Source organism: Brachybacterium phenoliresistens, assembly GCF_000576425.1.
Taxonomy (GTDB): Bacteria; Actinomycetota; Actinomycetes; order Actinomycetales; family Dermabacteraceae; genus Brachybacterium; species Brachybacterium phenoliresistens.
In genome coordinates this window covers 1-53780 of record NZ_KK070008.1, presented here as the reverse complement: position 1 = coordinate 53780, position 53780 = coordinate 1, and the positions used below count along the sequence as shown (strand labels likewise).

The 53780-nt window shown below is 73.2% G+C and carries 59 protein-coding genes and 5 tRNA genes (1 of these 64 running past the window's edge); 28 read left to right on the top strand and 36 right to left on the bottom strand.

Annotated features, from left to right (window positions below; translation table 11 throughout):
* The 4 genes from BF93_RS17495 to BF93_RS17480 all read left to right on the top strand — a co-directional run.
* Window positions 1-244, top strand: the 3' end of a protein-coding gene (locus tag BF93_RS17495) for a DNA-formamidopyrimidine glycosylase family protein (RefSeq protein ID WP_232226488.1). It extends 605 nt beyond the left edge of the window; the window shows 244 of its 849 coding nt (coding positions 606-849); its start codon lies off the left edge, out of view; the stop codon is at window positions 242-244.
* 114 nt (window positions 245-358) lie between these two features.
* On the top strand, window positions 359-718 hold the full coding sequence (locus BF93_RS17490) for a YciI family protein (protein ID WP_038374421.1): 360 nt from the start codon (window positions 359-361) through the stop codon (window positions 716-718).
* A 28-nt stretch (window positions 719-746) separates the two neighbouring features.
* Entirely contained in the window at window positions 747-1979 is a 1233-nt protein-coding gene (locus BF93_RS17485) for an RNA polymerase sigma factor (protein WP_232226487.1), read from the top strand.
* A 93-nt stretch (window positions 1980-2072) separates the two neighbouring features.
* Window positions 2073-2145: transfer RNA gene (locus BF93_RS17480), tRNA-Arg, on the top strand.
* Window positions 2146-2198: 53 nt separating this feature from the next.
* Here the strand turns inward: BF93_RS17480 and BF93_RS17475 are convergent.
* Window positions 2199-2972, bottom strand: a complete 774-nt coding sequence (locus tag BF93_RS17475) for a hypothetical protein (protein WP_038374418.1) — start codon at window positions 2970-2972, stop codon at window positions 2199-2201.
* A gap of 455 nt (window positions 2973-3427) precedes the next feature.
* On the bottom strand, window positions 3428-3769 hold the full coding sequence (locus BF93_RS17470) for a GNAT family N-acetyltransferase (protein ID WP_038374417.1): 342 nt from the start codon (window positions 3767-3769) through the stop codon (window positions 3428-3430).
* 212 nt (window positions 3770-3981) lie between these two features.
* On the opposite strand from BF93_RS17470, the gene BF93_RS17465 reads away from it, so the two are divergent.
* On the top strand, window positions 3982-5100 hold the full coding sequence (locus BF93_RS17465) for a type I restriction endonuclease (protein ID WP_038374416.1): 1119 nt from the start codon (window positions 3982-3984) through the stop codon (window positions 5098-5100).
* Window positions 5101-5118: 18 nt separating this feature from the next.
* Here the strand turns inward: BF93_RS17465 and BF93_RS17460 are convergent, their stop codons facing one another.
* Together BF93_RS17460 and BF93_RS17455 are read right to left on the bottom strand one after the other, a co-directional pair.
* Window positions 5119-5613, bottom strand: coding sequence for a mycothiol transferase (locus tag BF93_RS17460; protein WP_038374414.1), 495 nt, complete (start codon window positions 5611-5613; stop codon window positions 5119-5121).
* Window positions 5610-6185 (bottom strand): TetR/AcrR family transcriptional regulator, encoded by a 576-nt coding sequence (locus BF93_RS17455; RefSeq protein WP_038374413.1) that lies wholly within the window; start codon window positions 6183-6185, stop codon window positions 5610-5612. Before BF93_RS17455 ends, BF93_RS17460 begins: the two co-directional genes overlap by 4 nt.
* Window positions 6186-6311: 126 nt before the next feature.
* On the opposite strand from BF93_RS17455, the gene BF93_RS17450 reads away from it, so the two are divergent.
* Window positions 6312-6974 carry an NAD(P)-dependent oxidoreductase gene (locus BF93_RS17450; RefSeq protein WP_038374411.1) on the top strand — a complete coding sequence of 221 codons (663 nt, stop codon included), beginning with the start codon at window positions 6312-6314 and terminating at the stop codon, window positions 6972-6974.
* A 32-nt stretch (window positions 6975-7006) separates the two neighbouring features.
* On the opposite strand, the gene BF93_RS17445 is transcribed toward BF93_RS17450, so the two are convergent.
* The 5 genes from BF93_RS17445 to BF93_RS17430 all read right to left on the bottom strand — a co-directional run bounded on the left by BF93_RS17445 (window position 7007) and on the right by BF93_RS17430 (window position 10173).
* Window positions 7007-7819, bottom strand: a complete 813-nt coding sequence (locus tag BF93_RS17445) for a class I SAM-dependent methyltransferase (protein WP_051487157.1) — start codon at window positions 7817-7819, stop codon at window positions 7007-7009.
* Window positions 7812-8165 (bottom strand): DUF899 family protein, encoded by a 354-nt coding sequence (locus tag BF93_RS20170; protein WP_269520891.1) that lies wholly within the window; start codon window positions 8163-8165, stop codon window positions 7812-7814. Before BF93_RS20170 ends, BF93_RS17445 begins: the two co-directional genes overlap by 8 nt.
* Entirely contained in the window at window positions 8063-8647 is a 585-nt protein-coding gene (locus BF93_RS17440) for a DUF899 family protein (protein WP_269520889.1), read from the bottom strand. Before BF93_RS17440 ends, BF93_RS20170 begins: the two co-directional genes overlap by 103 nt.
* A gap of 78 nt (window positions 8648-8725) precedes the next feature.
* Window positions 8726-9739: an NADP-dependent oxidoreductase gene (locus BF93_RS17435; RefSeq protein WP_038374410.1), complete on the bottom strand. Its 1014-nt coding sequence runs from the start codon at window positions 9737-9739 to the stop codon at window positions 8726-8728.
* 47 nt (window positions 9740-9786) lie between these two features.
* A complete protein-coding gene (locus tag BF93_RS17430) occupies window positions 9787-10173 on the bottom strand; it encodes a DUF1304 domain-containing protein (protein WP_038374409.1) in 387 nt (128 codons plus the stop codon).
* Window positions 10174-10270: 97 nt separating this feature from the next.
* On the opposite strand from BF93_RS17430, the gene BF93_RS17425 reads away from it, so the two are divergent.
* Window positions 10271-10861, top strand: a complete 591-nt coding sequence (locus BF93_RS17425; RefSeq protein WP_038374408.1) for a TetR/AcrR family transcriptional regulator — start codon at window positions 10271-10273, stop codon at window positions 10859-10861.
* Between the two features lie 20 nt (window positions 10862-10881).
* On the opposite strand, the gene BF93_RS17420 is transcribed toward BF93_RS17425, so the two are convergent.
* Window positions 10882-11916: an acrylyl-CoA reductase family protein gene (locus tag BF93_RS17420; protein ID WP_038374406.1), complete on the bottom strand. Its 1035-nt coding sequence runs from the start codon at window positions 11914-11916 to the stop codon at window positions 10882-10884.
* Between the two features lie 104 nt (window positions 11917-12020).
* Here BF93_RS17420 and orn point away from each other — a divergent pair, with 104 nt between their 5' ends.
* Complete coding sequence (gene orn, locus BF93_RS19445; RefSeq protein WP_198025485.1) at window positions 12021-13922, top strand: oligoribonuclease; 1902 nt, start codon at window positions 12021-12023, stop codon at window positions 13920-13922.
* A 30-nt stretch (window positions 13923-13952) separates the two neighbouring features.
* Here the strand turns inward: orn and BF93_RS17410 are convergent, their stop codons facing one another.
* Entirely contained in the window at window positions 13953-14384 is a 432-nt protein-coding gene (locus tag BF93_RS17410) for a DUF6630 family protein (protein WP_038374405.1), read from the bottom strand.
* Window positions 14385-14415: 31 nt separating this feature from the next.
* Entirely contained in the window at window positions 14416-14763 is a 348-nt protein-coding gene (locus BF93_RS17405) for a thiamine-binding protein (RefSeq protein WP_038374404.1), read from the bottom strand.
* Between the two features lie 128 nt (window positions 14764-14891).
* On the opposite strand from BF93_RS17405, the gene BF93_RS17400 reads away from it, so the two are divergent.
* A tRNA-His gene (locus BF93_RS17400) sits at window positions 14892-14967 on the top strand.
* A 136-nt stretch (window positions 14968-15103) separates the two neighbouring features.
* Here BF93_RS17400 and BF93_RS17395 read toward each other — a convergent pair.
* Window positions 15104-15778, bottom strand: coding sequence for a TetR/AcrR family transcriptional regulator (locus tag BF93_RS17395; RefSeq protein ID WP_038374403.1), 675 nt, complete (start codon window positions 15776-15778; stop codon window positions 15104-15106).
* Between the two features lie 149 nt (window positions 15779-15927).
* Here BF93_RS17395 and BF93_RS17390 point away from each other — a divergent pair, with 149 nt between their 5' ends.
* The gene (locus BF93_RS17390; RefSeq protein WP_051487156.1) at window positions 15928-16434 is read left to right on the top strand and encodes a DUF6326 family protein; all 507 of its coding nucleotides are present in this window, start codon (window positions 15928-15930) and stop codon (window positions 16432-16434) included.
* A 58-nt stretch (window positions 16435-16492) separates the two neighbouring features.
* Complete coding sequence (locus tag BF93_RS17385) at window positions 16493-17107, top strand: hypothetical protein (protein ID WP_038374402.1); 615 nt, start codon at window positions 16493-16495, stop codon at window positions 17105-17107.
* Between the two features lie 19 nt (window positions 17108-17126).
* Here BF93_RS17385 and BF93_RS17380 read toward each other — a convergent pair whose 3' ends face one another.
* Window positions 17127-17672: an SRPBCC family protein gene (locus tag BF93_RS17380; protein WP_084148670.1), complete on the bottom strand. Its 546-nt coding sequence runs from the start codon at window positions 17670-17672 to the stop codon at window positions 17127-17129.
* A 16-nt stretch (window positions 17673-17688) separates the two neighbouring features.
* On the opposite strand from BF93_RS17380, the gene BF93_RS17375 reads away from it, so the two are divergent.
* Window positions 17689-18042: an ArsR/SmtB family transcription factor gene (locus tag BF93_RS17375; protein WP_038374400.1), complete on the top strand. Its 354-nt coding sequence runs from the start codon at window positions 17689-17691 to the stop codon at window positions 18040-18042.
* Between the two features lie 25 nt (window positions 18043-18067).
* Here BF93_RS17375 and BF93_RS17370 read toward each other — a convergent pair whose 3' ends face one another.
* From BF93_RS17370 to BF93_RS17355, 4 genes are all read right to left on the bottom strand, one after another.
* Window positions 18068-18940, bottom strand: a complete 873-nt coding sequence (locus BF93_RS17370; RefSeq protein WP_038374398.1) for a DUF1206 domain-containing protein — start codon at window positions 18938-18940, stop codon at window positions 18068-18070.
* Between the two features lie 71 nt (window positions 18941-19011).
* Window positions 19012-19761, bottom strand: coding sequence for an ABC transporter permease (locus BF93_RS17365; protein ID WP_038374397.1), 750 nt, complete (start codon window positions 19759-19761; stop codon window positions 19012-19014).
* A complete protein-coding gene (locus BF93_RS17360) occupies window positions 19758-20471 on the bottom strand; it encodes an ABC transporter ATP-binding protein (RefSeq protein WP_038374395.1) in 714 nt (237 codons plus the stop codon). Before BF93_RS17360 ends, BF93_RS17365 begins: the two co-directional genes overlap by 4 nt.
* Window positions 20465-21019, bottom strand: a complete 555-nt coding sequence (locus tag BF93_RS17355) for a TetR/AcrR family transcriptional regulator (protein WP_051487155.1) — start codon at window positions 21017-21019, stop codon at window positions 20465-20467. The genes BF93_RS17360 and BF93_RS17355 overlap by 7 nt, the downstream gene beginning before the upstream one ends.
* 205 nt (window positions 21020-21224) lie before the next feature.
* Between BF93_RS17355 and BF93_RS17350 the strand changes: the two genes are divergently transcribed.
* The gene (locus BF93_RS17350) at window positions 21225-23738 is read left to right on the top strand and encodes a GcvT family protein (protein ID WP_038374393.1); all 2514 of its coding nucleotides are present in this window, start codon (window positions 21225-21227) and stop codon (window positions 23736-23738) included.
* A gap of 10 nt (window positions 23739-23748) precedes the next feature.
* Here the strand turns inward: BF93_RS17350 and BF93_RS17345 are convergent, their stop codons facing one another.
* Window positions 23749-24495 (bottom strand): IclR family transcriptional regulator, encoded by a 747-nt coding sequence (locus BF93_RS17345; RefSeq protein ID WP_038374391.1) that lies wholly within the window; start codon window positions 24493-24495, stop codon window positions 23749-23751.
* 146 nt (window positions 24496-24641) lie between these two features.
* Between BF93_RS17345 and BF93_RS17340 the strand changes: the two genes are divergently transcribed.
* Window positions 24642-25838 carry a glycine cleavage T C-terminal barrel domain-containing protein gene (locus BF93_RS17340; protein ID WP_038374390.1) on the top strand — a complete coding sequence of 399 codons (1197 nt, stop codon included), beginning with the start codon at window positions 24642-24644 and terminating at the stop codon, window positions 25836-25838.
* A 43-nt stretch (window positions 25839-25881) separates the two neighbouring features.
* Entirely contained in the window at window positions 25882-26721 is an 840-nt protein-coding gene (locus BF93_RS17335; RefSeq protein WP_051487154.1) for a methylenetetrahydrofolate reductase, read from the top strand.
* Between the two features lie 31 nt (window positions 26722-26752).
* On the opposite strand, the gene BF93_RS17330 is transcribed toward BF93_RS17335, so the two are convergent.
* From BF93_RS17330 to BF93_RS17315, 4 genes are all read right to left on the bottom strand, one after another.
* Window positions 26753-28342, bottom strand: coding sequence for a solute:sodium symporter family transporter (locus BF93_RS17330; protein ID WP_038374447.1), 1590 nt, complete (start codon window positions 28340-28342; stop codon window positions 26753-26755).
* 118 nt (window positions 28343-28460) lie between these two features.
* The gene (locus tag BF93_RS17325; RefSeq protein WP_038374389.1) at window positions 28461-29138 is read right to left on the bottom strand and encodes a 3'-5' exonuclease; all 678 of its coding nucleotides are present in this window, start codon (window positions 29136-29138) and stop codon (window positions 28461-28463) included.
* On the bottom strand, window positions 29135-31063 hold the full coding sequence (locus BF93_RS17320) for a DUF294 nucleotidyltransferase-like domain-containing protein (RefSeq protein WP_198025481.1): 1929 nt from the start codon (window positions 31061-31063) through the stop codon (window positions 29135-29137). Before BF93_RS17320 ends, BF93_RS17325 begins: the two co-directional genes overlap by 4 nt.
* Window positions 31063-31959, bottom strand: coding sequence for an NAD-dependent epimerase/dehydratase family protein (locus BF93_RS17315; RefSeq protein ID WP_038374387.1), 897 nt, complete (start codon window positions 31957-31959; stop codon window positions 31063-31065). Before BF93_RS17315 ends, BF93_RS17320 begins: the two co-directional genes overlap by 1 nt.
* A gap of 127 nt (window positions 31960-32086) precedes the next feature.
* On the opposite strand from BF93_RS17315, the gene BF93_RS17310 reads away from it, so the two are divergent.
* Window positions 32087-32160 (top strand) — tRNA-Lys (locus tag BF93_RS17310).
* A gap of 45 nt (window positions 32161-32205) precedes the next feature.
* On the opposite strand, the gene BF93_RS17305 is transcribed toward BF93_RS17310, so the two are convergent.
* A complete protein-coding gene (locus BF93_RS17305) occupies window positions 32206-32931 on the bottom strand; it encodes a nucleoside/nucleotide kinase family protein (protein ID WP_051487152.1) in 726 nt (241 codons plus the stop codon).
* Window positions 32928-33146, bottom strand: a complete 219-nt coding sequence (locus BF93_RS17300; RefSeq protein WP_038374385.1) for a hypothetical protein — start codon at window positions 33144-33146, stop codon at window positions 32928-32930. The genes BF93_RS17305 and BF93_RS17300 overlap by 4 nt, the downstream gene beginning before the upstream one ends.
* A gap of 209 nt (window positions 33147-33355) precedes the next feature.
* Here BF93_RS17300 and BF93_RS17295 point away from each other — a divergent pair.
* Both BF93_RS17295 and BF93_RS17290 read left to right on the top strand, forming a co-directional pair.
* Window positions 33356-33429: transfer RNA gene (locus BF93_RS17295), tRNA-Lys, on the top strand.
* Between the two features lie 148 nt (window positions 33430-33577).
* Window positions 33578-35068 (top strand): lipase maturation factor family protein, encoded by a 1491-nt coding sequence (locus tag BF93_RS17290; RefSeq protein ID WP_038374384.1) that lies wholly within the window; start codon window positions 33578-33580, stop codon window positions 35066-35068.
* 9 nt (window positions 35069-35077) lie between these two features.
* Here BF93_RS17290 and BF93_RS17285 read toward each other — a convergent pair whose 3' ends face one another.
* Window positions 35078-35632, bottom strand: a complete 555-nt coding sequence (locus BF93_RS17285) for a P-loop nucleotide/nucleoside kinase family protein (RefSeq protein WP_038374382.1) — start codon at window positions 35630-35632, stop codon at window positions 35078-35080.
* A 48-nt stretch (window positions 35633-35680) separates the two neighbouring features.
* Here BF93_RS17285 and BF93_RS17280 point away from each other — a divergent pair, with 48 nt between their 5' ends.
* The gene (locus BF93_RS17280) at window positions 35681-36448 is read left to right on the top strand and encodes a dienelactone hydrolase family protein (RefSeq protein WP_232226486.1); all 768 of its coding nucleotides are present in this window, start codon (window positions 35681-35683) and stop codon (window positions 36446-36448) included.
* Between the two features lie 9 nt (window positions 36449-36457).
* Here BF93_RS17280 and BF93_RS17275 read toward each other — a convergent pair whose 3' ends face one another.
* Window positions 36458-37144: an ABC transporter ATP-binding protein gene (locus tag BF93_RS17275; RefSeq protein ID WP_051487151.1), complete on the bottom strand. Its 687-nt coding sequence runs from the start codon at window positions 37142-37144 to the stop codon at window positions 36458-36460.
* Window positions 37141-39528, bottom strand: a complete 2388-nt coding sequence (locus BF93_RS17270) for a hypothetical protein (protein WP_156954195.1) — start codon at window positions 39526-39528, stop codon at window positions 37141-37143. Before BF93_RS17270 ends, BF93_RS17275 begins: the two co-directional genes overlap by 4 nt.
* A gap of 190 nt (window positions 39529-39718) precedes the next feature.
* Here BF93_RS17270 and BF93_RS17265 point away from each other — a divergent pair, with 190 nt between their 5' ends.
* Genes BF93_RS17265 through BF93_RS17255 form a run of 3 tightly spaced genes read left to right on the top strand, consistent with a single transcriptional unit; the run spans window position 39719 to window position 42749 of the window.
* Window positions 39719-41437 carry a carbon starvation CstA family protein gene (locus BF93_RS17265; RefSeq protein WP_038374379.1) on the top strand — a complete coding sequence of 573 codons (1719 nt, stop codon included), beginning with the start codon at window positions 39719-39721 and terminating at the stop codon, window positions 41435-41437.
* Window positions 41437-41784 carry a cory-CC-star protein gene (locus BF93_RS17260; RefSeq protein ID WP_332248925.1) on the top strand — a complete coding sequence of 116 codons (348 nt, stop codon included), beginning with the start codon at window positions 41437-41439 and terminating at the stop codon, window positions 41782-41784. The genes BF93_RS17265 and BF93_RS17260 overlap by 1 nt, the downstream gene beginning before the upstream one ends.
* Entirely contained in the window at window positions 41775-42749 is a 975-nt protein-coding gene (locus BF93_RS17255) for an ArsA family ATPase (protein ID WP_038374378.1), read from the top strand. Before BF93_RS17260 ends, BF93_RS17255 begins: the two co-directional genes overlap by 10 nt.
* Window positions 42750-42786: 37 nt before the next feature.
* Here the strand turns inward: BF93_RS17255 and BF93_RS20255 are convergent, their stop codons facing one another.
* Window positions 42787-43344, bottom strand: a complete 558-nt coding sequence (locus tag BF93_RS20255) for a TetR/AcrR family transcriptional regulator (protein ID WP_038374377.1) — start codon at window positions 43342-43344, stop codon at window positions 42787-42789.
* A 121-nt stretch (window positions 43345-43465) separates the two neighbouring features.
* On the opposite strand from BF93_RS20255, the gene BF93_RS17245 reads away from it, so the two are divergent.
* A complete protein-coding gene (locus BF93_RS17245) occupies window positions 43466-44989 on the top strand; it encodes an MFS transporter (RefSeq protein ID WP_038374375.1) in 1524 nt (507 codons plus the stop codon).
* 30 nt (window positions 44990-45019) lie between these two features.
* Here the strand turns inward: BF93_RS17245 and BF93_RS17240 are convergent, their stop codons facing one another.
* The 4 genes from BF93_RS17240 to BF93_RS17225 form a co-directional block, all read right to left on the bottom strand.
* Complete coding sequence (locus BF93_RS17240; RefSeq protein WP_038374374.1) at window positions 45020-45697, bottom strand: DsbA family oxidoreductase; 678 nt, start codon at window positions 45695-45697, stop codon at window positions 45020-45022.
* A gap of 2 nt (window positions 45698-45699) precedes the next feature.
* The gene (locus BF93_RS17235; protein ID WP_038374372.1) at window positions 45700-46458 is read right to left on the bottom strand and encodes an SDR family oxidoreductase; all 759 of its coding nucleotides are present in this window, start codon (window positions 46456-46458) and stop codon (window positions 45700-45702) included.
* Between the two features lie 125 nt (window positions 46459-46583).
* Window positions 46584-47171, bottom strand: a complete 588-nt coding sequence (locus tag BF93_RS17230; RefSeq protein ID WP_038374371.1) for a sugar O-acetyltransferase — start codon at window positions 47169-47171, stop codon at window positions 46584-46586.
* A gap of 43 nt (window positions 47172-47214) precedes the next feature.
* Window positions 47215-47655 carry a GNAT family N-acetyltransferase gene (locus tag BF93_RS17225; RefSeq protein ID WP_038374370.1) on the bottom strand — a complete coding sequence of 147 codons (441 nt, stop codon included), beginning with the start codon at window positions 47653-47655 and terminating at the stop codon, window positions 47215-47217.
* A gap of 46 nt (window positions 47656-47701) precedes the next feature.
* Between BF93_RS17225 and BF93_RS17220 the strand changes: the two genes are divergently transcribed.
* Complete coding sequence (locus tag BF93_RS17220; RefSeq protein WP_156954194.1) at window positions 47702-48100, top strand: YchJ family protein; 399 nt, start codon at window positions 47702-47704, stop codon at window positions 48098-48100.
* A 55-nt stretch (window positions 48101-48155) separates the two neighbouring features.
* On the opposite strand, the gene BF93_RS17215 is transcribed toward BF93_RS17220, so the two are convergent.
* Entirely contained in the window at window positions 48156-48443 is a 288-nt protein-coding gene (locus BF93_RS17215; RefSeq protein WP_038374437.1) for a hypothetical protein, read from the bottom strand.
* Window positions 48444-48616: 173 nt separating this feature from the next.
* Here BF93_RS17215 and BF93_RS17210 point away from each other — a divergent pair.
* A tRNA-Leu gene (locus tag BF93_RS17210) sits at window positions 48617-48698 on the top strand.
* On the opposite strand, the gene BF93_RS20310 is transcribed toward BF93_RS17210, so the two are convergent.
* On the bottom strand, window positions 48650-49930 hold the full coding sequence (locus tag BF93_RS20310; protein ID WP_415749466.1) for a glucose-6-phosphate dehydrogenase: 1281 nt from the start codon (window positions 49928-49930) through the stop codon (window positions 48650-48652). The genes BF93_RS17210 and BF93_RS20310 overlap by 49 nt on opposite strands.
* Before the next feature lie 80 nt (window positions 49931-50010).
* Complete coding sequence (locus BF93_RS17195) at window positions 50011-51792, bottom strand: glycoside hydrolase family 15 protein (RefSeq protein WP_038374365.1); 1782 nt, start codon at window positions 51790-51792, stop codon at window positions 50011-50013.
* Window positions 51793-51956: 164 nt separating this feature from the next.
* Between BF93_RS17195 and BF93_RS17190 the strand changes: the two genes are divergently transcribed.
* From BF93_RS17190 to BF93_RS20150, 3 genes are all read left to right on the top strand, one after another.
* On the top strand, window positions 51957-52625 hold the full coding sequence (locus BF93_RS17190) for a histidine phosphatase family protein (RefSeq protein ID WP_038374363.1): 669 nt from the start codon (window positions 51957-51959) through the stop codon (window positions 52623-52625).
* Window positions 52622-53161, top strand: coding sequence for a DUF4916 domain-containing protein (locus BF93_RS17185; protein ID WP_038374362.1), 540 nt, complete (start codon window positions 52622-52624; stop codon window positions 53159-53161). Before BF93_RS17190 ends, BF93_RS17185 begins: the two co-directional genes overlap by 4 nt.
* Before the next feature lie 331 nt (window positions 53162-53492).
* A partial coding sequence (locus BF93_RS20150) for a hypothetical protein (protein ID WP_038374360.1) occupies window positions 53493-53780 on the top strand: 288 nt, incomplete at its 3' end.

The following is a 53780-nucleotide window of genomic DNA, read 5'->3' as shown; positions in this document are numbered from 1 at the left end:
CCCGGGGGCGCTCGTGGACCTGGCCCATCGGCTGCTGAGCGTCAACGCGGACCGCACGGTGCGCGTGACCACCGGCGGGATGATGGGGCGCGACGGCGACCTGTGGGTGTACGGCCGCGCCGGCAGGCCGTGCCGTCGCTGCCACGGCCGCATCGCGCGGCAGATGATGGCGCAGCCCGACGTCGAGGGCGCGCAGCCGCGACCGGTGTTCCTCTGCCCGCGGTGCCAGGCAGGCGCCCGGTAGCCTCGATCCCGGCGCAGATTCCCGCACCGGACTGTCGATCCGGCGGCGCGCTCGTACGTCGAGGAGACGAGCGGGCCCGCAGCGGGGCCCGGCGACGCTCACGAGGAGGACGAGATGGGTACGTACATGCTTCTGATCCACGGCGACCAGGAGGCGTGGGACAGCATGTCCCCGCAGGAGCAGGACCGCATCGGCGCAGGTCACCGGCGGTTCCGAGAGGCGGCGGGAGAGGCGGTCCTCGAAGGCCGCGAGCTCGCCTCCACCACCACCGCGACCACGCTGCGCTCCCGCGGCGGGGCCCGGCCCGAGGTCACCGACGGCCCGTTCCTGGAGACCAAGGAGGTGGTGGGCGGCTACTACGTGATCACGGCCGAGGATCTCGACGCCGCGATCCGCCTCGCCTCCCTGCTGCCGGAGACCGCCGCCGAGTACGCCTCCGGCGTCGAGATCAGGCCGGTGGTCGAGCCTGGCTGATCCCGCACCCCTGCCGGACGCGGCGGCCGTGCGGGCGGCCGTCGCGTCCGCGCACCGCGAGGAATGGGCGGCCGTCGTCGCGGCGACCGTCCGGGTCACCCGCGACCTCGACCTCGCCGAGGACTGCGCCCAGGACGCCTTCGCCGCGGCGGTGCAGCACTGGCCCCGCGAGGGCGTGCCGCATCGGCCCGGCGCCTGGCTGACCACGGTCGCCCGGCGCCGGGCTCTGGACGCCCTGCGCCGGGGCGCCGTCGGCGCACGCACGCTGCCGCTGCTCGCCGTCGAGGAGAAGCGCGCCCCCGACCCGGCCGATGTGGTCGCCGGTGGTCTCGACGACGACCGCCTGCGGCTGATCCTCACCTGCTGCCATCCCGCCCTGGACCGTTCCGCGCAGGTGGCGCTGACCCTGCGCCTGGTGTGCGGGCTGTCCACCGCGGAGGTCGCGCGGGCGTTCCTCGTCCAGGAATCGGCGATGGCAGCCCGCCTGACCCGCGCCAAGAAGAAGATCGCGCAGGCCCGCATCCCCTTCCGCGCCCCCGCGCCCGAGGAGCTCGACGAGCGTCTGGACGGCGCCCTCGCCGTGGTGCATCTGGTGGTGACGACCGGGCACACGGCGTTCTCCGGCGAGGCCCTGCACCGCGAGGATCTGCTCGAGACCGGGACCCGTCTGGCCCGCCTGCTGCACGACCTGGTGCCGCGCGATCCCCGCGTATCGGGGCTGCTCGCCCTCGTGCTGCTCACCGACGCCCGCCGCACGGCGCGCCTGTCCCCCGCCGGCGAGGCGGTGCTGCTCGCGCAGCAGGACCGCGGCCGATGGGACCAGGGCATGATCGCCGAGGGGGCCGCGCTGGTCGAGCGAAGCCTGCGCGCGGGCATCACGCGCTACGGCATCCAGGCCGCCATCGCCGCCACGCATGCCGCCGCGCCCTCGTGGGAGGAGACCGACTGGCCGGAGATCCTCGCGCTGTACGACGAGCTGCTGGCCCGATGGCCCTCCCCCGTCGTCGCGCTCAACCGCGCCGTCGCCCTGAGCTACCGCGACGGCCCCGCGGCGGGGCTCGCCGCCCTCGAGGCGCTGCGCAGCGATCCGATCGCCGAGATCTACCCCTACCTCGCCGCCGCGGAAGCCGACATGCTCCGCCGCCTCGGCCGCCGCGACGAGGCCGCCCAGGCCTGCGCGTCGGCGATCGCCCTCACCCGCAACGAGGTCGAGAAGGCACAGCTCCAGGCGCAGCTGCGGGAGCTGACCGGGCAGGGCTGAGCGTGGCGCGGCGCTCACCGCGGACGGGATCGCGCCGGCAGCGGGGCCAGGCTCGGTACACTCGACCGGGCACCGCGCCGGCCGCGGTGACCAGCCTCCATAGCTCAATGGATAGAGCAACGGCCTTCTAATCCGTAGGTTGCAGGTTCGAGTCCTGCTGGGGGCGCCGTTCCGGGTCTTTCACGGCGACAGCTCTCGGGGACCAGATGCGCGACGGATTCAACCCGGGGACTGTGCCGTCGCCGTTGCCGTCACGTCCTGCCGGGCGACGGCGCTGCGCGAGAGCATCCTCCGTTCCAGCGACACGGACACCTGCCCCGACACCACTGCGAGGAGCGCGGCCACGACCAGGTAGGTGAGCACGCTCAGGATGTTGTCCATCGCCATGGGACCAGCGGCCGGCGGAACCCACCCCGTGACCTGGTGGGCACCGGCCAGGGTGTCGACCCACGACAGGAGAGACATCAGCCCTGTCATCGCGCCCATGAGCAGCGAGAGCACCATGCCCCACACTGATCGGCGGATCGCCAGCCACACGGCCATGACGAAGAACATGACGGGCACCAGCGGGAGGCTCGCCGCCCAGGCATAGCCGGTGCCCACGGTGTGGATGCCCGGCCCCAGCAGATACATGGACGCCAGCGTCCCCGGAAGCAGGATGAGAAGGCAGAAGGCGGCGCCTCCCACCAGGAGCGGCCATCGACGCCGGCCCTCCGGCAGCACCAGCAGCGCCAGGCACACCACCGCCAGGAGGACGGGGGTCACGAACCAGCGGGCGATCCCCATGGTGATGCCCACGAACAGGAACGCGACCCCGAATGCGGAGAACATCCCCGCAACCGTGAAGACACCGCCCAGCACCGCCAGCTGCGACATCACCGCACCGAAGGTGACGAAGGTCGGCGCGTCGACGACCTTCCAATATCCGTGGTTGTCGCGACTCGTGACGTCGTAGGTGTATCCCGTCCTCGGGGATGTCCACAGCGTGCTCACGTGTCTCCCCCTCGAAGAGTGAACAGTTCGTCCTGTGCGGAAAAAATCAGCGCAGCACCTCGCTCTGGGGAGGCGCGCGAGGGGAACGGTATCACCGAGGCGGATTCCGACGTCGATCCGCCCTTCCGGGCCTTCGAGCAGGTCGGAGTGATCGAGGAATCGGTATTCCTCCTCGCGACGCCGCTTTCGAGGCGGGCGTCTCGCATCCACCCGCCGGGCGCCGCGCCGGCGAGATGAGGGCGACCAGCACCGAGATCTCGGTCCGCCGGGCCCGGCGAGAGATACGGCGCCTGGGCAGGACGCACCGCGAGCAGACCGGCGATCGCCTCCCTGAGCGCGCTCTCGACCTTCGTGCAGGCGCGGGCACGCGTCATCGCCGCAGAGCGGGACCGGGGCACCTCTTGCGAGAGGTGATCGGCGGAGCCGATGACCTTCCGGTCGGACGGCCCACGCGATCAGCTGACGGCGCGGAGATGCTCGGGGCCCACGGGGTCCACGGCGTCGTCGACGTCGTGGTGGGAGTCGAGCCATCGCTTCACATACGGGCACAGCGCCACGATGCGGCGACCTCGGGCGACGGACTCGGTGAGCGCAGCCCGGGTGAGGATGCCGGCGAGGCCCTGCCCGGCGAAGGCGTCGTCGACCTCGGTATGGAAGAAGATGCGCTGTCGCACCGAGCCGATGTCCAGGTCTCGGTACGCGGAGAGGCCTGCGAGCGTCTCCCCGACGTGGATCTCGAAGCGCTGCTCGGCGGGGTTGTCGCGGACGGTGGGGGCGTCCTGGGGCTGATCGGTCATCGCGGGGCTCCTCGTGCTGCGGGGCGACTGGTGCACGCCAGCATGACGCGCAGGCCCGAGATGGGGGAAGGCCCTCGCGCCTCTCCCCGCTCGACTGTTCGAGATCAGAACGTGACGCGGAACCGTCTCCACGCGTCCCTGCCCACGGAGATACTTCCCGAGGGACCGCGCAGCGCAGCGCCGACACGTCCCGATCATCAGGGGAGGAAAGAATGACTTTCGAAGAATCCATCATCGACGTCGCCGCGAAGGTGCGCGGGCAGCGCGATTCCATACAGACGGAGGAGGCGACCAAGAACGCGTTCATCATGCCGTTCATCTCCCGCGTCCTCGGCTATGACGTGTTCAACCCGCTGGAGGTCGTGCCTGAGTTCACCGCGGATCACGGCACGAAGCGTGGGGAGAAGGTTGATTATGCGATCATGAAGGACGCCGAGGTGCAGATCCTCATCGAATGCAAGCGCATCGGCGACGAACTGCACATCAAGCATGCTTCCCAGCTTTTCCGATACTTCTCCGTGACGAACGCGCGCATCGGAGTCCTCACCAACGGCCAGGTGTACAACTTCTACACGGACCTCGATGCACCGAACATCATGGATCAGCGGCCGTTCCTCGTTCTCGATCTCCTGGACATCGACGAGAGCATTCTCCCGGAGCTGCAGAAGCTCACCAAGGAGACGTTCAATGTCGACTCGGTCATCAGCTCGGCCGAAGAGCTGAAGTACGTCGGCGCCCTGAAGCGTGAGATCGCGAACGAGTTCCGCGAGCCCTCGAACGACCTCGTGAAGCTCCTCATGGGGCGCGTCTCGGAGAGGCGCGCCACCGCGGAGAACCTACGGCAGTTCTCTGCGCTCGCAGAGAAGGCGATCAAGCAGTACCTCAAGGAGCAGGTGAACCTCCGCCTGAAGTCCGCGCTCGGAGATTCCGAACCCGACGCACCCGTCACCTCCGCTCCCGAGGCGCCCGCCGATGACAGCGGAGAACTCGTGCCACCTGCAGGAGAGGACCGGCGGGGATCTGACGTCACGACGACGGAAGAAGAGCTCGCCGGCTATCAGATCGTGAAGGCGATCGCCTGCAGCGAGGTCAAGCCTCAGCGCATCACGCACCGCGACTCCAAGTCGTACTTCGCCATCCTGCTGGACGACAACAACAGGCGCACCGTCGCCCGGCTGTGGTTCAACGGGAAGACGAAGAAGCACATCGGCCTCTTCGACGAGAACAAGGTCGAGCAGCGATTCCTGCTCGAGGACGTCGATGACATCTACGCTCATGCGGAGCTGATCCGGGCGATGGTCCGTCGCTACACCGCACCAGCCGTTCCCTGACGACCCGGACGGCTCGCCTCAGACCACGATGTACTGCCCGCCGTCGGCCAGCTCGCGCACGGCGTCGAGCTGGCCGGCATGGGCGCTGGTCTCGATGATGACGTGCAGGATGATGGTGCGCACGTCCGCGAAGGCTCCGGTCGCGGCCCATTCGGGCTCGGGGCGCAGCGGGGCCGCTTCCAGGTCGTGGCTGTGCAGGATCGCGTCGGAGGCGGCGATGGCGGAGCGGTACGCGGCGAGGACCTCCGCGTCGGGCGTTCCCACGGGAACGTGCCAGTCGGCGTCCTCCCCCTCGGGCCAGTAGTCCAGCGATCCGCCGGCGATGACGACCTCGAACCAGTAGCGCTCGTCCGAGAGCGTCAGGTGCCGCACGAGGCCCAGCGGCGTCCACCCGGAGGGGAGCCTCGCGGTGCGCCGGTCGACCTCCGACAGCGCCTCGACCTGCGCGATCACGTGCCGCCGCGCCGTGTCCAGGGCGTGCAGGAGGGCGGCGAGCTCTGCTCCCGCGCTCATGCGGGGACCCCTGCCAGAGCATCGACCAGCCGCCGCGCGAGATCGGCCCCGGCCTCGCGGTCCTCCCCGGCATAGGCGGCGAGGAACGCCTCGTGCAGGGCGCCCCCGACCAGCAGGCGGGCGAGGGCGTCGACGTCGACGCCCGCCGCGATCCGGCCGGCCTCCTGCTCGGCCTCGAGATAGGCGGCCACCAGGGCGTGCGGTCCGTGGGGTCCGCCGCCCTGCGCGTGCATGCCGGCGCGGTGCGCGGCCAGGAGCGCGGAGTCGCTGAAGATCGACGCCGCCATCGGGAAGCTCTCGCGGTAGAAGGCGTACAGCTGCGTCACCAGCAGCTCCAGGTTCTCGCGGACCGTGGCACGGCCCAGGAGCTCCGCCGGTTCGGAGATGCGCGGCGCCCGTTCGGTGAGGACGCGCAGGAACATCTCCTGCTTGTCGGGGAAGTACTTGTACAGCAGCGCCTCGGAGCAGCCGGCCTCCCGGGCGATCAGGCGGGTCGTGGCCCGGGCCAGCCCGTCCCGGCGGATCACCGCCGCCGCGGCGTCGAGCAGCCGCTCGCGCGTGTCGTTCTGCATGGCTCCATCCTCCCCGCCGCACCGGCTGGGCGCGACCGTTGACGCCGGATCCCGACCGTGCCAGCATAGTGGGTGAGCGTTCACTCACCTCCGGGACGCAGATCCCGGCACACCCCAGGAGGACCCATGAGGATCAGCGTGCTCGGCGCGAGCGGAAGGACCGGGAGCGCCGTCGTGCGGCGCGCCCGGGAGGCGGGCCACGAGGTCACGGCGGTGGTGCGCGAACAGAGCCGGCTGGACGAGGACCTGCACCCGGAGCACGTGGTCGCAGGACGGGACTGGGATGCGACGCTGCTGACGAGAGCTGTCGCCGGGGCGGATGCGGTGGCCTTCTGCCTCGGCCCCGTCCCCGGCGGCCCGCGCACGGTCCAGCAGGATCTGGTGGCCCTGACCCTCGCCGCCATGCGGGAGACCGGGACCCGGCGCCTGGCGGCGATCAGCGCGAGCGGCGGGGTCGTGGACGGGGACGATCCGCTCAGCCGGTACCTCGCCAAGCCGATCATCTCCCGTCTGCTGCGCCACGCCTTCGCCGACATGGCGGAGATGGAGGCGCGGATCCGCGCGAGCGATCGGGACTGGACCATCCTGCGCCCGCCGCGGCTGCTCGACGGGCCCGGTCGGGGCCGCTACCGCAGCCGCCGGGACGGGAACGTCCGGTGGAGCTACTCCCTCGCGCGGGCGGACCTCGCCCTGGCGGTGCTGGACGCGATCGCGGACGCCTCGAGCATCGGCGCGACGATCTCCGTCGCCGCCGGAACCCCGGACTCCTCAGCGGGCGCACACCGCTGAGCTCCCGCCGCCGCGCATCGGCAGCGCCCGGCTCAGCGCCGGGCGAGCTCGAGCACCCCGGTGCTCTCGTCCGCGCGCAGGGTGCGCCGCGCCGACAGCCCCGCCCCCTCCCCGAGCGCCCGGGCCCGATCCATCTGCCGGCGGTGCATCTCCAGCAGCAGGTGCCCGCCCGGCGCGAGCCACGGTCCGCACCGGAGGATCAGCGCGCCGATGTGCTCCAGGCCGTCGACCCCGCCCAGCAGCGCCGTCATCGGCTCGGCGTCCCGCGCCTCGCGCGGCAGCAGCGCCGCCTCGGCATCGGGGACGTAGGGGGCCACGGCCGCGATCACCGCGAGGCGGCCGCGCAGGGCCTCCGGCACGCCGTCCAGCACGCTGCCGCCGTGCACGCGGGAGGCGTCGGCCAGGTTCCGGCGGGCGTGCCCGCGGGCGGTCCCGTCGATCTCCGCGGCGTGGACCTGCGCGCCCGGCACCTCCGCGCGGACGCAGGCGGCGATCGGGGCGACGCCGGCGAAGGCCTCGAGCATCACGGCGCCCTCCCCCGCCGCGCGGGTCGCGGCCACGGCGCGGTCGGCGAGGAGCACGGAGCGCTGGCGCGGCACGAACACCCCGGGGCCGACGCTGAGGCGCAGGCCGCGGAAGGCGACCCAGCCCACCAGCGGCTCGAGCGGCGCCCCGGCGACGCGGGCGGCCAGCAGCTCCCGGAGGTGCGCGGCATCGGCCGCGGCCTCGCGCAGGATCGCCGCCTCCTCCTCGGCGAAGACGCAGCCGGCCGCCCTCAGCGCGGCGACCAGCGCCGGATCGCTCGCCGCCGCGGGGCCGGCGGCGAGCGCCCCGACCTCAGGCATCGGCCGCGCCGCAGCAGTCGTCGTGCCGGCCCATCGTCTCCACGGGCGCGGCACCGGGCCGGGTCCATTGCGGGACGGGGCGCCCCGTCGGGCCCCAGGTGGGCGTGCCCTCGGCGTCGGTGCGCCAGAACACGCTGATGGGGGCGCCGTGCCCGCCGACCGGCGCGCCGGACTCGATCGGTCCGGGCCAGCCGTCGGGGACCTCCTGCCAGCCCTCGCGGCGGCCGTAGGGGGTCAGATCCATCATCGCGAGCTCGTACGCCATGAACTCGGTGCCACGGCCGGTGGTGGAGTAGGTGAGGAAGGCGCGGTCCCCCTCGCGCAGGAAGGAGCACAGGTACCCCATGTCCCCGCCGATGGGCTCGGGCAGCCCGCGCACCGAGTACCAGGGCGGGGGTACCCCATGAAGTGGACGAAGCGCTCGACCTCCTCCCAGATCCCGGTGGTGAGGATCGCGAAGGAGATCCCGCGGGCGGCGAGGTAGACCGTCTGCCGGGTGTTCCAGGCCGTGATGGTGCATCCCTCGCACTGGCCCTGGTGCGGGGCGCCGTCATGCCACATGTGCTTGTAGACCAGCAGCTCCTCACGGCCGGCGAAGAGGTCCAGGAAGGGGACCGCGCCGTCGGGGCCGACCACCTCGGTGGCGGCGTCGACCTCGAGCATCGGCAGCCGGCGCCGCTGCGCGGCGATCGCGTCGCCCTCGCGGGTGTGCGCCTTCTCGCGCTCGAGCAACCGGGCGCGGGCGGCCTTCCAGGCGGCGGCGTCCACCACGGGCGGGCGGCCGGGGATCGTCTCGAGGGCGGGTTCGTCTCCTGCGGCGGCGGACATGATGGCCTCCCGGATCGGCGGTGCTCCGTGCACGCCAGTATCGCGCGCACGGAGCACCGCCACCAGGGGCCGGGGACCTCAGATGCGCACGAGCATCTTGCCGATGTTGCCGCCGCGCATCATGTCCAGGAAGGCCTGCACGGTGTTCTCGATGCCGTCCACGATCGTCTCGTCGTAGACGATCCCGCCGTCCTCGAACCAGCCGGTCATGCGCTGCTGGAACTCGGCGGAGAGGTCGAGGTGGTCGCCCAGGGTGAATCCGCGCAGGGTCAGCCCGCGGGTGATGAGGTTGGCCATGTTGTCCGGCCCGGCGGCGCGGTCGGTCGTGTTGTAGCTGGAGATCGCCCCGCACAGGGCCGCCCGGCCGCCGTCGCGGAAGGAGGCCAGCGCCGCCTGCAGGTGGTCCCCGCCGACGTTGTCGAAGAAGACGTCGATGCCCTCGGGGGCGGCCTGGGCCAGCAGCTCGCGCACGTCCCCGTCGTGGTAGTCGAAGCCCGCGTCGTAGCCGTACTTCTGCGTGAGCAGGGCGACCTTCTCGGGCGTGCCGGCGGATCCGATCACGCGGCCGGCGCCGAGGTGTCGGGCGATCTGCCCGGCGGCGGTGCCCACCGCGCCCGCGGCGCCGGAGATGAACACGGTCTCCCCCTCGCGCAGGGCGGCGATGCGGGTCAGGCCCACGTAGGCGGTCATGCCGGTCATGCCCAGCACGTGCAGGCGCACCGACAGCGGCAGGCCCGGGATGTCGGGGACGATGCGGAAGGTCGCGGCGTCGCCCTGGACCACGTCGCTCCATCCGTGCTGGTGCAGCACGACGGAGCCCTCGGGCATGCCGTCGACCCTGGAGGCGACGACGCGGCCGATGGCGCCGCCGGTGATCTGCGCGCCGAGCGCGTAGGGGGCGACGTAGCTGCGGGCATCGCTCATGCGGCCGCGCATGTAGGGGTCCACCGAGAGGAACTCGTTGCGCACCCGGACCTGGCCGGCCTCGAGCTCGGGCAGCGCGACCTCCTCGATCCGGAAGTTCTCGGGCGTGGGCCAGCCGACGGGGCGGGAGTCCAGCAGGATGCGGGTGGCGGTGGAGGTGTCGGTCATGAGATGCCTTCCAAGAGGGGGTGCGGGCGGCGGGTAGCCGCCGGGGATCACAGGATCAGGCCGATGACCAGCGCGATCACGCCGAGCGCGGGGGCCGCGCCCTGCTTCAGGGCGGCGCCGCGCTTGTCGGGGCTGGACAGCGCGAGCACGGTGGCGGCCGCGGCCATGGACCCGGCGCCGGTGAGCACGAGGGCCGCGCCGACGGCGAGCTGCCCCGCGGCGACCAGGATGATCCCGACCGCGACGGCGATCGCCAGGAACAGGTTGTAGAAGCCCTGGTTGAAGGCCATCTCCCGGGTCGCCTCGGCCTCCTGCGCGGTGGTCCCGAAGGTGCGCCGGGTGGACTCCTGGGTCCAGGTCAGCGATTCCATCCGGAAGATGAGCACATGGATGAGCGCGGCGATGCCGGAGAGCACGAGTCCTGCGAGGAGCACGAGGCCCTCCTTCCCGGTGAGCCGAGCCACCGGACCGATTCTGTAATGACTGGTTCAGTATATGCTGGAGCGGTTCCGAGCGGAAGGGGGATGCGTGATGGCCAGGACACAGTCCTTCGAGCGCGAGGCGGTCGTGCGCGCCGCCCGCGAGGTCTTCTGGGACCTCGGCTTCGAGGGCGCCTCGGTGCCCGCCCTCGAGGACGCCACCGGCCTGCGCCGCTCGAGCATCTACAACACCTTCGGCTCCAAGCGCGGACTCTTCGACGAGGCCGTGCAGTCCTACCTCGACGAGGTGATCCGGCCGCGCCTGGAGCCCCTGCGCGCACCCGAGGTCACCCCCGGAGCGGTCCTGGACTACCTCGACTCCCTGCGCGAGGCGCTCGCCCGCGAGGGGTCCCGGCCCGCCCGCAGCGGCTGCCTCCTCATCAACGCCGCCGGCTCGCCCATCGGCCATGACGCGGCCGTCGCCGCGACCGTCGCCGCCTACCGGGCCGAGCTGCGCGAGGCCATCGGCCGCGGGATCCGCGCCCGCGGCGGCGCCGAGGACGGGGCCGCCGCGCGGGCCCGGCTGGCCGATGCGGTCACCGGCCTGGTCGTCGCGGCCTTCGCCCTGGTGCGCATCGCCCCGGAGGAGGCCTCCCGCGCGCTCGTCACGGCGCGGGAGCTGATCCTCGCCGCCGCCCCCTGACGCCGGGGCGCCCCGGGGTCTCAGCCGGCGGCGGTCCCGCGGTAGCTGACCCGGCCTCCCACCTGCACCACCACGCGGCCGGTGCCGCGGCCCTCCAGCAGGGCCGCCGCCTCGTCCTTCGCGGCGGCCAGCGGCACCACGCGGGTGATCGCGTCCAGCAGCGAAGGATCCAGATCCCGGGAGAGCCGGTCCCAGGCGGCGCGGCGGGCCTGCGGGGAGATGCGCACCGAGTCGATCCCCAGCAGGCTCACCCCGCGCAGGATGAAGGGCATGACGCTGGCGGGCAGGTCGCTGCCGCCCACCAGCCCGAACGCCGCGACCGCGCCGCCGCAGCGCAGCGAGGCGAGGATCGAGGCGAGCACCTGTCCCCCGGCGGCGTCGACCGCGCCGGCCCACCGCTCGCGGGCCAGCGGCCGGGACGGCGCCTCGAGCTCGGCCCGGTCGAGGATGCTCTGCGCCCCGAGGGCGCGCAGGCGATCGGCGGCCTCCGGTCGGCCGGTGGCGGCCACGACCTCGTAGCCGGCGCCCGCGAGCAGGGCGATGGCGAGGCCGCCGGAGCCTCCGTGCGCCCCGGTGACCAGCACCGGTCCGGCGTCCGGCGTGAGCCCGTGGCGCTCCAGGGCGTCCACGGCGAGCGCGGCCGTGAGCCCGGCGGTGCCGATCGCCGCGGCCTGGGCGGCGCTGAAGCGCGCGGGCACCACCACGAGGTCCTCCGCGCGGACGTCGGCCAGGGCGGCGAGGCCGCCGTGGTGCTCCTCCCCCAGGCCGGCCCCGTCGAGGGTGACGAGGGTGCCGGGAGGCAGCGCCGGGCCCTCGGAGGCGGAGACCTCCCCGGTGAGGTCGATGCCGGCGATCAGCGGCGTGCGCCGCACGACGCCCGGCCGGCCGTGCAGGGCCAGGGCGTCCTTGTAGTTGAGGCTGGAGTACAGCACCCGCACGGTGGTGCCGCGGTCCTCGAGGAGATCGGGGGTGACCTGCTCGAGAGCGGCGGAGGTGCCGCCCTCCCCGTCGCGGACGACCCAGGCGGGGAAGGTCGAGGAGGTGATGGCGGACATGGCGGCTCCGTTCCGGGACGATGATGCTCCGCCCCCATCGTGCCCCGGGTCCGCCCTGCATGCATCGGCCCGGGAGCATCGGCGGGGACGGTACGCTCGGAGCCGTGTCTACCACCTCTCCCCGCACTGCAGCAGACAAGATCATCTGGGTCGACTGCGAGATGACCGGACTCGACAAGGACGCCGACGCCCTGGTCGAGATCGCGGTCCTCGTCACCGACGGCGATCTGAACATCCTCGGCGACGGCGTCGACGTCGTCGTCAAGCCCCCGGCCGCGGCGCTCGCGGGCATGGACGACTTCGTGCGCACCATGCACACCACCTCCGGCCTGCTCGAGGAGCTCGAGGGCGGCATGAGCCTGGCCGAGGCCGAGGAGCTGTGCCTCGCGTACGTGCGCGAGCACTGCCCCGAGCCGGGCAAGGCGCCGCTGGCCGGCAACAGCGTCGGCACCGACCGCGCGTTCCTCGAGGCGGGCGTGCCCGCCTTCGCGCAGTGGCTGTCCTACCGCACGATCGACGTCTCCAGCCTCAAGGAGCTGTCCAAGCGCTGGTTCCCGCGGGTCTACTACAACACCCCCGCCAAGCACGGCGGCCACCGTGCGCTCGCGGACATCCGCGAGTCCATCCAGGAGCTCAAGTACTACCGAGAGGTGCTCTTCGTGGATCAGCCCGGCCCCACCACCGCCCAGGTCCAGGAGGCCGCCCGTCGTCACGAGCTGGGCGCCGAGGACTCCGCGGCGGCGGCCCCCGCCCCGTCCCCGGCGGTGCCGTGGCTGGATCGCCGCTCGCATCGCGCCTGGCTGGGCGACGAGGCCGATGCCCTGCTCGTGTTCGGCTCCGAGTCGGTGCGCGAGGACGGCGGCTTCGGCTGGCTCGACGAGGACGGCGAGGTCGACCTCGCCCGTCCCGCCGAGCTGTGGATCACCTGCCGCATGACGCACTCCTTCGCGCTGGGTCACCTGCTGGGCCGGCCCGACTTCGGCCGCTTCGCCGACCACGGCATCGCCTCCCTGCAGGGCGTCTTCCGCGACCGCGAGCACGGCGGCTGGTTCTCCGCGGTGGCCGACGGCAAGGTCGTGGACGACTCCAAGCAGGCCTACGCGCACGCCTTCGTGGTGCTCGCGGCGGCCTCGGCGACCGCCGCCGGCCGCCCCGGCGCGCGGGCCCTGCTGGAGGACGCCCTCGCCGTCCTGGAGGAGCGCTTCTTCGAGCCCGAGGCGCGCCTGCACGCCGACACCGCCTCCCGCGACTTCTCCGTGGTCGACGAGTACCGCGGCATCAACGCGAACATGCACTGCGTGGAGGCGCTGCTGGCCGCGGCCGATGTCACCGGCGAGCGCCGCTGGCTGGACCGCGCGGCCGGGATCCTCGAGCGGGCCGTGGACGAGTTCGCCCGGGCCAACGACTGGGCGCTGCCGGAGCACTACGACCTGCAGTGGAACCCGGTGCTCGAGTACAACAAGGACGAGCCCAAGCACCCCTTCCGCCCCTACGGGGCGACCATCGGCCACTGGTTCGAGTGGGCCCGCCTGGTCCTGCACGGCCGCGCCGCCCTGATCGAGGCCGACGGCCAGGCCCCCGACTGGATGCTGGAGGCCGCGACCGCGCTGATGGAGAAGGGCGCGGCGACCTTCGGGCTGGACGGACAGCCCGGATTCGTCTACACCGTCGGCTGGGACGGCCGGCCCGTCGCCCAGGAGCGCATGCACTGGGTCGCGGCCGAGGCCGTCGCCGCGGCCGCCGTGATGTACCAGGTCACCGCGGATCGCGTGTGGGCCGAGCGCTACGAGCAGTGGTGGGAGTACATCTCCACCTACCTGCTGGACGGCGAGGGCGGCTCGTGGTTCCACGAGCTCGACGCCGACAACGAGGTCCAGGGCGTGACCTGGCCGGGCAAGCCCGACATCTACCACGCCCTGCAGGCCACGCTCATCGCCCGCCTGCCCGCCGCTCCGGCCCTGGCCGCCGCGCTGCGCGACGACCTGCTGGACGCCGATCTGGGCTGAGCGGGCCGGACGACTCCCCGGCCACGGGGCTCAGCCGAAGGGCCGGGCTCCGTGGCCGAGCCGCGTCGCGAGCGCGACGATCTCCTCGGTCCGCTCGACCGGCACCAGCACCAGGGGCACGGCCTCGGAATCCTCCGGCAGGTGGAGCAGGCGCAGCCCGTGCGGGGCGAACAGGCCGTCGGCGACGCCGATCGCGGCGGTCAGATCGCCCCACGCATCGGCCACGACCTCGAGATCCGCCCCGCAGCGCTTGGCGCCGGGCAGACGGGCCAGGGCCTCGGACAGCTCGCAGCCGGTGTCCTCCCGCTGGACGTAGGCGAGGGCGTCGGCCTCGTCGAGGGCGTCGATGAGGGCCTCCCAGGGGTCTGCTCCCGCGGAGCCCTCCAGGGCGCGCCGGACGGCGGGGGCGACCTCCGGGTCGTCCTCCAGCAGCGCGCACAGGCGCATCCACTGCTCGTGCATGTCCGGCACGTCCGAACCGGCCGGCCGCGGCTCAGCCGTCCGCGGCCTCGAGCGCCGCGTCCAGCCTCCGGATCTTGCCATCGAGCTCGCCCTCGTGGCCCGGGCGGATGTCGGCCTTCAGCACGAGGGAGACGCGCGATCCGTAGCGCCCGGCCTCGGCGGCGGCGCGGCGGACGACGTCCATCACCGCGTCCCAGTCGCCCTCGATCTCGGTGAACATGGAGCTGGTGCGGTGGGGCAGGCCCGAGTCCCGCACGACGCGGACCGCGGCGGCGACGGCATCGTGGACGCTCGCGGAGTCGGAGCCCGGGGCGAGCTCGCGCACGATGCTCGGGTCGGAGGGCTCGCCGGTGGGCTGGACGGAGAAGGCGACGATCATGGCCCCAGTGTCCGCCCGGCCCGCGGCGCGATGCAACGCGTCTCACATCCCTCACGGCCCGTTCCGGTGGGAACCGCCCCGGTAAGCCGGTATATTGGTACCTCGTTGCGGGGAATGCTCCGCACATGGTGGTCGTAGCTCAGTTGGTAGAGCTCCTGGTTGTGGTCCAGGCGGTCGCGGGTTCAAATCCCGTCGATCACCCCATTCGGGTCAGGTGAGAACTCCCGCAGTCGGAGTTCTCGCCTGGCCCTTCTCCGTGCTCCGGATGCTTCGGCACCGAGCTGAGGAGCACGGCGCCGAGCGCGATGGCTGCCCCTGACGCGCCGAGAGGTGGGCGCCCCTAGGCGGAGGTCCTCAGGGTCTCGAGCGCATCGAGGACGAGGTCGAGGCCGACGAGGAACTCCTCGGCCGGGTCGTAGCCGGCGGCGGTGAGCTCCGAGGCGGACTCGTGGAGGTAGGGGAACTCCTCGGGGGGCAGCTGGGGCAGATAGACGTCCTCGGCCATGTCCGCGAGCTCGTCCGCGGAGTCGAACGGGAGGCTGGCCTCCTGCATCACGAAGCCATACACATAGCTGCTGAGCAGCCAATCGGCGTGGGTCGCCGTCCGGACCGAGAATCCGGCCCTGCGGAGACAGGCGGTGACCGCCTCGCGGTGGCGGAGGTTCGCCGGCCCCGGGGCGGTCCGCGATTCCATCAGGCTGATCGCCCAGGGATGACGGGCAAGGGCCGCTCGAGCGGACATGGCCTCCCGGCGCATGGCCGACCGCCAGTCGGCATCACGGGGCGGAAGGTCGATCTCGGCGAACACGACGTCGATCATGGCGTTCAGCAGCTCGCCCTTGTTCGCCACGTAGCGATAGAGCGACATCGCCCCGGCATCGAGCGATTCTGCGAGCCGGCGCATGCTCAGCCCCGCGACGCCCTCGCGGTCCGCGAGCCGGATCGCCTCGTCCACCACGCGCCGGGCGCTCAGCCCCGCGCCGGGGGCGACCGCGCGCTGCTCCTGCGCAGACATGACCCTCCTCGTTCGGACCTCTTGACAAGAGTACAGCGTACGCGCAGAGTACACCGTACGCGTACGGTGTACGCCGCGTGTGGGCCGCACTTCGATACCTGGAGTCCCCGCCCGCGACCTGCGATCCCCTCCAGACGAAGGATGAACCGATGCCCCTCTCCACGAGACCCCCGACCCTGCTCGAGAACCCGCCGATCCCGGTGCAGGCCCGGCTCGCCGCCGCATGGGCCAGCTTCATGGTCCTGTACGTCTACGTCGACTACTTCCACCTCTACAAGCCCGGCACCCTCGACGGACTCCGGGACGGCGTCGTCTTCACGTTCCGGATCAGCCCCGGGCTGCTGACCGTTTTCCTCGCGCTGATCGCGATCCCGGCGATGATGGTGATGCTCTCCATGAGCCTGCCTGCGCGGGCGAACCGCGCGACGAACCTCGTCGTGGCATCGCTGTACCTCCCCATCACAGTGTTCAACGCGGTCGGCGAGACCTGGGAGTGGGCCGCCTTCTACGGCCTCTCCATCGGGCTCGAGGTGCTGCTCCTGGCCGTCATCCTGCGCTCCGCGTGGAGATGGCCCCGGACCTCCGCGGCGGTCGGCAGCGCCTCCGACGGCTCGCGCGGTCCGGTGCGGCCTGCTGGCACGGCCGTGCACCGCTGATCCCGCTGCGGGAGGGCGGGACGGCTGCGGGGAGGCGTGCCGGTGCTAGCCTCCCGACATGCTCGCGATCGCCCACCGGCGCCGCGCCGCCCTCCCCGTGCTGGCGGCGGGCCTCCTGCTGGCCCTGAGCGGCTGCGGGATCGTCGGCGGCCTGCTGCGGCCCGACGCGCCGGAGCCGACCCTGCGGACCGTCCCGGCCGAGGTCCTGGCCCGCTCTGCCGAGGCCTGCGGGACGAGGGAGGACGCCCCGACCGGGGACGTCTCCTTCGAGGCCTCCGTCGAGCGGTCGCCGGAGGCGCAGCCGTCCGGGATGACCCTGCCGCTGACGGTGACGGTGCAGCTGGCCTCCGGGCACGGGGAGCACTCGGCGGGCCCGGGCGGGGCGCGCGGCGTGCTGGTCGGCGAGGAGGGCACGGTGGCCGGCCTGGTGACTGCGGTGACCGTGACCGACGAGGGGCGGCCCCGGGACGGCGCGCAGACCGGCGCGTTCGCGGTCGAGCTCGGCGCCTGCCCGGGGGCGGGGATCGAGCTGGGCGCCCCGCTGCCGGACGGGGACTACTCCCTGGTGCTGCACGGGACGGTGAGCCCTCTCGACCACAACCATGGCCAGCAGGAGTATTGGATCGCTCCCGGGGTGGACGTCGCCGTCTCCGACGGGGCGATCGTCCCCTGAGGGGCGAGGCGGGGGACGCTCAGCGGTAGAAGCCCTCGCGCAGGGTGATGCCGTGCTCGAGCCAAACCTTCATCGCGGCGAGCATCCCGGTCCAGCCCTCGCAGTTCCCGAAGGCGTTCTTCGCCCCGTCGGCGGTGGGGCGCCAGGCGGATTCGGTGATGGTCACCAGGGTCCGGGTCCCGTCGTCGAGGGGCTCGAAGGTGAAGACCGTGCGGGTGGTGGTGGCCTCCCCGACCAGATCCGAGCCCTCCCAGGCGATGACGATCCGGCGCGGCGGGACCGCCTCCAGGACGGTCACCGGGAAGCGGCCGGGGAAGTCGGCGAAGTCCCAGGTGACGTCCGCTCCTGCCGCCAGACGGCCGCGGGCGCCGCCGGTGGTGAAGTACCGCGAGAGCTGCTCCGGGTCCGCCACGGCCTCGTAGACCTCGGCGATGGGGCGGGCGATGCGCCCGGAGACGGTGAAGCCGAGCTCGTCCAGCGTCGCCCGGTCGCCCTGGGGCGGCGGCGTGTCGGCGGGCCGGTCGGCGGAGGGGGATGGTCCTGCGGCGGGCTGCTGCGCATTCATGTGATATTTTTACAACATGACTGCGGCCGACCACAAGGGGTCCCCCGAGATCCCCGAGGACGACGACGCGGTCTTCAAGGCACTCGCCTCCGCGACCCGGCGCCGCATGCTCGACGCCCTGAAGGCCGCTCCCCGCACCACCGGGGAGCTGTGCTCGCTGCTGCCGGAGCTGGATCGCACCACGGTGCTCCAGCACCTGCGGGTGCTGGAGCGGGCGCGGCTGGTCGAGGGGCGGCGGGTCGGCCGGGAGCGCCACCTCACGCTCGCGCCGCTGCCCATCAAGCGCATCCACGACCGCTGGATCGGCGAGTACGCGCGCGCCGCGGTGGATCTGCTGGGGCGTCTGGAGGATGATCCGGGCGGCCGATGAACCGTCCCGCGCGGCCGCCCTGCCCTCACTCCATCCGGTCGTAGCGCGAGCGCAGCACCAGGAAGACCCCGTGCAGCAGGAGGCCGACGCCCACGGCGAGCAGCAGCGCCGGACCGAACGGCTGGTCGCGCATCGCCCGCAGGGCGCCGTCGACGCCGGTGGACCTCTCCGGGTCCCCCGCGAGCGCGGAGACGATCACCAGCACGCCCACGGCCAGCAGCGTCGCGCCCTTGCCGAGGTAGCCGGCGACGCCGCTGACGGTGAGGATCGCCGCCAGCGGGCGGGCGCGGGGCGTGCGCAGGCGGCGCTCCCAGCTGCGACGGACGCCCTGGACGCAGAAGCCCACCCCGAATCCGACGACCACCAGGCCGATCACCACCAGGATGACGAGGCCGCCGGGCGCCGAGGCGATGGTCGTCGACAGCAGCGCGGAGCGACGATCGGAGTCGCCGCCGCCGCCCAGCACCACCGGGACGAACGCGCTCGCCACCGCGGCATAGGCGACGGCGCGGCCGAGCGCGATGAGCAGCTCCTTCCACCGGTGGCGCCCGCGCGAGGTCCGCGGATCCGTGCTGCCGGAGCCTCGCAGCGGGGCCCGCCCGAAGAAGGCGTTCGCGAGGTTCCACAGGGCCAGCAGCACGCAGCCGACCAGGCACATCCAGATCAGGGCGAGGCCGAAGGGCTGCCGGGCGAGGATCTGCACCGCACCCGACTGGTCGGCCTCCCCGCCGCGGCCGAGCGCGAGCCCGACGGCCAGCCCGCCCAGGAGGGCGTGCACCGCCCCGTTGGCCACGTAGCCCGCGCGGGAGGCGCGCTCGAACCAGGTGCTGTCCGCGGCGCGCTGCGCGGCGTCATCGGCCGCGCGCGCGGCGTCCTCCACATCCCCCTCATCGATCATGAGCGGAATCCTCGCACCTCGGGCGGCGCGCCGGAACACCCGGCCGCACCGGCAGGCCCGGATCGCCCGGATCAGCGATCCTGCTGCAGGCGCTGCCACTGGCGGTGCAGCAGCCCGGCCCAGGCCGCCGCCCACACCGGCACCAGGAGCAGCGACCCGGCCCCGACCCCCTCGACGCCCAGCGCCCACAGCGCCGGGATGCACGGCGGCAGCCATCGCCCGGCGCCCGCGAGCACCCCCACCTGCGCGAGGACGACCAGGGCGATCCCGCCGGAGCACCCGGCGAGGATCGAGCGGCGCCAGGTGGCGAGCACGGCGACCGGCATCGCCGTCGGGACGAGGAGCACGCCCAGCAGGAGCTGCCGCGCCAGGCCCGCGAGGACCCCGGCGTCGGGCGGGCCGTACCCGAGCAGCAGGCCGAGCACCGCGATCGAGGCGACCAGCGCCAGGCTGAGCGCGGCGCCCCAGGCGATCATCACGAGGACCTTCGCGATCGCGATCGTCCCGCGCGCCACGGGCAGGGCGAACAGGCCGTCGGCGGTGCCGTCCACGAACTCGCGCGCGACGATCCAGGTCAGCACGACGCTCACGCCGAGCATGCCGCCGGCGGTGGTGATCTGCGCGGCGGAGGACAGCAGACCGTCCCAGTCCTGGCTCGCGGCGGGGCCGAGCTTGGCCTCGAGCGCCGGGTCCCCGCGCCGCAGGGCGAGCGCCATCCCCGCCAGCAGCACGGCCTGGCCGAGCACGATCGCGAGCGTGGCGACGAGGCCCACGCTCGAGCGCAGGAGCGTGCGGCCGGCCAGGGCCAGCGCTGCCCTCATCGGGGGCGCTCCGCGCGCGTCCGGTCGTCCTCGAGGATGCGGGCGAACAGCGCCCTCTCGAGATCGGGGGCGCGCGGATCCAGCTGCCCGATCAGTCGGCCGGCGTTCATCACGTCGATCCGCCCGGCGATCCGGGCGACCTCGTCGAGGTGATGGCTGGAGACGAGGACCGCGGCCCCCTCATCGGCCCGCCGGCGCAGGTGGGTGCGCAGCACGATCATGGAGGACGGGTCCAGCGCCAGGCTCGGCTCGTCGAGCACGATGAGCCGGGGCCGATGCTGCAGCGCGCTCGCGAGCCCGACCCGCTGCGCGGTCCCCGAGGAGAGCCGGCGGAACCGCGTGCCCGCCACGGCCTCGAGGCCCCACAGCTCCAGGGCGGCGTCGACCGCCCGGGCCTCGCAGCCCCGCAGCCGGGCGGCGATCCGCAGGTTCTCGCGGACGGTGAGCTCGGGATAGGCGAAGGGCCGCCCGACCATCTGGCCGACCTCCCGCAGGACCGCCGCGGGCGCGGCGGCGACCTCATGGCCCAGGATCTCGACGCGCCCCGCATCCGGGCGCAGCATGCCGAGGGCCAGGCGCAGCAGCGTCGTCTTGCCCGCCCCGTTCATCCCGAGCAGGGCGTGGACCGCGCCCTCCTCGACCGCGAGGTCGAGGTCGCGCACGCCGGCGCCGCCGCGATACCGGCGCGCGACGCCGCGAAGCCTCAGCACGGCCCCTCCCCGGCGAGCGCGGCGAAGGCGGCGCCGAGGAACTCCTCGATGCTCTCCTCCGGAGCGGCGGCCCAGGCCAGCAGCGCCTCGGAGAGTCCGGCGACGACGGCCGACGCGACCACCCGTGCCGCGACCCGGTCCGTGCCCCGGGCGACCAGCGCCTCCGCGATCGCCCGGGCGCTCTCGCGGCTGTTGCGCTCGACGGCGCCGTGCAGGGAGGGCTCCGCGACGATGATTCCCAGGCGCCGGCGCAGGGCGGCGACCTCCGTCGCGGGCAGACGCCCCCAGGCCTCGGCGACCCCGGAGACGGCGGCGCGCAGCGCGGGCTCGGCCGCGGGACGCTCGCGCACGGCCGCCGCGATCGCCGGATCGGCGCGGTCCTCGAGCAGCAGCGCCTCCTTGGAGGGCACGTGCCGGAACAGCGTCATCTCGCTGACCTGCGCCGCGGCGGCGATCTGCGCGGTGGTCGTGGCGGCATAGCCCTGCCGGGCGAACAGCTCGGCAGCGGCCGTGAGCAGCCGTGCGTGCGTGCTCTCCCAGCGTCCCATGCCCGGAATGTTAGTCACTCACATTCGAGCTGTCCACCCTCCCGCCCCCTCGCGCCGATCCCGCGCGCCGCACCCTCTACCGGCGGCCTGCGCTCTCGACTACCATCGGCCCACCAGCGGAGAGAACAGACAGCACGGGCATCCTGACGCCACGGCCTGCACCGCACCCGCCGCCAGGCATGACCCGACACGTCGGGAGGTCGCCATGGCCAGCACGCCCACCAGCGCGGACGTCGTCGTCATCGGAGCGGGGATCGTCGGCAACGCCGCCGCCTTCCACCTCGCCCGTCTCGGATGGCGCGGCATCGTCCAGATCGACAAGGGGCCGCTGCCCGATCCGGGCGGCTCCACCGGGCACGCCTCGAACTTCGTGTTCCCCGTGGACCATTCCAAGGAGGTCACCGACCTCACCGTCGACTCCCTGCGCCAGTACGAGGAGCTCGGCGTGGTGATCCGCTGCGGCGGCATCGAGGTCGCGCGCAGCGCCGAGCGCATGCAGGAGCTCACCCGACGGATGACCTCGGCCCGCTCCTGGGGCGTGGAGGCGCATCTCCTCTCCCCCGCCGAGATCCAGGAGCTCGTCCCGTACTGCGCCTCGGACCTGCTGATCGGCGGCTTCCACACCCCCACGGGCTCGGTGGTGGACCCGATCGAGGCCGGCCGCCTGTTCCGGCAGCGAGCCCAGGAGCTCGAGGCGCTGACGGTGTGCCCGGACACGGAGGTCCGCGACCTGGTCGTGGAGGAGGGCCGGATCCGCGCCGTCGTCACCGACCACGGCCGCATCGAGACCGAGGCCGTGGTCATCGCCTGCGGCGTGTGGAGCCCTCAGGTGGCCGCGCTCGCCAGCGCCTCGATCCCCCTCACCCCGGCGGTCCACCAGATGATCGACGTCGGCCCCATCCCCGAGCTCGCCCGCACCGGCACCTGGATCGCCATGCCGCTGCTGCGGGACATGGACTGCCGGATGTACGAGCGCCAGCGCGGCGCCGATCTCGAGATCGGCTCCTACGCGCACCGTCCGCTGCTGCATCGGCCCGCGGAGATCCCTCCGGTCGGCGCCCCCGGCCAGGCCTCCCCCACCAGCTTCCCCTTCACCGAGGCGGACTTCACCGAGCAGATGCGCCATGCCCGGGAGATGTTCCCCTCCCTGCTCACCGACCCCGAGCCGGAGCGCCGCAGCGCCATCAACGGCCTGCTCTCGCTCACGCCCGACGGCGGCGCGCTGATCGGCGAGCTGCCGGAGGTGCGGGGCCTGTGGACGGCATCGGCCGTCTGGATCAAGGAGGCGGCCGGCGCCGCGCGCATGCTCGCCGAGCTCATGACCTCCGGCGCCAGCGAGATCGACCCGCACGGCTCGGACGTGGCGCGCTTCGCCCCGCACGAGCGCACCGAGCACCATGTGCGGGCCCGCGCGGCGGAGGGCTTCCCGAAGGTCTACGGGATCAGCCATCCCCGCGAGCAGTGGGCCACGGACCGCCCCCTGCGCACGAGCCCTGCGCATCCGCGCACGCAGGCGCTGGGGGCCGTGTGCTTCGAGACGGCCGGATGGGAGCGGCCCCAGTGGTACGCGACCAACGAGTCGCTGCTGGAGCGGTTCGGCGACCGCATCCCCGAGCGCCGCCACGAATGGGACGGACGCTGGTGGTCGCCGATCATCGAGGCCGAGCACCTGGCCATGCGCGAGGGCGTGGCCATGATCGACCTGGGCGCCTTCACCATCCTGGACCTGCACGGCCCGGCCGCCCTCGCGCACCTCGAGCGCCTGGCGGTGGCGCGCATCGACGTGCCGCCCGGCCGCGTGGTCTACACCCCGATGCTGACCCCCGCCGGCGGCTTCCGCACCGATCTCACGGTGGTGCGCCGCGGCCCGCAGGACTTCCGCGTCATCACCGGGGCGGCCGATGGGGGCCGGGACCTCGCGCACCTGCGCGCCGACCTGCCCGCCGGCGCGCAGCTGATCGATGCGACCGCCGCGGTGACTACGATCGGGGTGTGGGGACCCCGCGCCCGGGACCTGCTGGCCCCGCTCGCGGACGCGGACCTCTCCGACGCCGCCTTCGGCTTCGGCACCGCCCAGGACCTGCACCTGGGCTCGATCCCCGTCTCGATGCTGCGGATCTCCTACGTCGGCGAGCTGGGCTGGGAGGTCCACGTCTCCTCCGAGATGGGGCTGGCGCTGTGGGACCTGCTGTGGGAGGCGGGCCTCCCCCTCGGCGCGGTCGCCGCCGGGATCGGCGTGTACGGCACCACGGGCCGCCTGGAGAAGGCCTACCGCCTGATGGGGGCGGAGCTGACCGGCGAGCACGATCCGGTCGAGGCCGGCCTCGCCCTGCCCCGCGTCAAGAGCGCCGACTTCGTGGGCCGGGACGCCTATCTCGCCGCGCGCGAGGCGAGCCCTGCCGCGCTCCTGTGCACGCTCGCGGTGGAGGGCGCGGACGGCGCCGCCGAGCCCGCCCGCTTCCCCACCGGCGGGGAGCCGGTCCTCACGGCCGGCGGCGAGGAGATCGTGGACGCCCGGGGCCGGTGCAGCTACGTGACCTCCGCCGGCCCCGCCCCGTCGCTCAGGCGGTTCCTGGCGATGTCCTACCTTCCCCCGCAGCATGCGCACGTCGGTGCGCGGCTCGAGATCGAGTACCTCGGCGACCGCCTGCCCGCGCAGGTGCTGAGCACGGGGCGCACCCCTGCCTTCGATCCCGATAACGCGCGGATGAAGGGCTGAGGCGCCGGGCTCAGGACGAGCGCACGCCCAGGCGCCGGCTGATCTCCGCGGCGGCCTCGACCAGGAGTCGGGCCGTCGCCGGGAGGCGCTCGGCCCGCAGGCGGTAGGCGGGCCCGGCGACGGACAGCGCGGCGATCACCCGCCCGCCCTCGCCGTGGATGGGCACGGCCAGGGCGTTGAGCCCTTCCTCGAACTCCTCGACGGCGATCGCATAGCCCTGCTCCCGCACCTGCTCGAGCTCGCGCAGCAGCGGCGAGCGCGCGGTGACCGTGCGCTCGGTGAAGCGCTCCAGGGAGTGGGAGAGGACCCTCTCGCGCTGGGCCGGCGAGGCGTGGGCCAGCAGCACCTTCCCGCTCGAGGTCGCATGCAGGACGGTGCGGTCCCCGACCCAGTTGTGCATGGCCACCGAGCTCGGACCCTGGGCCTGGTAAAGGTTCACGGCGGAGTCCTCCCGCAGCTCCGCGACGTTGACCGTCTCCCCCACCCGGCGGGCCAGCTCCTCGCACACCGGGCCGGCCTGCCCGGTGAGGTCCAGCGGCACCGCGACCGCCCCGGCCAGGCGCAGCACCCCCACGCCCAGGCGCGCCCGCCCGCCGGGCTCCGGACGCTCCACGAGCTCGTGCGCCTCCAGGGCCGCGAGCAGGCGGGTGACCGTGGAGGCGTGCACCTCGAGCTCGCGGGCGATCTCACCCGTGCTCGAGGCGCCCTCGCGCGCCAGGATCTCGAGCACCCGCGCCGCCCGATCGACCGATTGCACCGATCCTGCCGCCGCTGTCCGCATCTGCACCATGGAGGGACCTTACAACACATTCTGACCAGCGCGAATGCGCAGGACGCAACCTATTGCGCAGGACGCACGCCGCATGGGACAGTGGGGCACGGACACGCACCCCGGAGGCCACGATGACTGTGAACCCGAACCCCCGGATCCTGCTCTACCCACGGATCCGCAAGTCCCCCTTCTTCTACGCCTCGCGCCGCCACGGCGTCGCGATGTACAGCGTCTACAACCACACGTACCACCCCCGCCACTACGGCGATCCGGTGGCGGAGTACTGGGCCCTGCTGGAGGGGGTCACGCTGTGGGACGTGGGCGTCGAGCGCCAGGTGGAGATCACCGGGCCCGACGCCTTCGACTTCACGAACCTGCTCATCACCCGGGACCTGTCCAAGTGCGCGGTGGGGCAGTGCAAGTACACCTTCCTCACCGACCAGCACGGAGGGATCATCAACGACCCCGTGCTGCTGCGGCTGGAGGAGAACCGCTTCTGGCTGTCCCTGGCCGATTCGGACGTGCTGCTGTGGGCGCGCGGCGTGGCCGCCTTCGCCGGCATGGACGTCGAGATCCGCGAGGCGGACGCCGGCCCCGTGCAGGTGCAGGGCCCGCGCTCCTTCGCCGTGCTGCGGGACCTCTTCGGCGACGCCGTCGCGGAGATCCCGTACTACTACCTGCGCGACTTCACGATCGAGGGGATCGAGGTGACGGTCTCGCGCACCGGCTACACCGGCGAGATCGGCTACGAGATCTACGTGCACAACGCCTCGCGCGACGCCGAGCGCCTGTGGGACCTGGTGTGGGAGGCGGGCCGTCCGCACGGCATGCAGGTGATCGGCCCCTGCCACATCCGCCGGATCGAGGGCGGCATGCTCGCCCACGGCGCCGACACCGACATCGACACCAACCCCTTCGAGGTCGGCATGGGCTACGACTGGATGGTCGACCTCGAGCAGGAGGCGGACTTCCTGGGCAAGCAGGCGCTGCGGCGGATCAAGGACGAGGGCCCCTGGCGCATGCTCGCCGGCATCGAGATCGGCGGGCCGCAGCTGGGCACCTTCAACGACGGCTCGATGATCGACATGTTCCCCGTCCTCCAGGACGGCCTGCGGGTCGGTCACGTGACCTCGGCCTGCTTCTCGCCGCGCCTGGAGAAGAACATCGGGTACGCGATGGTGCCCACCGAGCTCGCCCGGCTGGGAACGACGCTCACCGTCGACACCGGCGAGCAGCAGGTCGAGGCGGTCGTGGTGCCCAAGCCCTTCATCGACCCCGCCAAGGAGCAGCCCAAGAGCGATGTCACCGCGCCGGTGCCGCTCGGGTAGCCGGCCGGGAGGACGCACCGCAGAGCTCGCAAGGAGGACCACGATGGTGGACGCCCCGGCCGTCGATCCGCGCTGCAGCACCCCCGGCGCGGTCGAGCATCGGCCGCAGTTCGAGGTGATCCCGCTGCCCGGAGCCCTCGAGGCCGTGATCGCGCACCTTCCCCCCGGATCGAGGGTGAGCGTGACCTCCTCCCCCACGCAGGGGCAGGAGGCCTCGCTCGCCCTCGCCGCAGACCTGGCCCGCGCGGGCTTCACCGCCATCCCGCACCTGGCCGCGCGCCGGATCCGCGGAGCGGCGCAGGCGCAGGAGATGGCCGCGCGGATGGAGGAGGCGGGGATCCGCGAGGCCTTCGTGATCGCCGGGGATCCCGCCCTGCCCGCGGGCGGTCTCTCCGGGTCCCTCGACCTGCTGGAGGCGCTGCATGCGCAGTCCCCGCTCCTGGTCGCGGGCGTGGCCGGGTACCCCGAGGGGCATCCGCACGCGGAGCCGGCCGCAGAGCTGGACCTGCTGCGGCGCAAGGCCGAGCACGCCTCCTACGTGGTCACCCAGATGTGCTTCGCCCCGCGGCCCATCATCGACTGGGCCCGGCGCGCCCGCGAGGCGGGGGTCGACCTGCCAGTCCGCCCCGGGGTCGCCGGGCCGGTCGACCTCGCCCGCCTGCTGCGGATCGGGTCGCGGGTCGGGGTCGGTCCCTCCCTGTCGGTGCTGCGCCGGCACGGCACCGGGCTGCGGCGCCTGATGCGACCGGGCACCTGGTCCCCTGAGGATCTGCTGGCCGACCTCGCCCGCGATGCCCGCGCGGCGCGGCTGGAGCTGGCCGCGCCGCACGTCTACACCTTCAACGCCCTCGAGCTCACGGGGGCGCACTGGGCCGGCCGCTGACCGGCCCGGGCGCGGCTGCCCGCGCCGGCTCTCAGGCGAAGACGATGTAGATCGCGACGACGACCAGCACGATCGCGACGGCGACGGGCTTCGTCGCCGGCCACGGCGTGATGTCCACGGCCCCGGCGTCCACCTGCACGTAGGCCTCCTGGCGCGGGCGCAGCTTCCCGATCACCAGCATGATCACGACGTTCAGCACGAACAGGATCGCCATCACGTGCAGGAAGTGGGGATACGACCCTCCGGCGCCCTCGACGGCGGGCTTGATGAGGAACTGGCTGATGCAGTACAGACCGGCGCCGAGGACGATCGCGACCTTCGCGGAGAGCGCCGGGACGTACTTGGTGAAGATGCCGACCAGCAGGATCGTGAGGATCGGGATGTTGTACATCCCGTTGACCTCCTGCAGATACCCGAACAGACCCGCCGGGGCGTTCGCGATGAACGGCGCGATGATCATCGCGGCCGCCGCGAGGAAGATGCCGAAGATCTTCCCGGAGGAGACGACCTTCGCGTCCGAGGCGTCCTTGTTGATGTATTCCTTGTACAGGTCCAGGCCGAACAGGGTCACCGAGCTGTTCAGGGCGCTGTTGAAGGAGCTGAGGATCGCGCCGAAGATGACGGCCGCGAACAGGCCCAGCAGCGGGCCGGGGAGCACCTCGCGCACGAGGGCGGGGTAGGCGGCATCGGCCGTGGGCAGGTCGGGCCCGAGCAGCTGCCAGGCGATCACGCCGGGCAGGACCACCATCACCGGGCCGAGGATCTTCAGCCCGGCCGCCAGCAGCAGGCCCTTCTGGCTCTCCTGGAGGTTCTTGCCGGCCAGGGCCCGCTGGATGATGGCCTGGTTGGTCCCCCAGTAGAACAGCTGGACGAGCATCATGCCGGTGAAGATGGTCGCGAAGGGCACCGAGGACTCCGGCCCGCCCATGCTCTCGAAATGCTCGGGGTTCTGGTCGTAGAGCGTGGTCACGCCCTCGAAGAGGTTCCCCTGGCCGATCGCGATGAGGCCGAAGATCGGCACCGCCAGGCCGCCGAGCACGAGACCCAGGCCGTTGATCGTGTCGGAGACGGCGACGGCCTTCAGCCCGCCGAAGATCGCGTAGATGGAGCCGATGATCCCCAGCGCCCACACCGTGATCCAGAGGGCGACGGTCGGGCTCACGCCCAGCAGGCCCGGGATGTCGAACATGGTGCTCATCGCCAGCGCCCCGGAGTACAGCACGATGGGCAGCAGCACGATCGCGTAGCCGCTGAGGAACAGGATGGACACCATCGCCTTGGTGGTGGTGTCGAAGCGCCGTTCCAGGAACTGCGGGATCGTGGCGATCCCGCTCTTGAGGTATTTCGGGATGAGCAGCACGGCGCACACGCAGATGGCGATCGCCGCGAGCGTCTCCCACGCCATCACGAGGATCCCCTCGGAGTACGCCTGGCCGTTCAGCCCCACGATCTGCTCGGTCGACAGGTTCGTCATCATCAGCGAGCCGGCGATGACCGGCGCGGTGAGACTTCGTCCGCCCAGGAAGTACCCGTCGGAATGCGATTCGTCGGTGCCGCGCGTCCACCACCACGAGAGCACACCCACCAGGGCTGTGAACCCGACGAATGTCAGAACCTGCATGATTCCCATGTCGACCGCCTCTCCACGGCTCGGCGGCATCTGTGACCGCCGACACATCCGGTGCACATGGTCTCACCGCGGGTGCCGTTTCGCCGGGAATCCCCCGTTTTCGGGGGGATCAGACCAGCACGCGCCGCAGCCGGGTGGTCCGGGAGCCGCTGATCTCGCGCCACTGGCACAGCATGACCTCCGCCGCGGCGACCGCATCGGACAGGGCGTGGTGCGCCCGATGCGGCGGCAGGCGGTACCGCTCGCGCAGCGCCGGCAGGCGCAGGTCCCGGCTCTCGCGGCGGAAGCTGGCCAGGCTCCGCTCGACCCGGACGGTGTCCAGCACCGGCACCTCCGGGCGCAGGCCCCAGGCGCGTTCGCAGGCGCGGCCCAGGAATCCGCGTTCGATGGACGACTCGTGGGCGACCAGCACGCTCCCGGCGAGCTCCGGCATCAGCGCGGCGAGCACCGTCTCGAGCGGGGCGCCGCGCGCGAGCACCTCGCGGGTCAGCCCGTGCACGAGCACCGCCTCGGTGCGGGCGACCTCCTCGTGACGGACCACGGCGTAGCCCGCCCGGCCCAGACGGATCCTCCCCTCCTCGACGGGGACCCAGCCGATGCTGAGGATGCGGTCCGTCTCCGGGTCCAGACCGGTCGTCTCCAGGTCCACGGCGAGGAACCGCACGTCCCGCACGTCCTGGGAGGCGCGCGGCCAGGGCCGGGAGAGCAGCGGGAGCAGAGGCGCGGGGACCCGGCCGCGCTCGAGGGCCCGACGGCGGCGCCGCTCCAGGGCCGGGAGGCTGCTCACCCGATCGCCCCGGCCTCGCTGGCCTGGCGCAGCACCGCCTGGGCGGAGCGCACGATGGTGAACGCCTCCTTGAGGTGCCCCTGCTCGTAGGCCGTCAGGGCGTCGGGGGCGAGGTCGTTGTTGGGGGCCAGCCCGCGCTCGCGCCGGTCGCGCTGATGGCGCAGGCGCACCCCGGAGATGAGCACGAGGGCGTTGCGCAGATCGTCGGCGCTGGTCGCGGAGATGCGGCCCGCCTGCTGCGCCGCCTCGAGGCGGTCGTAGGTGTTGGCGGTGATCGACCCGGCGGACATCGCGTGGATCCGGGCGATGTCGATGATCGGGGTGATGCCGCGGCGCTTGATGTCCAGCACCTTCTGGCCCTCCCCGTCGCGGCTGAGCACGAAGGTGCGGAAGAAGCCCAGAGGGGGCGAGCTGCGCAGGGCGTTCGCGGTGAGGGCCCGCAGGAAGCGCACGGGGCTGCGCAGCAGCTCGCGCAGGTGCTCGGCGAGCTCTGCGGCGAGGCTCTCGTCGCCGTGCACCGGGCGCACGTCCAGGAAGACGGTCGCGTTCAGCAGCGCCTCGAGCTCCGGCTCGGCGATCCACTGCTCGTAGTACTCGCGCCACTGGCTGATCGGCTGGCGCCAGGCGGGGTTGGTGGCCATGAACCCGCCGGAGCAGGCCGGGATGCCGCAGGCCTCGAGGCCGCCGGTGACGCGCCGGGCGAGCTCGGCGAAGTACTGCTCGCCGTCCGCGCGCTCGACGTCGTCGATCATGCCCATGTCCTCGAAGAGCAGCGCATTGTCCTGGTCGGAGCCGATGGTCACCTCGCAGCGCGCCTGCGAGCCGAGCGCCAGCCACACGTAGCGGCACGGCGGCTCGCCGAGGTCCTGCTCGGCCAGCTGGAGCAGACGCCGGGTGCAGGTGTCGACGATGCTCGTGAGCACGTGCGTCACCTGCCGCGGGGGCAGCTCCGCGCGGATCAGGGCGGACTGCAGGTCCGGCAGGGCGCGCATGAGCTCGGCGAGCTCGGCGGGAGCTCCGGCGCGGGACAGCCGCCCGGCCAGGCCGATGGCGTTCATGCTGTGGTGGTCGCGGAACAGGTCCGCCGCGGAGACCACCCCCAGGATCTCCCCGGCCTCCCGGACGGGGACGTGGCGGATGTCGTTCTCCACCATCATGATCATGGTCTCGAAGCCGGAGGCGTCGCCGTCGACGGTCAGCGGCTGCGGCGTCATCACGGCGGAGACCGCCTGGCCCGGGTCCCGGCCCTCGGCGATCACCCGCTCGCGCATGTCGTGGTCGGTGAGCACCCCGACCAGCCGCCCCTCCTCCAGCACGCAGGCCATCGAGGTGCGCTGGCGGCTCATCGCGATCGCGGCCTCGCGCACGGTGGCGCCCGGGTCCAGGAGCACGGCGGCGCGGGTGATGAGCTCGCGGGCGGGCGCCGATGTCGGCATCCCGATCGCCTCGATCGCCCCGGTGCTGGTCAGGGCGTGCTGCAGGCGCTCCTCCTCCTTCCCCGCGAAGGCGTCCCGGACCTCGGGGACCAGGGCGGCCTGCTCCTCGAGGACGCTCGCGGGGAACCGCAGGACCAGGGCGTCCTCGAGCGCCACGGCGGTGTACTCGGTGGGCCTGCCCGAGGTCGCGGACTGCCGGCCGAAGAACTCCCCCTCGCCCAGCCGCGCCCGCAGCGCGCCGTCGCCCTCGCGCTGCTCGATCGCGCCGGTGCGCACGAGGAAGACGTCGGTGTTGCGGTCGCCGATCGCGAACACCTGCTCGCCGCGCGGCACGAAGCAGAGGTCGCTCGCGGTCGCGATCGCGTAGGAGACCGAGGGCGGCAGGCGGTCCAGCGGGTGCGCCCGCGAGATCACGTCGAGGATCTCGGGCACGGCCGCCGGCCGCGTGATCCCCGAGGAGGCGACGTCGTCCTGCCGCTGCGGGCTCATCACATACGGGACCAGCCGGGAGTGGAGGGGCCGATGGTGGGCCGCCATCCGGTCTCGGACATGAAGCGCAGGGACGACACACGCAGCGACCGGCGCTGGACGTCCAGCCGGGTGCCGACGATCGCCTGGGTGAGGTCGGGGAAGAACTTCGCCGAGCCCTCGATCCCGGCCTCCGTACCGAGGTCCTTGGCCCAGCGCCGCCGGGTGATGGGTTCGCCGCCGACGTTGTAGAAGCCGCTGCCCGCCTGGAGCGCGGCGACGAAGGCGCGGCCGGCGTCGCGATGGTGCAGCAGCGTCACGTAGTTCTCGGGCTTGCCCAGCAGGATCGCCTGGCCCTCGCGCGTCGCCTTGAGAGCATGGGTGGTCTGGGGGTCGCGGCCGAAGAGCTGCCCCAGGCGCAGGATCACGGCGGTGCGCCCGCCCTGGGCGAAGTCGACGGCGGCGCGCATCTCGCGCACGCGCGGACGGAAGGCCTGGTTGCGCACGGACAGCGGCTCGTCCTCGCCGATCCAGTCCGAGCCGTTGTCGGGGTAGAGGAAGATCGTGGACTCCTGGACGAGGCGTCCCGCTCCGGCCCGTGCGGCGGCCTCCGCGATCGCGACCGATGCCTCCAGGTGGAGGCGGTCGTCCTCGCGCCAGGCGAGCGGGCGCATGGCCGCCATGCCGATGGGCAGCTTCGCCAGCGCATTGATCACGACATCGTGCCCGCGGAAGGCCTGCTCGAGGTCGGCGGCGTCGAAGACGTCCGCCACCACGGCGCTCGCGCCGCGCCCCTCGATCACCGGGACGCCGCGCTCGCGACGCGTGACGCCGGTGACCTCATGACCCTCGGCCACCAGAGCGGCGACGGCCTCCTGGCCGAGCACTCCGGTCGCACCGGTGACAGCGATCCTCACGTGGGCCTCCTCCACTTCGCGGTGAGGCATCCCAGTCTAGGCGATGGCCTGCGCTGTCACCTCGCTCACAGACGCAGCCCCCGGATTTCTCGCGGCCGGGCCGGCGGCGGTAGAGTCTTCTGCGTTGGCGTCATTAGCTCAGTTGGTTAGAGCAGCTGACTCTTAATCAGCGGGTCCGGGGTTCGAGTCCCTGATGACGCACCGACACCGAAGCCCCCGTCCAGCGGACGGGGGCTTCGTCGTGCGTCACGACGGCTCCACGGCAGGAGCGTCGGTGTGCTCCGCCCCGGACGCGCCGCCGCGCTGATCCCGCAGCCGGGGGCGGGTGAGATCGGTGTTGTCCAGGATCCAGCGCGCCCGCTCCGCGGGCGCGGCCTCGGCGAGATACAGCCGCTGCCCCTGGACGTACCGCCGGTTCGAGGGCGCCTCCGGGTCCGCCTCGCGCATCCCGGGGAACCGGGCGTTGCCGCGCGGCACGCTCACCGCGAACGGGACCTCGACCCAGACGACGGCGTCCCAGACGTCCCTCAGCTCCGGGCGCTGCAGGAAGATCCCGTCCACCAGCACGATGCCACCGGGAGGCACCTGCACCGGCTCCGGGTCGACCGGGGCATCGCGGGCGACGTCCCAGACGGCCGGGATGATCGGCAGGCCCGCGCGCAGCGGCTCGACCACGCTGCGGCGGAAAGCGTCATAGCGGTAGGAGGCGCGATAGAAGCCGTCCGGGCCGGTGCCTGCTGCGAGCCGCTCCGCCCGCGGCCGATGGAAGCCGTCGATGCTCACCGTCACCGCGGGCCGGGCGCCCTCGTGGGCGGCGATCGCTGCGAGCTCCGCGGCCAGACGCGTCTTGCCCGCGCCGTCGACCCCGTCCACCGCGATGAGGGCACGCCCCTCCGGCCGGACCTGCGCGATCCCGCGCCACAGCCGCTCGAGGACGGCGCGGCGCCCGGAGGTCGCCGCCGGCGGCGTCACCAGTCGGTCGCCGAGCCCTGCAGCACGGAGGCATCCAGCACACGCTGGGGCCCGGGCGGCGCGCCCTCGGAGGGCGTGACGACGCTCGTCGCCCCGGAGGCGCTCGAGATGCCGGCGAATCCGGCGCTCATCAGGCCGAATCCCGCGATGAGCGGGACGGACACGGCGAGCGCGATGGAAGCCCGACTGCGGCGGCGGATGCTTCGCATGGACATGCGTACCCCTCGTGCTGGACGTCGGGCGACTCCCCTGTCCCCCGACGTTTTACCGTTCGTTGACTCTTTCGCCCACTGCGCCATACCTTTGCACGCCCGTCGGACGGAGTCAATCCGTCGCACGGTCGGCGAGGTGACGGGCATCATGGCCCCGACGTGACGCAGGCGGCAGACCTCGCCCGCATCGGCGTGTAGAGTCTTCTCCGTTCGCGTCATTAGCTCAGTTGGTTAGAGCAGCTGACTCTTAATCAGCGGGTCCGGGGTTCGAGTCCCTGATGACGCACCCGCGAGAGAAGCCCCATCGGTCCGCCGGTGGGGCTTCCTCGTCTCCGGACGTCTCCGGACCATCGGCCCTGGGGCCGCAGCAGCTCTGGCCATCGGCCCCCGGCGAGGGGAGAATTCCCGGTGCCGGTCCGAGAGGAGGCGATCCGATGGACATCGGCCCCTGGCTCGCGCTGCTGGATGCGCACGAGTACTCGATCTCGCGCGAGGTGATCCAGCGCGGCGTCGCCGCCGTGTACGTCCTCGCGTTCCTCTCGAGCTTCCATCAGTTCCCGGCCCTGCTGGGCGAGAGGGGCCTGCTGCCCGCCCCCGACTACCTGGCCCGCACCGCGGCGGATCCCGGCCGCTCCCCCAGCCTGTTCCGCTGGCGCGCCGTCCCGTACTCCGACCGGGCGCTGCGGACGGTGTGCGTGCTGGGCATGGCGCTGGGCGCCGCGGTGGTCCTGGGCCTGCCCCAGGCCGGCCCCGCCTGGGCGCCGATGCTGGTCCTCCTGGCGATGTGGGGGCTCTACCTGTCGATCAATTCCCTGGGGCAGCGCTTCTACGGCTTCGGATGGGAGTCGATGCTGCTGGAGACGGGATTCGTCGTCGCGTTCCTCGGCTCCCACGCGGTGGCTCCGCCGCTGCTGGTCATCCTCTTCCTGCGCTGGCTCCTGCTGCGCCTCGAGTTCGGGGCCGGCATGATCAAGATGCGCGGCGACGCGGCCTGGCGGAACCTCACGGCGATGGACCACCACCATCAGACGCAGCCGATGCCGAACCCCCTCAGCCGGTTCGCGCATCAGAAGCCCGCCTGGTGGCACCGCGCGGAGACCCTGGGAAGCCATATCGTCCAGCTCGGCGCGCCCTGGCTCCTCCTGCTCCCGCAGCCGCTGGCGTCGATCGGCGCGGGAGCCATCATCCTCACCCAGCTGTTCCTCGTCCTGACCGGCAACTACGCGTGGCTGAACTGGCTGACCATCCTCATCGCGACCAGCGGCATCAGCGACCCCGTCTGGCGGTGGCTGCTGGGAGGGCCGTGGCCCGGCTGGGGCTGGGAGCGCACGGCCGATGCCCTGGCCGCCGCGGATCCGGCGGGGCTCTCGCCGCTGTGGTGGCAGGTGATCGTCGTCCTGGTCGTCGCCGGTCTCGTGGCCCTCAGCCGGAGGCCGCTGAGGAACCTCTTCCGCCATGACCAGCTCATGAACGCGAGCTTCAACCGCTTCCACCTGGTCAACGCCTACGGGGCGTTCGGCTCCATGACGCGGATCCGCCGGGAGGTGATCATCGAGGGCACCGAGGCCGAGAATCCGCGCGAGGAGGACTGGCTGCCCTTCGAGTTCCGCGGGAAGCCCGGCGACGTCCACCGCCGCCCCGGGCAGTTCGCCCCGTACCACCTGCGTCTGGACTGGATGATGTGGTTCGTGCCGCTGGGCCAGTGGCACAGCCTCTGGTTCGCCCGGCTGCTCGAGCAGCTGCGCCGCGGCGACCCGGGGATCCGGCACCTGCTGCGCCACGACCCCTTCGCGGGTCGGGCGCCGCGGGACCTGCGGGTGCGGGTCTTCGAGTACCGCTACGCGAGCCGTGCGGAGCGCCGCGCCACGGGAGCCTTCTGGGTGCGCCGTGAGGTCGGCGAGCTCACCGGAGCCCGGCCGGGATGAGCGGCGTGCTCAGGACCGCCCGAGATCGAGGCGGGGCAGCGAGGGCCAGCGGCCGCAGGCCCAGGCCGCCCAGCTCCCGCAGCCCTCGGGCGGGGCCGGGATCGGCGCGCCGCGCAGCTCCTGCGCGTCGGGCGGCTCGAACATCGCGGCGTAGCGATCGTGGTCCGCGGCGCTGATGTCCACGGTCGTGCCGGCCCCCTCGCGGAAGCGGGCATCGGCCCGTCGCCGTCGCTCCGGCTCCGGAAGGCTGAGCGCGTGCAGGACGAACCGCGCCCCCGCGCGCTCGGCGAGGTCGCGGATGGCGTACCGCTCCGGCGCGGACCAGCATCCGAAGTCCAGGATCACCGACATCCCGCCGCGCAGGACCCGGTCGGCGACGACGAGGAAGCGGCCCTCGAGCACGTCCCGGGCGGGCTCGACCTCGAGCTGCCCGAACAGCGGCATCATCCAGTCGTCGGGCGTGAGCCGCAGGGCGCCGTGCTCCTGCTCGAGCCGCCGCGCGAGGGTCGTCTTGCCGACGCCGGGCAGGCCGACGGTCAGGTGCAGGGAGGGCTGCGGGGGCATCCGCTCATCGTGCCACCGGCGCAGCGCGGGCCGCGCTAGAGTCTCGCTGTGACCTCCGCCATGCCGCCCTCCGCCACCGAGATCGCCATCCCGACCGATGCCGGGCAGCTGCCCGGCCTGCTCTGGCTGCCTCCGGGCGGCGGGGACCCCGTCGCCGGGATCGTCGTGCTCCAGGAGATCTTCGGGCTGTCCGACTACATCCTCGGCCGGTGCCGGGACCTCGCCGAGCAGGGGTACGCGGTGCTCGCGCCGCAGCTGTTCGCGCGGCTGGACCCGCCGATCGATGCCGTGCCCGAGGACGAGGACACGCAGGCATGGATCGGCGCGGGCATGGAGCTGGCCCAGGCGCTGCCCTGGGAGCGGGCGGAGGCCGATGCCCTCGCCGCCCTGGAGGCGCTGCGCGGCCGTCCCGAGGTGGACGCCGGGCGCACCGCGCTGCTCGGCTTCTGCTACGGCGGCGGGCTCGCGTTCTCCGCCGCGGCCGCCGCGAGCAGGCAGGGACGCGCCCCCGCCGCCCTGGTCAGCTTCTACGGCTCCGCGCTGCCGGGCCTGCTCGACCTCGCCGGGGACGTCACCGTGCCCAGCCTGCACATCTTCGGCACCGATGATGCGTTCATCCCGCGCGAGAGCGTCGAGCGGATCCGCGAGGCCGTCACCGCCGGCGGCACGCGCGAGCAGATCCGCTTCGCGCTGTACGAGGGGGCGGGCCATGCCTTCGACAACCCGCATCCCGCCCTGCACCACCCCGATGCGGCCCCGGCCGCCTGGCTGCGCACGGCCCGGTTCCTCGCCGAGGTGCTCGCCCCGCAGCGCTGAGCGCGCCGATCAGGCCGCGCGCAGGCGGCCGTCGACCATCTCCTGCACCCGGTCCGCGCGTCCGGCCACCGCGGGATCGTGCGTGACCATCAGGATCGCCGTGCCCTGGTCCCGCACCCGCGAGAGCAGCGCGAGCACCGTCCGCGTGGCCTCCGCGTCCAGGGCGCCGGTCGGCTCGTCCGCGAGCAGGACCCGGGGCGCGTTGATAAGAGCGCGGCAGATCGCCACCCGCTGCAGCTGACCGCCGGAGGCCTCCGTGATGCGCCGCTCGGCGAGCTGGCCGACGCCGGCGTCGGCCAGCAGGGTGCGCGCCCGGTCGACCACCGCGGTGCGGGGACGGCCGCCGGCGGCGAGCCCCGGCAGCAGCACGTTGTCCAGCAGGCTGAGCCCCGACAGCAGGTGGAACTGCTGGAAGACGACGCCCAGGCGGTGCAGCCGGGCTCGGGCCTGCGCGGGCTCGGACAGGGCCAGCAGATCCTCCCCGTCCAGCTCGACCCGTCCCGCATCGGGCGGGTCCAGGGTCCCCAGGGCGTGCAGCAGGCTCGACTTCCCGCTCCCGGAGGCGCCGACGACGGCGAGCATCTCCCCGGGGGCGAGGTCGAGATCCACCCCGTCGAGCAGGGTGCGTCCGGCGATGCGCCGGCGGAGCCCTCGGGCTCTCAGCACGGGGCCAGGGGCTGTGGTGTCGGGGGTCATGCGAGGGCCTCTCGGAGCTCGTCGGGATGCGGGTCTCGGGTGCCCGCCCAGGTCGCGGCGCCGACCACGAGGGCGAGCGCCGCCGGGGCGAGGACGGCGGTCAGCACGGGGGCGCCGTGCAGGGGCAGAGCGCTGGCCCCCTGGCCGAGGGCCTCGAAGCCGCCGTACATGCCCTCCAGGACCAGGTCCAGCAGAGGCTGCCCGATCGCCTGGGCGGCGGCGGCCCCCAGCGGCAGGGCCGCGGCCAGGGCGAGGGCGACGGGCACCGCGCCGGCGCGCCGCAGCACGACGGCGGGGACGCCCACGGCGCGGTGGATCGCCGACTCCCGCGCCGCCACGGCGCGCTCCAGCCGCAGGCACAGCACCGTCACCAGGGCGGACAGGGCGAGCGCGGCGGCGCCGGCGAGCAGCGCCGCCGCGCGCATGCGGGCGGCGATCGGCCCCAGCAGCTGCTCGCGGTACTCGTCGACGGCGAGCACCCGGGCTCCGGGCACCTCGCCGGCGATCCGCCGGGCCGCCGTCGCGGGATCCGCCCCCGGCGCCATCGCGACCGAGAGCACGTGGTCGACGGTCGGGGCGCCGGGGACGGGCTCCGCGGTGCGGGCCGTGCGCCCGCCCTGGGTGATGTCCTGGTAGGCGCCGACGATCCGCAGCGGTGCGCCCGCACCGTCCCCGCCGCTCCCGCTCAGGGTCACCCGGTCGCCGACCGAGAGGCCGGAGTCCGCCAGCAGCAGCAGCGAGAGGGCGACCTCTCCCGGAGCGTCGGGAGCCCGTCCCTGCGCGACGGTGATCGGGAGCCGGGTGTGGTCGCCGGCCAGGACGACGACGGGGACCGGGAGGCCGTCGGCATCGGGGAGGGTCGCGCGCTGGACGGTGTGCGCGACGGCCTCGGCGACGGCCGGATCCTGCCGCAGGGCCGCGGCCGCGGGCTCGGCATCGTCCGCGGCGACGGCGTCGGCCAGGAGATCCGCCGGGGTGATCCCGAGCGATCCGATGACCTCCGGCGAGCCGAGGGTCGAGGCGGCCCGCATCGGCGTGACCATCACCAGCATGGCTCCGGCGAAGATCATCGAGAGCAGCAGCAGGGTTCCCCCGCGCTGCACGGCGGACAGCAGCCCCAGGCGCAGCGACAGCGGACCGCGGGCCGCGTGCTGCAGGGACAGGCGGCCGGTCGCGAGGCGGCGCAGCCGTCCCGTCCCGCGGTCGATCCCGCGGGCGCGCAGCGCCGCCGCGATGCCGGTGCGGCCGATGCCCCGCAGGGCACGGTGGACGGTGGCGAGCACCAGCAGCAGCGCGAGCACGGCGGCGATCGGCGGGGCCAGCCAGGGCGCGATGCCGGACACGGGGCCGAGGTAGGCCCCGGCCGGTCGCAGCAGCAGCAGGCCCAGGCCCCAGCCCCCGGCCGTGCCCAGGCCCGCCCCGAGCAGCCCGATCGCCGCGAACGGCGCTGCCTGGATCCCCTGGATCCCACGGCGGGGGATGCCGAGGGCCGCGAGCACGCCGACCTGGCGCAGGCTGCGGCGCAGGGCGGTGAGCACCGCCAGGTGGAGGCAGAGGATGCTGATGCCGGAGAGCACCGCCGCGGCCAGCAGCACCAGCGCCGCCGGCAGCCCTTCGCCGATCATGCTCAGCAGCAGGAAGGTGGAGCGGTCCACCGTCGGTCCGTCCTGCGGGAGACCGGCCGCGAGATAGGCGGCGCTGACCGCGCCGGCATCGGCCGGATCGTGCAGCCACATCTCGACCAGGTGCTCGACGGTGCCGGTGCGCGCGGCGGCCTCGGCGAGGTCCTCCGGGTGCACGGCCAGGCGCTCGGAGCTGGAGATCGGGGTGGACATGGCCGCGTCGCGGTGGAACCCGGTCACCGTCAGCGCGAGCTCCCAGCCCGTCCCGTCGATGACGCGGACCTCGTCGCCGAGCTGGGCCGCCCCCGAGATCCGGTGGTGGACGGGCAGGGACACGGTCCCGCGCTCGGGCACGCCCAGCGGCTCGCCCTCGAGGTCGATCAGCATGTCCCGCCGCTGGCCGGGGACGGTCAGCGAGCTCTGCTGGGTGCTGGAGGCGCGGTCGTGCCCGTCGATGACCAGGTCCTGGCCGCGCAGGGTGAGCAGCTCGGCCACGCCGGCCTCGCGGATCTCGGGACGCCCCGCGGCCCAGTCCCGGATCGGCGCCGGATCCACGGCGCCGGTGTGCATCTGCACCAGATCCGGGGAGCGGGCCTGATCCAGCAGGCGGTCGGCGGAGGAGGACACTCCCATCAGCAGGAACCCCGCGCCGCCGGCGAGGGCCACCGCCAGGGCGATCAGGCCCGTCAGCGCGGCCGGGACGACCGGAGCCCCGCGCAGCTCTCGTCCGGTCATCGTCATGAGCAGTCTCGTGGTCCCCATCGGGCCGCCTTCCCTCTCGCATCCGAGGCTAGGAGAGGACGGCGGCGGCGAGAATGCGGCTCTCCCCCCGGCGATGCGGGGGCCACCTGGGATGCCGGCGGACTACAGTGACCGGGTGCACCCCCTGAGGTGCCGCGGGCCGCCGACGTCCCCCGGCGGTCCGGCGCGCCTCCCGACCGCTAGGAGCATCGTGAACTCCCTCCTCCTCGCCGCGATCGGCGTGAGCATGATGATCGCCGGGTACCTGCTGTACTCCCGCTTCCTCTCGCGCCGCGTCTTCCGGCTGTCCTCCTCCTTCCGCACCCCGGCGCACGAGCTGTCCGACGGGGTGGACTACGTCCCCACCAACAAGTTCGTGCTGTGGGGGCACCACTTCACCTCCGTCGCCGGGGCCGCCCCGATCGTCGGCCCGGCGGTCGCGGTGATCTGGGGCTGGGCCCCGGCCTTCCTCTGGGTCACGCTGGGCACCGTCTTCTTCGCGGGCATGCACGACCTCGGAGCCCTGTGGGCCTCGGTGCGCAACCGCGGGCAGTCCATCGGCGCGCTCTCGGCCCGCTACATCGGCGTGCGCGGCAGCCGCCTGTTCCTCGTGGTGATCTTCCTGCTGCTGCTGATGGTCAACGCCGCCTTCGCGGTGGTGATCTCGGGCCTGCTGGTCTCCACGCCCTCGGCCGTGATCCCCACCTGGGGAGCGCTCGTGGTCGCCGTGCTCATCGGACAGGCCATCTACCGCCTGCGCTGGAACCTGGCGACCGTCTCGGTGGTCGGCGTCGCCGCCCTGTACGGGCTGATCCTGCTGGGCGACCGGTTCCCGCTGGCCCTGCCGGAGACGGTGCTGGGCATGTCCGCCGGGGCGTTCTGGATCGTGGTGCTGTTCCTCTACGCCGGCATCGCCTCGATGCTGCCCGTGTGGGTGCTGCTGCAGCCGCGCGACTACATCAACGGCCTGCAGCTGTTCATCGGACTGGGCCTGCTGTACGGCTCGGTGCTCATCGCGAGCCCGACGATCGTCGCCCCCGCCCTGAACCGGGCCCTGCCCGAGGGCACCCCGGGCCTGATGCCGCTGCTGTTCGTGACCATCGCCTGCGGCGCCATCTCCGGCTTCCACGGCGTGGTCTCCTCCGGCACCTCCTCCAAGCAGCTCGACGCGGAGACCGATGCCCGCTTCGTGGGCTACTTCGGCGCCGTCGGCGAAGGGCTGCTGGCGCTCGGCGCGATCATCGCGACCACCGCCGGCTTCCGCACCCTGGCCGACTGGGAGCAGGTGTACAGCGCCTTCGGACAGGGCGGCGTGGTCGCCTTCGTCAGCGGCGGCGGCGCCATCCTGAACGCCGGGCTGGGCCTGCCCGCCTCGCTGTCCGCGACGGTGCTCGCGACGATGGCCGTGCTGTTCGCGGCCACCACCATGGACACCGGGGTGCGCCTGCAGCGCTTCGTGGTGCAGGAGATCGGAGAGATCGCCGGGCTGCGGCTGACCCCCGTCATCGCGACAGCGATCGTGCTGGTGGTCTGCGTGGGCCTGGCCTTCGGCGCCGGGGCCGACGGCTCCGGCGGCATGGTGATCTGGCCGCTGTTCGGCACCACCAACCAGATCCTCGCGGCGCTGACCCTGTCGATCCTCGCGGTGATGCTGACCCGCAAGCGCCGGCCCGTCCTGCCCGTGCTGCTGCCCCTGCTGTTCGTGCTGGTGGTCAGCCTGTACGCGCTGATCATCCAGATGGGCACGTTCTTCGCCGAGCGCAACTGGCTGCTGCTGGTGCTGGACGTGATCATCCTGATCGCCGCCCTGTGGGTGGTCCTCGAATCGGCGGTCGCCCTGAGCCGGGCCCGCAGCGCCGCCCCGGAGGTCGAGGAGGACGACGAGAGCGCCCCGGTCGGCGGCCGATCCGTCGGCGACGGCCCGGCCTGATGCGCGGGACGAGCCCGAAGCGCACGACCGGCCCGGAGCGCGCGGCCATCCCGGAGCGCACGGCCGACCCGGCGCCTCGTGCGGGCCGGCTGCGTCGGGGCTGGCGGGAGCTCGGAGCGGGTCTTCACGAGTTCTACGCCGCCCCTTATCGCCGCACCTTCGCGCGGGCCCGCCGGGACCAGGACGACCTGTTCACCATGATGGTGATGTCCGAGGCCCTCGGCGTGCCCACGCCGACCGGGCTGCTGTCCCTCGAGCTGCTGCCGGCGATCTACGAGGACTTCCACGACTGGCACCGCCGCGCGGGCATGGACCGCTCCCCTCTGGAGGGCATCGGGTGCTGCTGAACCTCGCCGCGCGGCGCCGTCTGCTGCTCCTGGGCGGCAAGGGCGGGGTCGGCAAGACGACCCTCGCCGGCGCCGTCTCCCTGGCCCAGGCTCGGCAGGGGCGGCGCACCCTGGTCGTCTCCACCGATCCGGCGCACAGCCTGGGCCATCTCTTCGACGTGCCGCTGGGCGACCGGCCGGCGGCCCTGGCGCCGGGACTGGACGGGCTGGAGATCGATCCCGATGCCACCGTCGCCCGGCACCTCGAGGACGCCGGGACGATGCTGCGGTCCATGATGCCCGCGCACCTGGCCGGCGCCGTGGACGCGCACCTGGAGCTGGCGCGCAGCTCCCCGGGCACGCACGAGGCCGCGGTGCTGGACCGGCTCGCCGCGGTGGTCACCGGAGCGCTCGAGGGCGGGCACGGGACGCCGGCGTACGACCTGGTCGTCGTGGACACGGCCCCCTCCGGGCACACCGCCCGCCTGCTCTCCCTGCCGGAGTCGATGACGCTCTGGATGGATGCCCTGCTGCAGCGCCGCGACCGATCGGAGCGCTTCGGCGAGCTGGTCTCGGCCCTCGGGCCGTCCGCGGCGGCGTCGGGGCGCGCCGCGCGCGACGCGCAGATCCGGGAGGTCATCACCCGGCGGCGCGACCGGCTGAGCGGACTGCACCGGATCCTCACGGACCCGCGGAGCTGCTCCTTCGCGATCGTCCTGAACGCCGAGCGCCTGGCGGTGCTGGAGACCGGCGAGCTGCACGCGCAGCTCAGCGCGGAGGGCGTGGACGTCGGCGCCCTCGTGGTGAACCGCCGCTCCCCCGCCGATCAGGGGCCCCAGCTGGCGGCGCGCCGGGAGCGGGAGGAGGTCCATCTCGCCGCGCTGCGCACGGCTCTGCCGCAGGTGCCGCTGCTGGAGGTGCCGCACCTGGAGCGCGACGTGCTGGGCACGGAGGGCCTGGAGGCGCTCGCCGCCCACGGGCTCTGAGCCGCCGTCGCGGCGGGTCGGGCGTCTCCGCGCCGGGTCAGGCCGTGCCGCGCCGGGTCCGGGCGAGCTCGACGAGATGGTCCACGACCTCCAGCAGCTCCTCGAGCGAGCCGGAGCTGCCCGGGGCGGGGACCTCGGCGCCGCCGACGAGCGCCGCGTCGTAGTAGAGCCCGTCCCCCATGAGGAGGATCGCCCGGCACACCGCCGGATCCCCGAGCTCCTCCATCAGCAGCTCCCGCCACGCCTCGCCCATGCGCACCATCATGTCCCGGGCCGCCGGCGTGGAGGCCTGGGCGAGCTGGGCGACGGCGATGCAGGCGCGGTCGAAGGCGCTGCCGGTCCACACGGAGGAGCGCACGTAGTAGCGGGCCGGCCCCTCGGGCGCCGCCCGCATGAGCTCGCGGTCCTGGGCGGCCAGCTCCTCCAGGCGCGCCAGCAAGCCCTCGGCCAGCGCCTCCTTCGAGCGGAAGTGGTAGAGCAGCCCGCCCTTGGAGACGCCCGCACGGGAGGCCACGGCCTCGAGGGTCGCGGCGCGGGCGCCCTCGTCGATGAGGATCGCCTCGTAGGCGTCGAGCAGGGCATCGCGAGCGGACATGGAAGCACCCTAGCGAGCCGGGGGCGTTCCTCGTCACCACCCCTCGACTGTACCGACCGGACGGTATAGCTTGGACGTGTGGCGCGGAGGTCCCGCGCCCGAGCCGTCCCAGGAGGTCCCTGTGCTCACCGCACCCAGCTCCGTCCGCTCCCCCGTCCGGTCCTCGGCCGGTCGCCGGTGGACGGCGCTCGCCGTGCTCATGCTCCCCGTGCTGCTGGTCGCGGTGGACAACACCGTGCTGTCCTTCGCGCTGCCGATGATCTCGGAGGCGCTCGCCCCCTCGGGGACCCAGCTGCTGTGGATCGTGGACATCTACCCGCTGGTCCTGGCGGGGCTGCTGGTGTCGATGGGCAGCCTCGGGGACCGTCTGGGCCGTCGGCGCCTGCTGCTGGTCGGCGCCACGGGCTTCACCGTCATCTCCGCCGTCGCGGCGTTCTCCACGGACGCCTCGCACCTCATCGCCGCGCGCGCCCTGATGGGCTTCTTCGGCGCGATGCTGATGCCGGCGACGCTCTCGCTGATCCGCAACATCTTCACCGACCCGCTGGAGCGGCGCACCGCGATCGCGGTGTGGGCGGCCGGGTTCTCCGGCGGCGCCGCCCTCGGCCCGATCGTCGGCGGCTTCCTGCTGGCGCACTTCTCCTGGGGATCGGTGTTCCTGCTGGCGGTGCCGGTGATGCTGCCCCTGCTGGTGCTGGCCCCGATCGTCGTGCCCGAGTCGAAGGATCCCGCCCCGGGCCCCGTCGACCCGCTGAGCGTCCTGCTGTCCCTGGCGACGATGGCCCCGCTGGTCTTCGCGATCAAGTCCTTCGCCGCGGAGGGCCCGACCACGGTGGGCCTGGCGGCCGCGCTCGTCGCGGTGCTCGCCGGCATCGGCTTCGTCCGTCGCCAGCTGCGGCGCCCCGTGCCGATGCTCGACGTCACCCTGTTCACCCGGCCCGTGTTCGCCGGCGCCGTCACCGCGAACCTGCTGAGCGTGTTCTCGCTGGTGGGCTTCCTGTACTTCGTCTCGCAGCACCTGCAGCTGGTCAGCGGCCGCACGCCCCTGCAGGCCGGATTCGTGCTGCTGCCGGGGCTGCTGGTGACGATCGTCGCCGGGCTGCTGGTGGTGCGCGTCGTGCGCCGCGTGGCCCCGTGGATCGTGGTCACCGCCGCGCTCTCGCTGAACGCCGTCGCCTTCACCCTGGTCGCGGCGACGGGCTCCTGGGGCAGCGACGCGACGCTGCTGCTGGCCTTCGTGCTGCTGGGCGCCGGCGTCGGCGCCGGGGAGACGATCAGCAACGACCTGATCCTCTCGGCCGTCCCGGCGGAGAAGGCCGGCGCCGCCTCGGCGATCTCCGAGACGGCGTACGAGACGGGGTCGGTGCTGGGCACGGCCGTGCTGGGCAGCCTCCTCAATGCCGCCTACCGGGCGCATGTGGAGCTGCCGGGCGGGCTCACCGGGGCGCAGCGCGCCGCCGCCGGGGAGACCCTCGGCGGGGCCACCTCGGTCGCGGGGTCGCTGCCGGCCGATGCCTCGGCGGCGCTGCTCTCGTCCGCGCAGCACGCCTTCGACTCCGGGGTCGTGATCACCGCCGGCATCGGGGCGGCGCTCATGGTGATCGCCGCGATCGTCGCCTCGCGCACCCTGCGCGCGGCCGCCTGAGCCCAGCAGCCGGGACGGCGCCGGCCGGTGTCAGCCGGCGTCGGTCCCGGCGAGCTCCCGCCCCTGGCGCAGGGCGTCGCGGAAGGCGTCGACGCCCACCGCGCCGGGCACGCCGAGGCGCCCTGCGATCACCACGAAGGGCACGCCGCGGGCGCCGAGCCGGGCGGCGGCGTCCTCGTCGGCCCGCACCGCCTCCTCGGAGGCCGGGTCCGCGAGGTCGGCGCGCAGCGCGTCCTCGTCCAGCCCCTGCGCCCCGGCCGCACGGATCAGCGCCTCGGGGTCGAAGGGATCCAGGGTCCCGGCGAAGTACGCCTGCTGCAGCGCACGGAACAGCTCGTCGTCCCGACCGCTCCGTCCGGCATGCTGCACGACCCGATGCACCGCGAGGGTGCTCGCGACCGGCCGCTCGAGCACGAAGTCGAGACCGAGGGCCTGCGCGGCGGACTGCACGACCTGCTCGCGGCGGATCGCCTCCTCCCGGTCCGTGCCGGTCTTCTCCGCGAGGTACTCCAGGTTGCTGCGGGGCTCGGCGGGCGCCTGCGGATCCAGCTCGAAGGAGTGCCGGCGGATCCGGACCGCGCCGGTGAGGCCCTCGGCCTCGATCGCCCGGCGCAGCTGCTCGTCGCCGAGCAGGCAGAACGGGCAGATGACATCGGCCCAGACGTCCAGCAGCAGCTCCTGCGGGGCGGGGTCCGGATCCGGGGCCATGATCAGGCCCCGGAGCCCTGGGCGAGGAAGTCCCCGGCGCCGCCGACCAGCTCGATGTGACCGGTCTCGACCTCGGCGGTGGCCATCTTCGCGACCTCGGCGGCGAACTCGGCGACCGAGTAGAGCCTGCCGGCGGCCTCGCGGCGCTGCTCGAGGGCGCCGGGGCGGGCACGGTTGAGCAGGGTGGCGGTGACGGTCCCCTCGATCATGTCCCCGGAGACCACGACGAAGGTGACGCCCTTGGCGGTCATGTCGGGGATCAGCTCGGTCAGGGCGTCCTCGCCGGCGCGCTTGGAGCGGGCCACGGCCTCGTACTCCGGCATCGTCTCCACCTCGTGGATGAAGTGCGCCTGGTGGCTGGTCACGAAGACGATCCGGCCGCCCTCGCCCATCAGCTCGAGGCCGGCCAGCAGGGCGTCGCGCTGCGCGTCGCGGTTCAGGCGCAGCGCGTAGTCCTCGCCGAGGTCCGTCTCCATGCCGCCGGAGGCGTTCAGGACCAGGATGTCGAGGCTGCCGTAGGTGTCCACGGCGGTGCGCATGAGGGTGCGCACGTCCTCCGGCTCGGTGAGGTCGGCGCCGACGGCGACGGCGTGGCCGCCCTCGGCCTCGATCTGCGAGACCACCTTGTTCGCGCGCGGCGCCTTCTGGCGGTAGTTGATGACCACGTTGGCGCCCTGCGCGGCGAGGAGCTTGGCGGTGTCGGCGCCCACTCCACGGGACGATCCGGTCACGACGGCGGTCTTGCCTGCCAGAGAGGTCATGGGAACTCCTGTTCTCGGGGTGCCGGGCCGGCGCTCGGCGCGCCCGGACGGGGGTCGCCCCGAGCCTACCGGCGCGGGCCCGGCGGCACCGGCGAGCACGCCGGGTCGGCCCTGTGGTGCTTCGCTCAGAGCGAGCGGATCACCCGGGCGGGGCTGCCGACGGCGAGGCTGCCGGCCGGCACGTCCCGGGTCACCACCGACCCGGCGCCGATCACCGAATCGGCGCCGATGCTCACGCCCGGGCAGACGACGACCCCTCCGCCGATCCAGACGTTGTCGCCGATGCTGATCGGCTCGGCGGCCTCCCAGCCCGCCCGGCGCGGCTCCGCCTCCAGCGGGTGGACGGCGGTGAGCAGCTGGATGTTCGGGCCCAGCTGGCAGTTCGCCCCGATGCGCACGTCGACGACGTCCAGCGCCGTGAGCCCGAAGTTCACGAAGGTCCCCGGGCCGATGAACAGCCGGCTCCCGTAGTCCACCGCGATCGGGGCGCGCACGTGCGCTCCCTCGCCGAGCTCGCCGAGCAGGTCCCGCAGGATCTCCTGGGCGGCGTCGGGGTCCTGGGGGTATGCCTCCTGGAAGCGGGCCGTCGCGGCGAGGGCCGCCCGGAATGCGTCCTGGATCTGCGGGTCGTCGGCGATGTACCAGTCGCCGGCGACCATGCGCTCGTAGGCGGTGCGGGGATCCTCGGGCGCGGGAGCGCGGAATTCCTTCATCGGTCTCTCCTGTGTCGGGCGGGCTCTCGCCGGCGTCGGGCGGCTATCGGGGCAGCAGCATGCCCAGGCTCGGGGCGGCGTCGACGAACCCCAGGGAGCGGTAGAGCCGCCGGCCCGGCGGGTCCGCCATCAGGGTGATGTACGGGTGCGGCGGGGCGGCGGCGTCGATGCGGCCGATGAGGTCGCGCATCACCGCCCGTCCCAGCCCCTGCAGCTGGTGCCGGGGATGCGTGGCGATGTCGACGATGTGGAAGTACCAGGTGCCGTCGCCGATCACCCGCCCCATCGCGGCGAGCGTCCCGTCCGGCGCCCGCACGCTGGTCCAGGCCCAGCTCGCGGCCAGCGCGCCGACGGCCTGCTCGGCGCTGCGCTCGCTGAGGCCGGCGTCGCGTCGCAGCGCGCAGTACTCGGCGGCATCGGGCGCCTCGCGCAGCAGCCGATATCCCTCAGGCAGGGGCTCGGGCGTCGGATCAGGCTCGGTCATGCCCTCGATCCTGCCAGGTCCCGGCGTCTGGGAGGATCGAGGGATGATGGACGATCCTCCCTGCCCCTGCCGCAGCGGCGAGAGCGCCGGGACGTGCTGCGGGCCGATCCTGGCCGGACGGCGCCGGGCGGGCACGGCCGAGCAGCTCATGCGCTCCCGCTTCACCGCCTTCGCCCGCGGCGACCTCGCGCACCTGCTCGCCTCCTGGCACCCGCGCACCCGACCGGGCGCCGATGATCTCGCCACGTCGCTGGGCGACGGGACGCGCTGGCTGCACCTGGAGATCCTGCGCACCGATGCCGGCGGCCCCTTCGACCAGGCCGGCACGGTCGAGTTCCGCGCCACGGCCCGCGGCCCCGAGGGGCGCCTCGTGCTGCACGAGGTGAGCCGCTTCGTCCGCGAGGACGGCGCATGGCTCTACCTCGACGGGGACGTCTCCGCCTGAGCCCGGGCATGCGACGGCCCGGCGACCGCGGAGGTCGCCGGGCCGTCGCGGACGATCAGTCCTTCGCCGCCTTCCGAGAGGATTCCTCCTCCTCGCCGCGCCCGCGGACCGCCGCGAGGACCGCGACGCCCGCCGCGAGCACGATCACGCCGATGACGCCGCCCGCGACCGCAGCGATGCGGCCCTGGGCGCCCTGTCCGTCACCGGCGGCGGAAAAACCCTTCGCGGCGTCCAGCGCCTCGTTCTTCCAGCGCATCAGGGCGTTCTTGGGGTGGATGCGATCGATGAGCTCGTCGATGTCGGCGGCGAGATTGTCCTGTCGGCGCTCGGCCTCGCGGCTCATGTCCTCGAGGCTCGCCTTCTTGCTCTTGCTCACCAGTTCCTCCGATGCGTTGCCGGTGCGTCTGCCCGGAATCGTATCGTGCCCGTCCCGTCGCCGCGCACGCGACCGCCCTGCGCTCGCCCGCTCGCCCTGCGCCGAGCGCCTCCGCTCCCGGATAGGCTGTGCGGGGTCGCGCGCGAGTGGCGGAATCGGCAGACGCGCTGGATTTAGGTTCCAGTGCCTTCGGGCGTGGGGGTTCGAGTCCCCCCTCGCGCACGCGGTCTCCACGTCTCCGGCACGCCCGAGCCGGCGGAGTACTCGTCCATCTCCACGCCTCCTGCCGCCCAGGTCGCTCGCACCTCGTCGATGATCCGCCAGCATTCCTCGACGGCATCGGACCCCACTCCGAGAGCATCGCGCCCGTCGAGCACGGCTCCGACCACCGCACCATAGGCGCCCACGTGCGTGCCCTCCGCCGCCCCGTCGACCAGCGGCAGCAGGACCGGCTCAGCATCGGGCATCCTCAGCGCGACATGCTGCGCCGGCGCGCCCAGCGCCTTCCCCGAGCGCAGGGTGATCGGCACGCCCGCCCACGCCGGGAGATCGACCTCGACAGTGATCTGCGCGAGGGTCTCCGTCCCGCGCGCCGCATCCACCCCGGTCTCGTCCGTGTAGGCGGGAATCCGGCGCCCGCCGATGCTGCCCGCCGTGTACCGGCCTCGGCGCGAGGCCGATGCCGGATCGCCGCCCCATGGCCGGAGGGCCCGCAGGATGCGGACGCGCTCTTCGTGCACCGCGGAGCCGCTCCCGGGGGCCGCGGCAGGACGCAGCAGCTCGGCGAGGACCAGCAGCAGATGGGACTGGATCATGTCCACCAGCGCTCCGGCCCCGTCGTAGTACCCGGCGCGGCCCTCCAGCGCCAGGGACTCCTCGAAGCAGATCTCGATCTCCTCGGGACGATCCGACGCGGCATCGCAGCCGGCCAGGCGCTGCACGGAGGACATCCCGAGGAAGTGGTCGATCCGATGGATACGCTCCGGGGGCGCCAGCCCCAGGACGAGCTCTTCCATGTCCCGGGAGCTGCGAAGATCGCTCCCGAACGGCTTCTCGAGAGCCAGATGCGTCCTCTCACCCAGTCCCACGTGGCGCAGGCCCGCGCACACCCTCCGCGTGACCTCCGGCGGCAGGGCGAAGTAGAGGACGAGCCGCTCGGCATCGGCATAGCGGTCCAGCAGCCGGGCGAGTTCGCCCGGATCAGACATGTCGATCCGATGATGATCGGCTTGGTCCCGGATGCGGTCGATCGCCTCGGCACCGGCTCCGCCCGACGCCAGCGCATCTGCGACCAGCCCGGCGAACTCGCTCCGGGGTCGGTCCCGCCGCCCCACGCCGATCACCCGCAGGCGCCGGCCAGGTTCCCGCGACAGCAGCGATCCGATCCCGGGCAGCAGGAGTCTCAGGGTGAGATCGCCGGTGGCGCCGAGGATCAGCAGGGTCGGATCGGACAAGGCGGTCTCCTGGAGGTCGAGCTGTTCGAGTCGAGACCCAGAGTACCCGGTTAGTTGCCCTCACTAACTAAGCGGAGTCCCTACCGTTCGCGCGCAGCGTCGCGGATCGCATCGGCCGCCCGCACCAGCGCCAGATGGCTGAACGCCTGCGGGAAGTTGCCCATCTGCCGGCCCTGCTGCGGGTCGTGCTCCTCCGCCAGCAGGCCCAGCGGGTTCGCGCAGTCCACGAGCTCCTCCATGAGCGCCGTCGCCTCGTCGAGCCTGCCGGTGCGGGCGTACTGCTCGACCAGCCAGAAGCTGCAGGCGAGGAACGGGTACTCGTCGCCCGTCAGGCCGTCGGTGCTCGTCGCGGTGCGATAGCGCAGCAGCAGCCCGTGGTGCATGAGGTCCCGCTCGATCTGCTCGACGGTGGCGAGCATGCGCGGATCGTCGTACGGGACGAAGCCCGTCTGCGGGATCTGCAGGAGCGAGGCATCGGCCTCGGTCGTGTCGTAGGTCTGGGTGAAGCCGCCGGTCTGCGCGCTGACGCCGTGCTCGAGGATCTCCTCGCGCAGCGCGTCGCGCTGCCGGATCCATTCGGCGTCCGGGCCGGACAGGCCGTGCTCGGCCACGGCGCGGATGCCGCGGTCCAGGGCCGCCCACATCATCACGCGCGAATGGGTGAAGTAGTGGGCGTCCCCGCGCATCTCCCACAGCCCCTGGTCCTTCCGATCCAGGTGGGTGGTGACGTGGCGCAGCATGCTGCGCTGCAGGGGCCAGGAGAAGTCGTCCTCCGCGACGCCCGCCTCGCGCAGAGCCTCCAGCGCGATCATCACCTCGCCGATCACATCGGCCTGGTACTGGGCGACGGCGCCGTTGCCGATCCTCACCGGCACCGATCCGAGGTGCCCGGGCAGATGCGGGAGGGTCCGCTCGGGCAGGGACCGCTCCCCCGCGATGCCGTACATGATCTGCAGATCCTCCGGATCGCCGGCGACGGCGCGCAGCAGCCAGTCCCGCCAGTGCAGGGCGCTCTCGGTGCGCCCGTGCAGCAGCAGCGCCTCGAGGGTGAGCGCCGAGTCGCGCAGCCAGCAGAAGCGGTAGTCCCAGTTGCGCACGCCCCCGGGGTCCTCGGGCAGGGACGTGGTGGGAGCTGCGACGATGCCGCCGGTGTCGGCGTGCGTGAGGGCCCGCAGCACCAGCAGCGAGCGGTGGACCGCATCGGCCCAGGGGCCGTCGACCGTGATCGCATCGCTCCAGGACGTCCAGAAGCGGCGGGTGTCCTCGAGCGCCGCGTCCACGTCGATCGGCTCGGGCACCTCCAGGTGCGAGGGCACCCAGGTCAGCACCCAGGTACAGCTGCGCCCGGCGCTCAGGTGGAAGACGCCGCCGTGGCGGGTCCCGTCGGCCTCCAGGCGCGGCCCCCGGAGGATGTACGCATCAGGGCCGGCCACCGCCTGCAGGCAGGGGCCGTGGCGGGTGTCGACGCGGCGCACCCACGGCAGCGTGGCGCCGTAGTCCGGCCGAAGCCTCAGGTCGACGTCCACCTCGATGGTCCCGGACAGGCAGCGGATCCGGCGCACCATGTCGGCGCGGCCGTCGGCCGAGGGCATGAAGTCCACGGACTCCGCCTCCCCGGTGGGGGTGCGCCAGCGGGTGCGCAGCACGAAGGTTCCCTGCTCGTAGTGCTGGTCCACGACCTCGCCGTCGCGCGGGGCGATGAGCCAGCGGCCGTGCTCCTCGGTCCCGAGGATCGCGGCGAACACCGCCGCGGAGTCGAACCGCGGCAGGCAGAGCCAGTCCACGCTGCCCTCGCGCGAGATCAGCGGGCCGGTGTGCAGGTCGGACAGGAGGGCGTGGTCGCCGATCGGAGTGCTCACCATCACATGCTCGCACGTGCCCGGAGCACGATGCAGGCCCTCGGCGCCGCCACCCCGGGTCCGTCCCGTGACCAGCGCCGATGCTCGCCAGCGCCGGGCGTGGCGGCGTGGCGCGGGATGTACCCTGAGAGCTGACGCCGCAGCCTGCCCCGCCCCGAGGAGCCCCCATGACCCTGTTCGGCCTCGTCCGCCACGGACAGACGGATTACAACCTGCGTGATCTGTTCCAGGGGTCCTCGGACATCCCGCTGAACGACACCGGGATCCAGCAGGCGCATCAGGCGCTCGACGATCTCCCGCCCGTGGACTGGGACGTGGTGGTCTCCTCCCCGCTGCAGCGGGCCCAGCAGACGGCGCAGATCATCTCCGAGGACCACGGGATCCCCTTCGGCGGCACCGATGCCCGGCTGGTCGAGATCGACTGGGGCGTCGCCGAGGGCAAGCCCACCCGCGAGATGGAGGAGACGTACCCCGAGCGCTCCTTCCCCGGCCGCGAGGATCATCAGGCGGTCGCCGATCGCGGCTACGACGCCCTCGAGGACCTCGAGCGGCGGTACCCGGGGCAGAAGGTCCTCGTGGTCGCCCACGGCACCCTGATCCGATTCGTCCTGTCGGGGATCATCGAGAGGCCGCTGCCCTCGATCCCGAACGCGACGCTCTCGCTGGTCGACCTCGAGGGCACCACCTGGGGCGTGCGGATGATCGCGGGTGCTCCGGTCGAGCATGAGGTGCGGGTCGTCTCCCGGGACCAGAACCCCCGGTTCATCCTCGAGAAGTCGCATCTCGCTCCCGGCCAGATCGCGGCCGAGGTGCAGGAGTCGGAGGCCCGCCGATGAGCCCCCGGACGGCCATCGATGCCGAGGGCGCGTGGTTCGAGCCCGACCGCATCGCCGAGCTGCGCCGCCATCTGCCCATCCCGTACATCGACGTGGTGCCGGTGCGCACAGACGTCGACGGGACGGTCGCCCAGGTGGGCCTCCTGCTGCGCGCCTCGGGGACGGGGCGGATCGTGCGGACCATCGTCTCGGGCCGCGTGCTCATCCACGAGACGCTGCGTGAGGCGATCGCCCGCCACATCGACAAGGATCTCGGGTCGATGGCTCTGCCGCGCATCCCGGCGAGCCCGGTGCCGTTCACCGTCGCCGAGTACTTCCCGACGCCGGGGCAGTCACTGTTCACCGATCCGCGGCAGCATGCGATCTCCCTCGCCTACCTGGTGCCCGTGGACGGCGAGGCCTCTCCGCAGGAGGACGCGCTGGAGCTGAACTGGTACGACGTCGCCGAGCTCCTGGAGTCCGGGGTGATGGACGAGCTCGAGGGCGGTCACGACATCGTGGTGCGTCGCGCCCTGGCCCATGCCGGCGTGATCTGACCTCCTGCCCTGCCCGTCCTGGGCGGGCTGGCGGTCACGGTGCGATCCGATCCTGCCATCTTCAGAAGGGCGGGGGTCCGTCGGAGCCGAAAGGGAAGGCTAAACCGCCCTCGGTCCCGGAATCTCGATTCCGCTTCCGACGCTGCTGGATGCCCCACGGGTCGGCAGGATCGACGGTCGCCGGTGACACTCGGGTCGAGGCGTCGGTAGCGCGGCTGGGAGCACCATCATTCCTGGGGCGCTCGACGTCGTCGCCTCTCCCGGGGCGCACGCCAGCGCCACCGTCATGCCCTCCAGTCCCATGCCCGGAGTCGTCTTCCCCGGTCTCGCCGTGTCCTCCACCCCGGTCTCCGGGGTCGCTACCTCCAGGGTCCTTGCCGCCGGGACTTCCGCCTCCGGGGTCATCGCCGCCGCCGGGGTCCTGACCGTCGGGAGTGGGCGGGTCGTCGGGATCGTCGTCCTCGTCCGGGGGGATCGGCCGGCCGAAATGGCGGCAGTCCTGACCGCAGAGCACGCCCTGGTGGTCCTGGTAGTGGTCCATCAGATGCTTGACGGTCATCGTCCCGATCAGATCGACATCATCGACCACATCCCGGATCACGTGATGCCCCTCCCTGCT

Excerpts from the sequence above, each read along its gene's own strand:
- BF93_RS17470 (WP_038374417.1), bottom strand. The coding sequence starts at position 3,769 with ATGACCGATCAGCCCCAGGACGCCCCCACCGTCCGCGACAACCCCGCC.
- BF93_RS17390 (WP_051487156.1), top strand. The coding sequence starts at position 15,928 with ATGCCCCTCTCCACGAGACCCCCGACCCTGCTCGAGAACCCGCCGATC.
- BF93_RS17380 (WP_084148670.1), bottom strand. The coding sequence starts at position 17,672 with ATGAATGCGCAGCAGCCCGCCGCAGGACCATCCCCCTCCGCCGACCGG.
- BF93_RS17385 (WP_038374402.1), top strand. The coding sequence starts at position 16,493 with ATGCTCGCGATCGCCCACCGGCGCCGCGCCGCCCTCCCCGTGCTGGCG.
- BF93_RS17330 (WP_038374447.1), bottom strand. The coding sequence starts at position 28,342 with ATGCAGGTTCTGACATTCGTCGGGTTCACAGCCCTGGTGGGTGTGCTC.
- BF93_RS17230 (WP_038374371.1), bottom strand. The coding sequence starts at position 47,171 with ATGAAGGAATTCCGCGCTCCCGCGCCCGAGGATCCCCGCACCGCCTAC.
- BF93_RS17300 (WP_038374385.1), bottom strand. The coding sequence starts at position 33,146 with ATGTCCATGCGAAGCATCCGCCGCCGCAGTCGGGCTTCCATCGCGCTC.
- BF93_RS17465 (WP_038374416.1), top strand. The coding sequence starts at position 3,982 with ATGACTTTCGAAGAATCCATCATCGACGTCGCCGCGAAGGTGCGCGGG.
- BF93_RS17355 (WP_051487155.1), bottom strand. The coding sequence starts at position 21,019 with ATGGGACGCTGGGAGAGCACGCACGCACGGCTGCTCACGGCCGCTGCC.
- BF93_RS17395 (WP_038374403.1), bottom strand. The coding sequence starts at position 15,778 with ATGTCTGCGCAGGAGCAGCGCGCGGTCGCCCCCGGCGCGGGGCTGAGC.
- BF93_RS17350 (WP_038374393.1), top strand. The coding sequence starts at position 21,225 with ATGGCCAGCACGCCCACCAGCGCGGACGTCGTCGTCATCGGAGCGGGG.
- BF93_RS17285 (WP_038374382.1), bottom strand. The coding sequence starts at position 35,632 with ATGCCCCCGCAGCCCTCCCTGCACCTGACCGTCGGCCTGCCCGGCGTC.
- BF93_RS17320 (WP_198025481.1), bottom strand. The coding sequence starts at position 31,063 with ATGAGCCCGCAGCGGCAGGACGACGTCGCCTCCTCGGGGATCACGCGG.
- BF93_RS17365 (WP_038374397.1), bottom strand. The coding sequence starts at position 19,761 with ATGAGGGCAGCGCTGGCCCTGGCCGGCCGCACGCTCCTGCGCTCGAGC.
- BF93_RS17370 (WP_038374398.1), bottom strand. The coding sequence starts at position 18,940 with ATGATCGATGAGGGGGATGTGGAGGACGCCGCGCGCGCGGCCGATGAC.
- BF93_RS17340 (WP_038374390.1), top strand. The coding sequence starts at position 24,642 with ATGACTGTGAACCCGAACCCCCGGATCCTGCTCTACCCACGGATCCGC.
- BF93_RS17375 (WP_038374400.1), top strand. The coding sequence starts at position 17,689 with ATGACTGCGGCCGACCACAAGGGGTCCCCCGAGATCCCCGAGGACGAC.
- BF93_RS17190 (WP_038374363.1), top strand. The coding sequence starts at position 51,957 with ATGACCCTGTTCGGCCTCGTCCGCCACGGACAGACGGATTACAACCTG.
- BF93_RS17240 (WP_038374374.1), bottom strand. The coding sequence starts at position 45,697 with ATGGCCCCGGATCCGGACCCCGCCCCGCAGGAGCTGCTGCTGGACGTC.
- BF93_RS17225 (WP_038374370.1), bottom strand. The coding sequence starts at position 47,655 with ATGACCGAGCCTGATCCGACGCCCGAGCCCCTGCCTGAGGGATATCGG.
- BF93_RS17335 (WP_051487154.1), top strand. The coding sequence starts at position 25,882 with ATGGTGGACGCCCCGGCCGTCGATCCGCGCTGCAGCACCCCCGGCGCG.
- BF93_RS17185 (WP_038374362.1), top strand. The coding sequence starts at position 52,622 with ATGAGCCCCCGGACGGCCATCGATGCCGAGGGCGCGTGGTTCGAGCCC.
- BF93_RS20255 (WP_038374377.1), bottom strand. The coding sequence starts at position 43,344 with ATGTCCGCTCGCGATGCCCTGCTCGACGCCTACGAGGCGATCCTCATC.
- BF93_RS17260 (WP_332248925.1), top strand. The coding sequence starts at position 41,437 with ATGCGCGGGACGAGCCCGAAGCGCACGACCGGCCCGGAGCGCGCGGCC.
- BF93_RS17445 (WP_051487157.1), bottom strand. The coding sequence starts at position 7,819 with ATGCCTGAGGTCGGGGCGCTCGCCGCCGGCCCCGCGGCGGCGAGCGAT.
- BF93_RS20170 (WP_269520891.1), bottom strand. The coding sequence starts at position 8,165 with ATGGGGTACCTGTGCTCCTTCCTGCGCGAGGGGGACCGCGCCTTCCTC.
- BF93_RS17275 (WP_051487151.1), bottom strand. The coding sequence starts at position 37,144 with ATGACCCCCGACACCACAGCCCCTGGCCCCGTGCTGAGAGCCCGAGGG.
- BF93_RS17410 (WP_038374405.1), bottom strand. The coding sequence starts at position 14,384 with ATGCACGAGCAGTGGATGCGCCTGTGCGCGCTGCTGGAGGACGACCCG.
- BF93_RS17215 (WP_038374437.1), bottom strand. The coding sequence starts at position 48,443 with ATGAGCCGCGAGGCCGAGCGCCGACAGGACAATCTCGCCGCCGACATC.
- BF93_RS17455 (WP_038374413.1), bottom strand. The coding sequence starts at position 6,185 with ATGCAGAACGACACGCGCGAGCGGCTGCTCGACGCCGCGGCGGCGGTG.
- BF93_RS17460 (WP_038374414.1), bottom strand. The coding sequence starts at position 5,613 with ATGAGCGCGGGAGCAGAGCTCGCCGCCCTCCTGCACGCCCTGGACACG.
- BF93_RS17450 (WP_038374411.1), top strand. The coding sequence starts at position 6,312 with ATGAGGATCAGCGTGCTCGGCGCGAGCGGAAGGACCGGGAGCGCCGTC.
- BF93_RS17290 (WP_038374384.1), top strand. The coding sequence starts at position 33,578 with ATGGACATCGGCCCCTGGCTCGCGCTGCTGGATGCGCACGAGTACTCG.
- BF93_RS17420 (WP_038374406.1), bottom strand. The coding sequence starts at position 11,916 with ATGTCCGCCATCACCTCCTCGACCTTCCCCGCCTGGGTCGTCCGCGAC.
- BF93_RS17220 (WP_156954194.1), top strand. The coding sequence starts at position 47,702 with ATGGACGATCCTCCCTGCCCCTGCCGCAGCGGCGAGAGCGCCGGGACG.
- BF93_RS17425 (WP_038374408.1), top strand. The coding sequence starts at position 10,271 with ATGGCCAGGACACAGTCCTTCGAGCGCGAGGCGGTCGTGCGCGCCGCC.
- BF93_RS17490 (WP_038374421.1), top strand. The coding sequence starts at position 359 with ATGGGTACGTACATGCTTCTGATCCACGGCGACCAGGAGGCGTGGGAC.
- BF93_RS17435 (WP_038374410.1), bottom strand. The coding sequence starts at position 9,739 with ATGACCGACACCTCCACCGCCACCCGCATCCTGCTGGACTCCCGCCCC.
- BF93_RS17195 (WP_038374365.1), bottom strand. The coding sequence starts at position 51,792 with ATGGTGAGCACTCCGATCGGCGACCACGCCCTCCTGTCCGACCTGCAC.
- BF93_RS17235 (WP_038374372.1), bottom strand. The coding sequence starts at position 46,458 with ATGACCTCTCTGGCAGGCAAGACCGCCGTCGTGACCGGATCGTCCCGT.
- BF93_RS17440 (WP_269520889.1), bottom strand. The coding sequence starts at position 8,647 with ATGTCCGCCGCCGCAGGAGACGAACCCGCCCTCGAGACGATCCCCGGC.
- BF93_RS17405 (WP_038374404.1), bottom strand. The coding sequence starts at position 14,763 with ATGATCGTCGCCTTCTCCGTCCAGCCCACCGGCGAGCCCTCCGACCCG.
- BF93_RS17270 (WP_156954195.1), bottom strand. The coding sequence starts at position 39,528 with ATGGGGACCACGAGACTGCTCATGACGATGACCGGACGAGAGCTGCGC.